Annotated in this window: 49 protein-coding genes, 1 tRNA gene and 1 pseudogene (1 of these 51 running past the window's edge); 23 read left to right on the top strand and 28 right to left on the bottom strand. The window is 66.3% G+C overall.

Annotation, left to right across the window (positions count from 1 at the left end):
* Window positions 1-699 carry the 3' portion of a metal ABC transporter permease gene (locus IEX25_RS07485; protein ID WP_103173685.1) on the top strand. Its footprint begins 153 nt before the window's first position, so the window shows 699 of its 852 coding nt (coding positions 154-852); its start codon lies off the left edge, out of view; its stop codon occupies window positions 697-699.
* Complete coding sequence (locus IEX25_RS07480) at window positions 696-1,523, top strand: metal ABC transporter permease (RefSeq protein WP_103173684.1); 828 nt, start codon at window positions 696-698, stop codon at window positions 1,521-1,523. The genes IEX25_RS07485 and IEX25_RS07480 overlap by 4 nt, the downstream gene beginning before the upstream one ends.
* Before the next feature lie 57 nt (window positions 1,524-1,580).
* Here the strand turns inward: IEX25_RS07480 and IEX25_RS07475 are convergent, their stop codons facing one another.
* The gene (locus IEX25_RS07475; RefSeq protein ID WP_188714659.1) at window positions 1,581-1,739 is read right to left on the bottom strand and encodes a hypothetical protein; all 159 of its coding nucleotides are present in this window, start codon (window positions 1,737-1,739) and stop codon (window positions 1,581-1,583) included.
* 123 nt (window positions 1,740-1,862) lie between these two features.
* Here IEX25_RS07475 and IEX25_RS07470 point away from each other — a divergent pair, with 123 nt between their 5' ends.
* The 8 genes from IEX25_RS07470 to nirD all read left to right on the top strand — a co-directional run bounded on the left by IEX25_RS07470 (window position 1,863) and on the right by nirD (window position 9,786).
* Window positions 1,863-2,027 (top strand): hypothetical protein, encoded by a 165-nt coding sequence (locus tag IEX25_RS07470; RefSeq protein WP_188714658.1) that lies wholly within the window; start codon window positions 1,863-1,865, stop codon window positions 2,025-2,027.
* On the top strand, window positions 2,027-3,208 hold the full coding sequence (locus IEX25_RS07465; RefSeq protein WP_103173683.1) for a vWA domain-containing protein: 1,182 nt from the start codon (window positions 2,027-2,029) through the stop codon (window positions 3,206-3,208). Before IEX25_RS07470 ends, IEX25_RS07465 begins: the two co-directional genes overlap by 1 nt.
* A 40-nt stretch (window positions 3,209-3,248) precedes the next feature.
* Window positions 3,249-3,935 (top strand): M48 family metallopeptidase, encoded by a 687-nt coding sequence (locus IEX25_RS07460; protein WP_103173682.1) that lies wholly within the window; start codon window positions 3,249-3,251, stop codon window positions 3,933-3,935.
* A gap of 58 nt (window positions 3,936-3,993) precedes the next feature.
* Entirely contained in the window at window positions 3,994-5,187 is a 1,194-nt protein-coding gene (locus IEX25_RS07455; protein ID WP_188714657.1) for a hypothetical protein, read from the top strand.
* Complete coding sequence (locus IEX25_RS07450) at window positions 5,184-6,530, top strand: cytochrome P450 (protein WP_103173680.1); 1,347 nt, start codon at window positions 5,184-5,186, stop codon at window positions 6,528-6,530. Before IEX25_RS07455 ends, IEX25_RS07450 begins: the two co-directional genes overlap by 4 nt.
* Window positions 6,531-6,564: 34 nt before the next feature.
* A tRNA-Ala gene (locus IEX25_RS07445) sits at window positions 6,565-6,640 on the top strand.
* 387 nt (window positions 6,641-7,027) lie between these two features.
* Entirely contained in the window at window positions 7,028-9,457 is a 2,430-nt protein-coding gene (nirB, locus tag IEX25_RS07440; RefSeq protein WP_188714656.1) for a nitrite reductase large subunit NirB, read from the top strand.
* On the top strand, window positions 9,454-9,786 hold the full coding sequence (gene nirD, locus IEX25_RS07435; RefSeq protein WP_188714655.1) for a nitrite reductase small subunit NirD: 333 nt from the start codon (window positions 9,454-9,456) through the stop codon (window positions 9,784-9,786). The genes nirB and nirD overlap by 4 nt, the downstream gene beginning before the upstream one ends.
* A 275-nt stretch (window positions 9,787-10,061) precedes the next feature.
* Here the strand turns inward: nirD and IEX25_RS07430 are convergent, their stop codons facing one another.
* Window positions 10,062-11,471, bottom strand: coding sequence for a class II 3-deoxy-7-phosphoheptulonate synthase (locus tag IEX25_RS07430; RefSeq protein ID WP_103173998.1), 1,410 nt, complete (start codon window positions 11,469-11,471; stop codon window positions 10,062-10,064).
* A 130-nt stretch (window positions 11,472-11,601) separates the two neighbouring features.
* Between IEX25_RS07430 and IEX25_RS07425 the strand changes: the two genes are divergently transcribed.
* Window positions 11,602-12,579 (top strand): GlxA family transcriptional regulator, encoded by a 978-nt coding sequence (locus IEX25_RS07425; protein ID WP_103173999.1) that lies wholly within the window; start codon window positions 11,602-11,604, stop codon window positions 12,577-12,579.
* Between the two features lie 53 nt (window positions 12,580-12,632).
* Here IEX25_RS07425 and IEX25_RS07420 read toward each other — a convergent pair whose 3' ends face one another.
* The 6 genes from IEX25_RS07420 to IEX25_RS07395 form a co-directional block, all read right to left on the bottom strand.
* Entirely contained in the window at window positions 12,633-13,082 is a 450-nt protein-coding gene (locus tag IEX25_RS07420) for a F0F1 ATP synthase subunit epsilon (RefSeq protein WP_103174000.1), read from the bottom strand.
* Between the two features lie 9 nt (window positions 13,083-13,091).
* Window positions 13,092-14,516, bottom strand: coding sequence for a F0F1 ATP synthase subunit beta (atpD, locus tag IEX25_RS07415; RefSeq protein ID WP_103174001.1), 1,425 nt, complete (start codon window positions 14,514-14,516; stop codon window positions 13,092-13,094).
* A gap of 17 nt (window positions 14,517-14,533) precedes the next feature.
* On the bottom strand, window positions 14,534-15,412 hold the full coding sequence (locus IEX25_RS07410; RefSeq protein WP_103174002.1) for a F0F1 ATP synthase subunit gamma: 879 nt from the start codon (window positions 15,410-15,412) through the stop codon (window positions 14,534-14,536).
* A 12-nt stretch (window positions 15,413-15,424) separates the two neighbouring features.
* Window positions 15,425-16,960 (bottom strand): F0F1 ATP synthase subunit alpha, encoded by a 1,536-nt coding sequence (gene atpA / locus IEX25_RS07405; protein ID WP_103174003.1) that lies wholly within the window; start codon window positions 16,958-16,960, stop codon window positions 15,425-15,427.
* Entirely contained in the window at window positions 16,960-17,520 is a 561-nt protein-coding gene (locus IEX25_RS07400; protein WP_188714654.1) for a F0F1 ATP synthase subunit delta, read from the bottom strand. The genes atpA and IEX25_RS07400 overlap by 1 nt, the downstream gene beginning before the upstream one ends.
* Window positions 17,521-17,999: 479 nt before the next feature.
* Window positions 18,000-18,827, bottom strand: a complete 828-nt coding sequence (locus tag IEX25_RS07395) for a methyltransferase domain-containing protein (protein WP_103174005.1) — start codon at window positions 18,825-18,827, stop codon at window positions 18,000-18,002.
* Window positions 18,828-18,885: 58 nt separating this feature from the next.
* Here IEX25_RS07395 and gloB point away from each other — a divergent pair, with 58 nt between their 5' ends.
* Window positions 18,886-19,632, top strand: a complete 747-nt coding sequence (gloB, locus tag IEX25_RS07390) for a hydroxyacylglutathione hydrolase (RefSeq protein WP_103174006.1) — start codon at window positions 18,886-18,888, stop codon at window positions 19,630-19,632.
* A 212-nt stretch (window positions 19,633-19,844) separates the two neighbouring features.
* Window positions 19,845-22,166, top strand: coding sequence for an ATP-dependent Clp protease ATP-binding subunit ClpA (gene clpA / locus IEX25_RS07385; protein WP_188714653.1), 2,322 nt, complete (start codon window positions 19,845-19,847; stop codon window positions 22,164-22,166).
* 122 nt (window positions 22,167-22,288) lie between these two features.
* On the opposite strand, the gene IEX25_RS07380 is transcribed toward clpA, so the two are convergent.
* The 4 genes from IEX25_RS07380 to IEX25_RS07365 are packed head-to-tail and all read right to left on the bottom strand — an operon-like array spanning window position 22,289 to window position 28,064.
* Window positions 22,289-22,939, bottom strand: a complete 651-nt coding sequence (locus tag IEX25_RS07380; protein WP_368856824.1) for an aminotransferase class IV family protein — start codon at window positions 22,937-22,939, stop codon at window positions 22,289-22,291.
* Window positions 22,885-24,012: an aminodeoxychorismate synthase component I gene (locus IEX25_RS07375; protein WP_103174008.1), complete on the bottom strand. Its 1,128-nt coding sequence runs from the start codon at window positions 24,010-24,012 to the stop codon at window positions 22,885-22,887. The genes IEX25_RS07380 and IEX25_RS07375 overlap by 55 nt, the downstream gene beginning before the upstream one ends.
* The gene (gene mfd / locus IEX25_RS07370) at window positions 24,009-27,455 is read right to left on the bottom strand and encodes a transcription-repair coupling factor (RefSeq protein WP_188714652.1); all 3,447 of its coding nucleotides are present in this window, start codon (window positions 27,453-27,455) and stop codon (window positions 24,009-24,011) included. The genes IEX25_RS07375 and mfd overlap by 4 nt, the downstream gene beginning before the upstream one ends.
* Before the next feature lie 36 nt (window positions 27,456-27,491).
* A complete protein-coding gene (locus tag IEX25_RS07365; protein WP_103174010.1) occupies window positions 27,492-28,064 on the bottom strand; it encodes a hypothetical protein in 573 nt (190 codons plus the stop codon).
* An 89-nt stretch (window positions 28,065-28,153) separates the two neighbouring features.
* Here IEX25_RS07365 and hemB point away from each other — a divergent pair, with 89 nt between their 5' ends.
* Window positions 28,154-29,158: a porphobilinogen synthase gene (gene hemB, locus IEX25_RS07360; RefSeq protein WP_103174011.1), complete on the top strand. Its 1,005-nt coding sequence runs from the start codon at window positions 28,154-28,156 to the stop codon at window positions 29,156-29,158.
* A gap of 110 nt (window positions 29,159-29,268) precedes the next feature.
* A complete protein-coding gene (locus tag IEX25_RS07355) occupies window positions 29,269-29,919 on the top strand; it encodes a lipid-binding SYLF domain-containing protein (protein WP_103174012.1) in 651 nt (216 codons plus the stop codon).
* A 9-nt stretch (window positions 29,920-29,928) separates the two neighbouring features.
* Here IEX25_RS07355 and IEX25_RS07350 read toward each other — a convergent pair whose 3' ends face one another.
* Window positions 29,929-30,576 (bottom strand): GntR family transcriptional regulator, encoded by a 648-nt coding sequence (locus tag IEX25_RS07350; protein WP_103174013.1) that lies wholly within the window; start codon window positions 30,574-30,576, stop codon window positions 29,929-29,931.
* Between the two features lie 31 nt (window positions 30,577-30,607).
* On the bottom strand, window positions 30,608-31,306 hold the full coding sequence (locus IEX25_RS07345; RefSeq protein ID WP_103174014.1) for a M48 family metallopeptidase: 699 nt from the start codon (window positions 31,304-31,306) through the stop codon (window positions 30,608-30,610).
* A gap of 112 nt (window positions 31,307-31,418) precedes the next feature.
* On the opposite strand from IEX25_RS07345, the gene IEX25_RS07340 reads away from it, so the two are divergent.
* The gene (locus tag IEX25_RS07340; RefSeq protein WP_103174015.1) at window positions 31,419-31,733 is read left to right on the top strand and encodes an FYDLN acid domain-containing protein; all 315 of its coding nucleotides are present in this window, start codon (window positions 31,419-31,421) and stop codon (window positions 31,731-31,733) included.
* Window positions 31,734-31,772: 39 nt separating this feature from the next.
* On the opposite strand, the gene guaB is transcribed toward IEX25_RS07340, so the two are convergent.
* The gene (gene guaB / locus IEX25_RS07335) at window positions 31,773-33,221 is read right to left on the bottom strand and encodes an IMP dehydrogenase (RefSeq protein ID WP_103174016.1); all 1,449 of its coding nucleotides are present in this window, start codon (window positions 33,219-33,221) and stop codon (window positions 31,773-31,775) included.
* 248 nt (window positions 33,222-33,469) lie between these two features.
* Here guaB and IEX25_RS07330 point away from each other — a divergent pair, with 248 nt between their 5' ends.
* The 6 genes from IEX25_RS07330 (at window position 33,470) to IEX25_RS07305 (ending at window position 39,295) form a co-directional block, all read left to right on the top strand.
* Window positions 33,470-34,657 (top strand): OmpP1/FadL family transporter, encoded by a 1,188-nt coding sequence (locus IEX25_RS07330; RefSeq protein ID WP_103174017.1) that lies wholly within the window; start codon window positions 33,470-33,472, stop codon window positions 34,655-34,657.
* Between the two features lie 98 nt (window positions 34,658-34,755).
* A complete protein-coding gene (locus IEX25_RS07325) occupies window positions 34,756-35,616 on the top strand; it encodes an ATPase (RefSeq protein WP_103174018.1) in 861 nt (286 codons plus the stop codon).
* Between the two features lie 3 nt (window positions 35,617-35,619).
* Window positions 35,620-36,546 carry a homoserine O-succinyltransferase gene (locus IEX25_RS07320; protein ID WP_103174019.1) on the top strand — a complete coding sequence of 309 codons (927 nt, stop codon included), beginning with the start codon at window positions 35,620-35,622 and terminating at the stop codon, window positions 36,544-36,546.
* 3 nt (window positions 36,547-36,549) lie between these two features.
* Window positions 36,550-37,428, top strand: a complete 879-nt coding sequence (gene ppk2 / locus IEX25_RS07315; RefSeq protein ID WP_103174020.1) for a polyphosphate kinase 2 — start codon at window positions 36,550-36,552, stop codon at window positions 37,426-37,428.
* Window positions 37,429-37,437: 9 nt separating this feature from the next.
* Window positions 37,438-38,160, top strand: a complete 723-nt coding sequence (locus IEX25_RS07310; RefSeq protein WP_103174021.1) for an SDR family NAD(P)-dependent oxidoreductase — start codon at window positions 37,438-37,440, stop codon at window positions 38,158-38,160.
* A 94-nt stretch (window positions 38,161-38,254) separates the two neighbouring features.
* The gene (locus tag IEX25_RS07305) at window positions 38,255-39,295 is read left to right on the top strand and encodes an ABC transporter substrate-binding protein (protein ID WP_103174022.1); all 1,041 of its coding nucleotides are present in this window, start codon (window positions 38,255-38,257) and stop codon (window positions 39,293-39,295) included.
* 67 nt (window positions 39,296-39,362) lie between these two features.
* Here the strand turns inward: IEX25_RS07305 and metH are convergent, their stop codons facing one another.
* The 8 genes from metH to xdhA all read right to left on the bottom strand — a co-directional run bounded on the left by metH (window position 39,363) and on the right by xdhA (window position 51,162).
* On the bottom strand, window positions 39,363-42,080 hold the full coding sequence (metH, locus tag IEX25_RS07300) for a methionine synthase (protein ID WP_103174023.1): 2,718 nt from the start codon (window positions 42,078-42,080) through the stop codon (window positions 39,363-39,365).
* Complete coding sequence (locus IEX25_RS07295) at window positions 42,073-43,116, bottom strand: homocysteine S-methyltransferase family protein (protein WP_103174024.1); 1,044 nt, start codon at window positions 43,114-43,116, stop codon at window positions 42,073-42,075. The genes metH and IEX25_RS07295 overlap by 8 nt, the downstream gene beginning before the upstream one ends.
* A gap of 158 nt (window positions 43,117-43,274) precedes the next feature.
* On the bottom strand, window positions 43,275-44,708 hold the full coding sequence (locus IEX25_RS07290; RefSeq protein WP_103174025.1) for a mannose-1-phosphate guanylyltransferase/mannose-6-phosphate isomerase: 1,434 nt from the start codon (window positions 44,706-44,708) through the stop codon (window positions 43,275-43,277).
* Window positions 44,709-44,836: 128 nt separating this feature from the next.
* Window positions 44,837-45,292 (bottom strand): DUF1236 domain-containing protein, encoded by a 456-nt coding sequence (locus IEX25_RS07285; protein WP_158248025.1) that lies wholly within the window; start codon window positions 45,290-45,292, stop codon window positions 44,837-44,839.
* A gap of 102 nt (window positions 45,293-45,394) precedes the next feature.
* Entirely contained in the window at window positions 45,395-46,678 is a 1,284-nt protein-coding gene (gene guaD, locus IEX25_RS07280; protein ID WP_103174027.1) for a guanine deaminase, read from the bottom strand.
* Entirely contained in the window at window positions 46,666-47,406 is a 741-nt protein-coding gene (gene xdhC, locus IEX25_RS07275) for a xanthine dehydrogenase accessory protein XdhC (RefSeq protein ID WP_103174028.1), read from the bottom strand. The genes guaD and xdhC overlap by 13 nt, the downstream gene beginning before the upstream one ends.
* Window positions 47,403-49,709: a xanthine dehydrogenase molybdopterin binding subunit gene (xdhB, locus tag IEX25_RS07270; RefSeq protein WP_103174029.1), complete on the bottom strand. Its 2,307-nt coding sequence runs from the start codon at window positions 49,707-49,709 to the stop codon at window positions 47,403-47,405. The genes xdhC and xdhB overlap by 4 nt, the downstream gene beginning before the upstream one ends.
* 1 nt (window position 49,710) lies before the next feature.
* The gene (gene xdhA / locus IEX25_RS07265; RefSeq protein ID WP_103174030.1) at window positions 49,711-51,162 is read right to left on the bottom strand and encodes a xanthine dehydrogenase small subunit; all 1,452 of its coding nucleotides are present in this window, start codon (window positions 51,160-51,162) and stop codon (window positions 49,711-49,713) included.
* A 113-nt stretch (window positions 51,163-51,275) separates the two neighbouring features.
* Between xdhA and IEX25_RS07260 the strand changes: the two genes are divergently transcribed.
* Window positions 51,276-52,175 (top strand): LysR family transcriptional regulator, encoded by a 900-nt coding sequence (locus IEX25_RS07260; RefSeq protein ID WP_103174031.1) that lies wholly within the window; start codon window positions 51,276-51,278, stop codon window positions 52,173-52,175.
* Window positions 52,176-52,238: 63 nt separating this feature from the next.
* Here IEX25_RS07260 and IEX25_RS07255 read toward each other — a convergent pair whose 3' ends face one another.
* The 5 genes and pseudogenes from IEX25_RS07255 to IEX25_RS07235 all read right to left on the bottom strand — a co-directional run.
* Complete coding sequence (locus IEX25_RS07255) at window positions 52,239-53,501, bottom strand: urate hydroxylase PuuD (RefSeq protein WP_370463842.1); 1,263 nt, start codon at window positions 53,499-53,501, stop codon at window positions 52,239-52,241.
* Between the two features lie 3 nt (window positions 53,502-53,504).
* Entirely contained in the window at window positions 53,505-53,858 is a 354-nt protein-coding gene (gene uraH, locus IEX25_RS07250; protein ID WP_103174032.1) for a hydroxyisourate hydrolase, read from the bottom strand.
* 173 nt (window positions 53,859-54,031) lie between these two features.
* Window positions 54,032-55,381: an 8-oxoguanine deaminase gene (locus IEX25_RS07245; RefSeq protein WP_103174033.1), complete on the bottom strand. Its 1,350-nt coding sequence runs from the start codon at window positions 55,379-55,381 to the stop codon at window positions 54,032-54,034.
* A complete protein-coding gene (locus tag IEX25_RS07240; RefSeq protein WP_103174034.1) occupies window positions 55,365-56,843 on the bottom strand; it encodes a nucleobase:cation symporter-2 family protein in 1,479 nt (492 codons plus the stop codon). Before IEX25_RS07240 ends, IEX25_RS07245 begins: the two co-directional genes overlap by 17 nt.
* Window positions 56,844-56,879: 36 nt before the next feature.
* Window positions 56,880-56,984, bottom strand: a pseudogene (locus IEX25_RS07235) (ornithine cyclodeaminase family protein); the annotation flags it as partial.

Raw genomic sequence — 56,984 nt, 5'->3', positions numbered from 1 at the left:
GTGCCTGGCGTCGCGGGCGCATACATGCTGGGCCTGCCCTTCGCCCTTGGCGCCTTCCTTTCGGGTGGCTTGGCCGCGCTGACCATGCTGTTCCTGAACAGCCGCACGGGATTGAAGGAGGACGCCATCATCGGCCTGATCTTCACCGGCTTCTTCGGGATCGGGCTGTTCATGATCTCTCTGAATCCGGTCTCGGTCGATCTTCAGGCGATCACCATGGGCAACATCCTGGCGATCACGCCCGCCGACACGCTGCAACTGGCGGTCATCGGCGGAGTATCCCTGGTGATCCTGCTGGCGAAGTGGCGCGACCTGATGGTGGTCTTCTTCGACGAAAGCCATGCGCGCACCATCGGGCTGCATCCGGGGCGGCTTCGGGTGCTGTTCTTCACGCTGCTGGCCGGATCGACGGTCGCCGCCATGCAGACCGTCGGCGCCTTCCTGGTCATCGCCATGGTCGTGACGCCGGGCGCCACGGCCTATCTGCTGACCGACCGCTTTCCGCGCCTGATCGCGCTGTCGGTGGCGATCGGCACGCTGACCTCGGCCATCGGCGCCTATGTCAGCTTCTTCCTGGACGGCGCGACGGGCGGCATCATCGTCGTGCTGCAAACCCTGATCTTCCTTGCGGCCTTCATTTTCGCCCCCCGCCACGGCCTGCTTGCCAGCCGCCGCCGCATCCGAAAGGTTACCCGATGACCTGGCTGACGGCGCCCTTCGCCTTCCCCTTCATGGTCGAGGCCATGCTGATCGCCGTCATGGTCAGCATCCCCGCGGCCCTTCTCAGTTGCTTTCTGGTCCTGCGCGGATGGGCGCTGATGGGCGACGGGATCAGCCATGCGGTGCTGCCGGGGATCGTGCTGGCCTATCTGGCGGGCATCCCCCTGCTGATCGGGGCCTTCGTGGCGGGGATGATCTGTGCGCTGTCGGCGGGCTGGCTGGATGCCAACAGCCGCATCAAGCCCGACACGACGCTTGGCGTGGTGATGGCCGGGATGTTCGGGCTTGGGCTGGTGATCTATACCCAATTCCCGACCGACGTTCATCTGGATCATATCCTGTTCGGCAACATCCTGGGGGTCGGGCCGGACGACTTCCTGTCGGCCGGCTCGATCTCGGCCGTGGTGGGGTTGGTCCTGGTGCTGAAATGGCGCGATTTCGCGCTGCTGGTCTTCGATCCGGTTCAGGCGCGGGTGGCCGGGCTGGCCGTTGGCTGGCTGCATTACGGGATGCTGGCGATGATCTCGGCCGTGGTGGTGGCGATGCTGTCGGCGGTGGGCATCATCCTGTCGGTGGCGCTGCTGATCGCGCCGGGGGCCATTGCCTTCCTGCTGACCCGTCGCCTGCAGGCGATGCTGGTCCTGTCGGTGGTCATCGGCGCAGGATGCAGCCTGGCAGGCATCTGGATCAGTTTCTGGCTGGACAGCGCGCCTGCCCCGACCATCGTGGTGGTCATGACCGCGCTGTTCACCCTGGTCTTCTTCTGGCGCCAGTTGACCGTCCGTCGCAGGCCCGCGGCCTAGGAAGACGGTCTGCGCTTCGCCCCAGGAAGCGCCTGATCGGCGGGCCGCCAACCCTGCTCAGCCCCCGCCGATGCCGGTCGTGACCTTGCCGGTGCCGCCGCATTCTGGGCATTCCTTGCCCTCGATCCGTCCGCTGCCTTCGCATTTGCGGCAGATGTTCTCGCCCGCGCCGGGGGTGCCGGGGGGAACGGCGTCGGGGTTTTCCTTCTCGGCCATAGCGTCCTCCTGCGTTTTCGCCTGTGGCTCAACCCCTTTCGGGGACACCCGTTCCCATGCCCTTGGTTGCACCACGCCGGACCAGCGGCTATCTGGAGGGACGGAACAGGACCAGAGGCCCCCATGATCGTCATCGTCGCCGCCATCATCGGTGCCATCCTGGGCTGGCGCCGCGCCGTCGGACTGGGCGGCACGGGACGCGACCGCGCGCAGTATGCGGCCGGCTTCGCCATCGCCTTCGCGGTCGTGGGCCTGTTTGCGACCGTCATCATCGACCGGATGATGTGATGTTCATTCCATTCCTCGACAGCCTGCGCCGGCAAGGGGTCCCGGTCTCGCTGCGGGAATGGCTGGACCTGATGGCCGGGATGCAGGCGGGTGTCGCAGGCTGGACGGTCGATGGCTTCTATCATCTGGCGCGTCTGGCCCTGGTCAAGGACGAGCGCCACATCGACCGCTTCGACCGGGCCTTCGCCGAGGCGTTCTCGGGCCTTGAAGCCATTCCGGTCGAGGCGCTTGTGACCGAACAGGCGATCCCCCGCGACTGGCTTGAGAAGCTGGCCGAAAAGCTGCTGACCGATGCCGAAAAGGCCCAAATCCAGGGCAGCGGCAGTTTCGAGGATCTGATGCGCAAACTGCGCGAAAGGCTGGCCGAACAGCAGGGGCGCCACCAAGGCGGCAGCAAGTGGATCGGCACGGGCGGCACCTCGCCCTTCGGCGCCTATGGCTACAACCCCGAAGGGGTGCGCATCGGCCAGGACGAATCCCGCCACCGCCGTGCGGTCAAGGTCTGGGACAAGCGTGAATTCCGCGACTTCGACGACAATGTCGAACTGGGCACCCGCAACATCAAGGTCGCGCTGAAGCGCCTGCGCCAATGGGCGCGGCATGGGGCGGCGGACGAACTGGACCTGCCCGCCACCATCCGCGCCACGGCAGATCACGGCTATATCGACGTGCAGACCCGGCCGGAACGGCGCAATGCCGTCAAGGTGCTGCTGTTTCTGGACGTGGGTGGGTCGATGGACGACCATATCCGCGTCGTGGACGAGTTGTTCTCGGCCGCGCGGGCCGAGTTCAAGCACATGGAGCATTTCTATTTCCACAACTGCCTTTACGAGGGCGTGTGGACCGACAACCGCCGCCGCTGGACCGAACAGACGCCGACCTGGGACGTGCTGCACCGCTTCGGGCGCGACTACAAATGCATCTTCGTGGGCGATGCGTCGATGTCGCCATATGAGATCGCGGTTCCCGGCGGGGCCAACGAACACTGGAACCCCGAGGCCGGAGAGGTCTGGCTGCGCCGCGCGGCCGAGACCTGGCCCGACCATGTCTGGCTGAACCCGGTCCCGCAGGCGCATTGGGGTTATACCCAGTCCATCGCCATGATCGGCCGAATCTTCGAAAACCGGATGATGCCCATGACGCTGGACGGGTTGACGCAGGCGATGCGGATCCTGGGCTGAACCTCTGGCGCGAGGGCCTGGACGGGACCATATTGGGCGCATGATGAAATACCTGCCGATCATCCTGCTGGTTCTGTATCTGGCCGCCATGTGGTTCTTTTCCCTGTACCGGCTGCGGCAGGAACTGAACCAGAAATCGACGCCGCTGAACCATCCCCGGCTGGTGCCGATGCTGGAACGGCTGGGCCGGGCCATGGACCTGCCGCCCGTGCGCGCCCATGTCTATGAGGTGGAACCCGTGAACGGGCTTGCCGCCCCCGACGGGCGCATCTTCCTGACCCGCGGCTTCATCCGCAAGCTGGACGCCGGAGAGGTCACGCCCGAGGAACTGGCCAGCGTCATCGCCCATGAACTGGGTCATGTGGCCCACGGCCATGCCCGGCGGCGGATGATCGACTTTGCGGGGCAGAACGCGATCCGCATGGCGCTTGCGGGCGTTCTGGGGCGCATCATCCCCGGCCTGGGCGCCTGGATCGCCGGACTGATCGCCACCGCCGTCGCCGCCCGCCTGTCGCGCGACGACGAATTCGAGGCGGACCGCTTCGCAAGCGCCCTGATGATCCGCGCGGGCCTGGGGACGGATCCGCAGATCTCGTTGTTCCGCAAGCTGGAACGCCTGACCGGCAATCGCGGGGGATCGGCCCCGGCCTGGCTGTTGTCGCATCCGCCAACGGCCAGGCGCATCGCCGCCATCCAGCAGAACCAGGCACGGTGGCAGCAAGGCTGAAGACCCTTGCAGCAACGGGCGGTTGTCTTATGCTGTCCTGACACAACCGAGACAGACGATGACGCGACCGTTCCGCCGCCGGGTGTTCTATGTGCCCGGCTTCGATCCCATGCCTCCGCGTCGCTACCGCGAACTCTATCGCCGCGAATCCCGAAGGCAGGCACAGGTCGGCGGCTTTGATCTGACGGTGGAAAAACCCGCCGGCGGGGCCGCTTTCGGCTGGCAGACCCGCGCCTGCTTCCCGGAGGGCATGGCCCAGGCGCAGGTCGAGGTTCTGGTCTGGTCCGACCTCGTGCAGGCGTCGATGCAGGGGGGCATCCTTGCGACCTATGCGCGGATGCTGCGGACGGCGTGGATCTATATCGCCTCGGGCGCGCTGCGGCGGCTGATGCGATTGCGGCGCGGGCCGGTTCTGGCGGCGCTCTATCCGGTCGCGGTGCTGGTGCTGCAACTTCTGGCCGCAGTCCTGCTGGCCATGCTGGCGGGATGGGGCGCGACGGCCCTGACGGGGCTGGAATGGCTTGGGATGGGCGCCGCGCTTGCAACTGGTTGGTGGGTGCTGGTCCTAGCGCGGTCCCAGGACCATCGCCTGTTTGCCCACTACCTGATGCAGGACTATGCCTTCACCGCCGGCCTGCACGGCGCCTATCCGCCCCAACTGGAACAACGGCTGGCGCAGTTCGCCGACCGCATTGCCCAGGCCCTGGCCGAAGATCTGGACGAGGTCCTGGTCGTCGGCCATTCCTCGGGCGCTTATCTGGCGGTCTCGGTCCTGGCGGACATGATCCGGCGGGGCGGACCGGCGTCGGATCGTCCGGCCTTGGCGCTTCTGACCCTGGGTCAGGTGGTGCCGATGGCCTCGTTCCTGCCCCGCGCGCATCGGCTGCGGGCCGACCTGGCCTTTCTGTCGGAACGCCCGGATCTGTTCTGGCTGGACGTCACCGCCCCCGGGGATCCCTGCAGCTTCGCCTTGTGCGATCCGGTCGCGGTGTCGGGGGTCGCGAGGCCTGGGCAGCGATGGCCGCTGGTCTTGTCGGCGGCCTTCACGCAGACCCTGTCGCCGCGTCAGCAGCGCGATCTGCGGTGGCGGTGGTTCCGGCTGCATCTGCAATATCTCTGCGCCTTCGACCGGCCGGGCGATTACGACTATTTCGCCATCACCGCCGGGCCGCGTCGGCTTGCCGACCGCTTCGCCGGGCGCCATCCCTCGCCGGGACGCATCGCCATTCCGGCCGGGCCGGGCCTGCCATGATCCCGCCCCGCCCCCAGACGACCGAGGGCCGGGGCAGCGTGCTTCGCTTTGCCCGCGCCTTTCGCCGCGACCTGCTGTCCGCCCTGCCTGAACGGCTGTATCGCGCCTGGATGGCCGAATTCCGCAGCCCGCTGGTCCACAGCTTCTTCTGCAACGATCCGGCCCTGGTACGCCTGATCCTGAAGGACCGGCCCCAGGATTTTCCCAAGTCGAACCGCCTTCGTACGGGCCTTGCGCCCTTGCTGGGGGCCTCGGTCTTCGTGACCAATGGACCGGAATGGGCTGCGCAGCGCCGCATCATCGACCCGGCCTTCGACGGCGGCAGGCTGCACGATACCTTGCCCGCCATCTTCGGTGCGGCCGATGCCATGGTCGCGCGGCTGAAGCCGGGCCCCCAGGACATCGAGCCAGAGGCCAGCCATGCCGCAGCCGACGTGATCTTCCGCGCGATGTTCTCGATGCCGATCGAGCACGAGACGGCGGAACGGGTCTTTGCCGCCTTTCGCGCGCACCAGGACGCGCAGCCGGTGGTCAACTGGGCCGCGCTGCTGCCTTGGCCCCGCTGGCTGCCGCATCTCCATTCCCGGCGCACGCGACGCACGGCGGGGGAAATCCGCAGCCTGATCGCCGGGCTGGTCAAGGGCCGGATGGACGCGATCCGCGTCGGCGGGGCGCCCGACGACCTGGCGACACGGATCATGACCACGCCTGATCCGCAGACCGGCCGCCGCTTTTCGGAAGCCGAGATGGTGGACCAGGTGGCGATCTTCTTCCTGGCCGGTCACGAAACAAGCGCCTCGGCGCTTGCCTGGGCGCTGTGGCTGCTGGCGGCCCATCCCGAATGGCAGAAGGCCGTCGCCGCCGAGGCAGCGTCCCTGACCCCCGATATGGCCGGGGTCAAGGCCCTGCGCACCACCCGCGCGGTGTTCCGAGAGGCGCTGCGGCTTTATCCCCCGGTCCCGATGATGGTCCGGCAGGCGGCGCGATCGGAAACGCTGCGCGGGCGCAGGGCGCCGCCCGGCGCGCAACTGGTCCTGTCGCCCTGGCATCTGCATCGCCATGTGCGCCTCTGGGACCGGCCGGATGAGTTCGATCCTGCCAGATGGCATCGCCCGGAAACCCAGAACAGCGCCCGCGACGCCTTTATCCCCTTTTCGGCAGGCCAGCGGGTCTGCCCCGGCGCGGGCCTTGCCATGGTCGAGGGCGTGGTCATGCTGGCCCGCATCGCCCAGGCCTTCCATCTTCGCCCCGGCCCCCGGCCCCCCACCCCGGTCGCACGCCTGACCGTCCGGGGACGCGACGGCATCACAATCCACCTGGCACCGCGCAATTCACCCGCTTGACATTCCCGGCGGCCGGGACAAAAAGAACGCCAGTGGGGCCGTAGCTCAGTTGGTAGAGCGCGTCGTTCGCAATGACGAGGCCAGGGGTTCGATTCCCCTCGGCTCCACCAATCTCCAAAACGATCTTCCAATCCTCCAGACCTTGCCAGCCGCAGGGTTCATTCGTGGCCGGGTTTCCAAACTGACCGATCCGCAGGCAGCGCGCACAGACCTTTTGCGCTTGCAGCAATCTTCGGCCCGAAAACGCGCGGTCACGATCCCTGCAGCTTGGCCCCGGCGCAAGACTCGGCCAGTCTGCACCCAAGGCCCGGCGCAATGGCGCGTCACTGGTCCGTTCGCAATGATGCGGCATTTCCTGAAAGCGTGACGGTTCGATCCGGTCCTGCGGGGCTGCGGGCCCCTGTCCTGTTCCTGCGGGTGGCGGGCTGCACCCCGTGGATGCACCCGTCCATCCGACCGTCCCGCGCCACCTTCCAACCCGCCTGAAGGGAAAAGCCATGAAAAAGAAACTTGTCGTCATCGGCGCCGGAATGGCCTCGGGGCGGATGCTGGAACACCTGCTCGGCGCCGCGCCCGACATCTTCGATGTGACCCTGTTCAACGCCGAGTCGCGCGGCAACTATGACCGGCTGATGCTGTCGCCGGTCCTGTCGGGCGAGAAGACCTATGAACAGATCGTCACCCATGACGATGCCTGGTATGCCGCCCACAACGTCGATTGCCGGTTCGGAGAGGCGGTGGTCAGGATCGACCGCAAGAACCGCGTGGTCTATTCGAACAGCGGCGGCGCGCCTTACGACGCCCTGGTCATCGCCACGGGGTCGGCGCCCTTCATCATCCCCGTTCCCGGCAGGGATCTGCACGGCGTCGTCACCTATCGCGACCTGGAGGACACGCGGGCCATGATGGACACCAGGGGCAAGGACGCGGTGGTCATCGGCGGCGGCCTGCTGGGGCTGGAGGCGGCGGCGGGCATGGCCGCGCGCGGCGCCCGCGTCACGGTGGTCCACCTGATGGGGCACCTGATGGAACGCCAGCTTGATCCGGCGGCGGGATACCTGCTGCAGAAGGATTTGGAACGGCGCGGCATCACGGTCCACTGCAAGGGCGCGACCAAGGCGATCCTGGGAACGGACCGGGCCGAGGCCGTGCTGCTGGAAGACGGCGCCGTCCATCCGGCCGACCTGGTCTGCATGGCCGTGGGCATCCGGCCCGAAACCCGCCTGGCCGTCGATGCGCATCTGGAGGTCGAGCGCGGGATCGTCGTGGATGACGCGATGCGGACCAGCGATCCCCACATCTTCGCGCTTGGCGAATGCGTGGAACATCGCGGCCAGGTCTTCGGGCTTGTTGCGCCGCTTTACGACCAGGCCAGGGTGCTGGCCCGGACCCTGCTGGACCAGGATGCCGCATTTGTCCCCGTCCAGACCGCCACCAAGCTGAAGGTGACGGGCTGCGACCTGTTCAGCGCGGGCGACTTCGCGGATGCGCCGGGGCGCGAGGATATCGTCTTCCGCGACCCAGGCCGAGGCATCTACAAGCGGCTGGTGCTGGAAGGCGACCGCATCGTCGGCGTGGTCATGTATGGCGACACCGCGGACGGCGCCTGGTTCCATGGGCTGATGAAGGACGGCACCGACATCGGCCCGATGCGCGACAGGCTGATCTTCGGCCCGGCCTTCCAGGGGGGCGGCGCCCCGGATCCGGTGGCGGCCGTCGCAGCCTTGCCGCCCGAGGCGGAAATCTGCGGCTGCAACGGCGTTTCCAAGGGCACGATCATGAACGCCGCCATGGGTGGGGCCTGCACGCTGGACCAGATGCGGGCCTGCACCAAGGCCAGCGCCTCCTGCGGGACCTGCACCGGGCTGGTCCAGCAGGTCATGGCCTTGGCCCTGGGCGACGCGGTGCAGGACGCCCCCATGGGCATGTGCAGATGCACCGACCACAGCCACGAGGACCTGCGCCGTCTGATCCGGGCAATGGGGTTGAAGTCGATCCCCGCCGTGATGCAGGAGCTTGGCTGGAAGACCGTGGGCGGCTGCCATTCCTGCCGACCCGCGCTGAACTACTATCTGCTGGCGGAATATCCGCTGGAATACCGCGACGACCGGCAGTCGCGCTTCGTCAACGAACGCAACCACGCCAATATCCAGAAGGACGGCACCTATTCGGTGGTCCCGCGCATGTGGGGCGGCGTCACCACGCCTGCCGAGTTGCGCGCGATTGCCGACGCGGCCGAAAAATACGGCGTGCCCATGGTCAAGGTCACGGGCGGCCAGCGGATCGACCTGCTGGGCGTCAGGAAGGAAGACCTGCCGCATATGTGGGCCGACCTGAACGCCGCCGGCATGGTGTCGGGCGCCGCCTATTCCAAGGGCCTGCGCACGGTGAAGACCTGCGTCGGCCAGGAATTCTGCCGCGTCGGCACGCAGGATTCGACGGGCCTTGGCATCAAGCTGGAAAAGCTGATGTGGGGGTCCTGGACGCCGCACAAGCTGAAGCTGGGCGTGTCCGGCTGCCCCCGCAATTGTGCCGAGGCCACCTGCAAGGACATCGGCGTGGTCTGCGTGGACAGCGGCTACAACATCGTGATCGGCGGCGCGGCGGGGATGGAGGTGCGCGAGACGGTGCCCCTCGCCTCGACCCCGTCGGAAGACGAGGCGATCCAGATCATCCTCGCCGTGACCCAGCTTTACCGCGAGAATGCCCGATACCTGGATCGCATCTGGAAATGGATGGACAAGGTCGGCCTTGGCTGGATCAAGGCGCAGGTCGTGGACGACATGGAAAACCGCCGCGCCTTGGTGGAACGGTTCGAGATCAGCCAGTCCGTCTATCGCCGCGACCCTTGGGCCGATCTCTCCACCCCATCCGAGACGCCCAAATGGGCGCCCCTTGCCGACCTGACGCTGGAGGCTGCGGAATGACCATCTTTGTCGATATCGGATCGCTTGACGACGTCCCGGCCCAAGGCGCGCGCGTGGTCAGGACCGCGCAGGGCTGCGTGGCCGTGTTCCGCACCGCCGACGACCGCGTCTTCGCGCTGGAGGATCGCTGCTCCCACAAGGGCGGGCCTTTGTCCGAAGGCATCGTCCACGGCACCTTTGTCACCTGTCCGCTGCACAACTGGGTCTTCGACATGAACACCGGCCAGGCCCAGGGCGCGGACGAAGGCCGGGTGCGGACCTTCGCCGCCAAGGTGCAGGAGGGCCGCATCCTGATCGAGGCCACCCTGCTTCGCCGCAGCGCCGCCTGAGGAGCGCCCAGGGCCATCCACCACTTTAGTCCTGCAACCCGCACGATCTGTCCTTGTTGCGGCCTGGGTTGCGGAGTTCTGTCACCGGATATCACACCCCAAGGCTGTCCCATGCTGCGAGTGCTGTTCACCGACCGCAGGCGGCCGGGCCATTCATTTGCGCCGATCCGTTGGACGGACGAGACACAGCGGCACCGGCGGCTGGAACGACCACCTTGCCACCAAAGCCATGGTGCAGACAAAATCGGCCGCCCGGCAAGGGCGGCCGTGAGGCATCAGCCCACCATGGCGTCCGGGGTTCGGACGGCGGCTTCGCGGCGGTTGCGCAACTCCTCGGCCACCAGGAAGGCCAGCTCCAGAGACTGGCTGGCGTTCAGGCGCGGATCGCAGGCGGTGTGGTAACGGTCCGACAGATCCTCGTCGGTGACCGCGCGGACGCCGCCGGTGCATTCGGTCACGTCCTGGCCCGTCATCTCGAAATGCACGCCGCCGGGGATCGTGCCTTCCGCCTTGTGGACGGCGAAGAACTCTCGCACCTCGCGCAGGATCGAATCAAAGGCCCGCGTCTTGTAGCCGGTCGAGGACTTGATGACGTTGCCGTGCATCGGGTCGCAGGACCAGACGACATTCGCGCCCTCGGACCGGACGGTCTGGATCAGGCGCGGCAGATGGTCGCCCACCTTGCCCGCCCCGAAGCGCGCGATCAGGGTCAGCCGGCCCGGCTCGTTCTGCGGGTTCAGCTTCTCCATCAGGACCTTGAGGTCTTCCGCCGTCGTGGTCGGGCCGCATTTCAACCCGATGGGGTTCTGCACGCCCCGGCAGAACTCGACATGGGCGCCATCCACCTGGCGGGTGCGGTCTCCGATCCAGATCATGTGGCCCGACCCGGCCACTGGCAGGCCGGTCGTCGAATCGACACGGGCCAGGGCTTCCTCATATTCCAGCAGCAAGGCTTCGTGGCTGGTGTAGAAATCGACCTTGGACAGTTGGTGCGCCGTGTCGGAATTCACGCCCGCCGCCTGCATGAAGGCCATGGCGTCGCTGATCCGGCCAGCGATGTCGCGGTACTTCGCCGCCTCGGGGCCGCCCACGAAATCGGCGATCCAGCTTTGGACGCGGTGCATGTCCGCAAAACCGCCGGTCGAGAATGCCCGCAGCAGGTTCAGGGACGCCGCCGCCTGCGTGTAAGCCGCCAGCATTCGCTGCGGATCGGGGATCCGCGCTTCGGGCGTGAAGTCGAAGCCGTTGATGATATCGCCGCGATAGCTGGGAAGCTCGACCCCGTTCATCACCTCGGTCGGGGCGCTGCGGGGCTTGGCGAACTGCCCCGCCATCCGGCCGACCTTGATCACCGGCATCTGCGCGCCCCAGGTCAGGACCACGGCCATCTGCAGCAGCACCTTGAAGGTGTCGCGGATGTTGTCGGCGCTGAATTCGGCAAAGCTTTCGGCGCAATCCCCGCCCTGCAGCAGGAAGGCGCGGCCTTCGGCCGCCTGGGCAAGCTGGGCCTTCAGGCGGCGCGCCTCTCCGGCAAAGACCAGGGGCGGATAGCGGCGCAACTGCGCTTCGACCGCGTTCAGGGCGGCCGGGTCGGTATATTCCGGCATCTGCACGCGTGGATAGGCGCGCCAACCGGCCTTGTCCCAGGACTGGGTGGCAACGGTCTTGCGGTTCTCCTGCGTCATGGCACGGACTCCTTGGAAAAATGATCGTGCAGGTATAGACGGGAATGATGCCGGGGGGAAGAAGGCGGATCCCCTTGCAGCGGTCGCAAATCCCTGATGATGTGTCGTGATCACGCGCGAAGACTGCCCCATGCCCTCCGAAAAACCCCGACGCTTCACGTTCCTGTTGCTGGACAGGTTCACCATGCTGCCGTTCACGGCCGCGATCGAACCGCTGCGGCTGGCCAACCGCGCCGCCGGGGGCGAACTTTATTCCTGGCGTCTGGTGGGCGCCGGCCGCGACTGGGCCACCTGCTCAAACGGCGCAAGGGTGGCCCTGGACGGCGGCCTGGATGCCGAGATTGTCCCCGAACGCGATGAAGTGGTCATCGTCTGCGGCGGCACCGACATCGCCCGCGAGGCGACCAGGCCCGTTCTGACCTGGCTGCGCAAACAGGCGCGCGGGGGCGCCAGCATGGGCGCGGTCTGCACCGGCGCCTGGATCCTGGCCGAGGCCGGGCTGCTGGACGGGCGCAAGGCCACGATCCATTGGGAAAACCACGATGGCTTCGCCGAGGCCTTTCCGCAGGTCGATCTGTATCGGTCGGTCTTCGTCAATGACGGGAACAGGCTGACGGCGGCGGGGGGCACGTCGTCCATCGACATGATGCTGCACCTGATCGCCGAGGCGCAGGGCGACGCCATCGCGACCGAAGTCGCGGACCAGATGCTGCACACCACGATCCGCACCAACCAGGACCGGCAGCGGCTGTCCATCCCGACCCGGATCGGCGTCCGCCACCCCCGCCTGGCCGCCGTGATCGCCCGCATGGAGGGCAACCTGGAAGACCCGATCAGCCCTGCCCGGCTGGCGGCGGATGCGGGCATGTCCACGCGGCAGTTGGAACGCCTGTTCCGCCGCTATCTGAACCGCAGCCCGAAACGCTATTACATGGAAACTCGGCTGGCCCGCGCGCGCAATCTTCTGATGCAGACCGAAATGTCGATCATCGAGGTTGCGCTGGCGTCCGGCTTTTCCAGCCCCTCGCATTTCTCGAAATGCTATCGCGCGCTTTACGGCAGCACGCCTTACCGGGAACGGGGCACCGGGGCTGCGCCGCAGGCATGAAAAACCCCGGCGCGGGCTGCCGCGCCGGGGTTTTCTTTCTTCAAGCCGGCCGCTTAGGCGGGCACGGTCGATTGATTCGGATCCAGCCCCACATGGGTGCCCAGGGCCTCCATGTCCGCCAGCAGCTTGACCGCGGCGGTGACGACATCCTCGCCCACCGAATCGCGCTTGCCTTCGACGGCCTGGCGACGACGACGAGCCTCGGCCATCATGTCGTTATAGACGGCCTGGGTCATTTCCTCGCGCGGGTGGCCGCGTTCGGCCAGCAGGCTGACCGAATCGGCGCTGATCTCGACAAATCCGCCGGTGACGGCGAATTCGGTCTGCGATCCGTCGGCCCCCACGACCGTGACAAGGCCGGGCCGCAGCGTGACGATGGTGGGCGCATGGCCGGGCATGGCGGTCAGATCGCCATCCGTGCCCGGCAGGCGCACCTCGCGCACGGGAACGGAGACAAGTCTCCGTTCCGGCGACACGAGGTCGAACTGCATGGTATCGGCCATTTCGCCCCCTTACGCGGCTTCTGCCGCCAGACGCTGGGCTTTCGCCTTCACGTCCTCGATATCGCCGACCATGTAGAAGGCGGCTTCGGGCAGGTGGTCGTATTCACCCGCGACCACGGCCTTGAAGGACGCGATGGTCTTTTCCAGCGGCACCTGGACGCCGTCGGAACCGGTGAACACCTTCGCCACGTCGAAGGGCTGCGACAGGAAGCGCTGGATCTTCCGGGCGCGGGCCACGGTCAGCTTGTCCTCCTCGGACAGTTCGTCCATGCCCAGGATGGCGATGATGTCCTGCAGCGACTTGTACTTCTGCAGGATGCCCTGGACGTCGCGGGCGACCTGGTAATGCTCCTCTCCGACGACGGCCGGATCGAGGATACGGCTGTTCGAATCCAGCGGGTCCACGGCCGGATAGATGCCCAGTTCCGAGATCGCGCGCGACAGCACGGTCGTGGCGTCCAGGTGGGCGAAGGTCGTGGCGGGCGCCGGGTCGGTCAGGTCGTCGGCCGGAACATAGACGGCCTGGATCGAGGTGATCGAGCCGTTCTTGGTCGAGGTGATGCGTTCCTGCATCGCGCCCATGTCGGTGGCCAGCGTCGGCTGGTAACCCACGGCGGATGGGATGCGGCCCAGCAGCGCCGACACTTCGGAACCGGCCTGCGTGAAGCGGAAGATGTTGTCCACGAAGAACAGAACGTCGGTGCCGGTGGCGTCGCGGAACTGCTCGGCCACGGTCAGGCCGGTCAGCGCGACGCGCATCCGCGCCCCGGGAGGCTCGTTCATCTGGCCGTAAACCAGGGCCACTTGGCTTTCCGCCAGGTTGTCCGGCTTGATGACGCCCGACTCCACCATCTCGTGGTAAAGGTCGTTGCCTTCGCGGGTGCGCTCACCCACGCCCGCGAACACGGAATAGCCCGAGTGCACCTTGGCGATGTTGTTGATCAGTTCCATGATCAGAACGGTCTTGCCCACGCCGGCGCCGCCGAACAGGCCGATCTTGCCGCCCTTGGAATAGGGGGCCAGCAGGTCGATGACCTTGATGCCCGTCACCAGGATTTCCGACGAGGTCGCCTGCTGGGCGAATTCCGGCGCCGGCTGGTGGATCGCGCGGCGTTCGCTGACGTTCAGCGGCTCGCCCTCGTCAACGGGCTCGCCCACGACGTTCAGGATGCGGCCCAGCGTCACGTCTCCGACCGGCACGGTGATCGGGCCGCCGGTGTCGCTCACGCGCTCGCCGCGGACCAGACCTTCGGTCGAGTCCATGGCGATGGTGCGGACGGTGTTCTCGCCAAGATGCTGGGCCACTTCCAGGACCAGCTTCTTGCCGTTGTTGGTGGTTTCAAGCGCGTTCAGAATCGCCGGCAGGTGATTGTCGAACTGCACGTCAACGACGGCGCCGATCACCTGCGTGATTTTACCAGTGGCCTCTGCCATGTGATTACCCCTACGTGTCAGAGCGCCTCGGCGCCCGAGATGATTTCGATGAGTTCCTTGGTGATCGCGGCCTGACGCGAGCGGTTGTACTCGGTCGTCAGACGGTCGATCATCTCGCCCGCGTTGCGCGTGGCGTTGTCCATGGCCGTCATCCGCGCGCCCTGTTCGGACGCGGCGTTTTCCAGAAGCGCCGCAAAGATCTGCGTCGCGACCGAACGCGGCAGCAGGTCGGCCAGAATGGCTTCCTCGCCGGGTTCGTAATCGTAAAGCGCCGAGGCTCCGCCAGCCGCCTCGCCTTCCGGCATCTCGGCGGGGATGATCTGGCGCGCGGTCGGAACCTGGCTGATCACCGATTCGAAGCGGTTGTAGAAGATCGTGGCGACATCGAAGTCGCCGGCCTCGAAGCGGTCCAGCACGTCGTCCGCGATGGCGCGGGCGTTGTCATAGCCGACGCGCTTGACCTCGGACATGTCGACATGGTTCACGAACAGGCTGCCGTATTCACGCTTCAGCTGTTCGCGGCCCTTCTTGCCGACGGTCATGATCGCGACTTCCTTGCCCTCGCCGCGCAGGCGGTCGGCGTGCTGCCGCGCCAGCTTGACGATGGTGCTGTTGAAGCCGCCGGCCAGACCGCGTTCCGAGGTCATCACGACCAGCAGATGCTTGCGGTCCGCACCCGTCCCCGCCAGCAGGCGCGGCGCGGATGCCGAACCGGCCGCATTCGCGGTCAGTCCGGCCATCACCGCCGCCATGCGGTCGGCATAGGGGCGCGCGGCTTCCGCCGCGTCCTGCGCGCGGCGCAGCTTCGCGGCGGCGACCATCTGCATCGCCTTCGTGATCTTCCGCGTGTTCTTGACGCTTCCGATCCGGTTCTTGAGATCCTTGAGACTGGGCATCTATTCCCCCTCTCAGGCGCGGGTCTTGTTGTATGCGTCCAGAGCAGCCTTGATCGCGTCTTCCAGATCGCCCGAAACCTTGCGGTCGTTGCGGGTCATGTCGTCCAGCAGGTCGGCCTTCTGGTTGCGCAGGAACTGGATCAGCCCGTCTTCCCAGGCAACGACGTCGCGCACCGGCACGTTGTCGATATAACCCTTGGTGCCGGCATAGATCACGATCACGATCTCGGCGTTGGTCAGCGGACGATACTGCGGCTGCTTCATCAGTTCCGTCAGGCGCGAACCGCGGTTCAGCAGGCGCTGGGTCGCGGCGTCGAGGTCGGACCCGAACTGGGCGAAGGCCGCCATCTCGCGGTACTGGGCCAGCTCCAGCTTGACCGGACCGGCGACCGACTTCATCGCCTTGGTCTGGGCGGCAGAACCCACGCGGGACACGGACAGACCGGTGTTCACGGCAGGGCGGATGCCCTGGAAGAACAGTTCCGTTTCCAGGAAGATCTGGCCGTCGGTGATCGAGATCACGTTGGTCGGGATATAGGCCGACACGTCGCCCGCCTGCGTCTCGATGATCGGCAGCGCGGTCAGCGAGCCTGCGCCATTGGCCTCGTTCAGCTTGGCCGAACGCTCCAGCAGGCGCGAGTGCAGATAGAACACGTCGCCCGGATAGGCTTCGCGGCCGGGCGGACGGCGCAGCAGCAGCGACATCTGGCGGTAAGCCACGGCCTGCTTGGACAGGTCGTCATAGATGATCAGCGCGTCCATGCCGTTGTCGCGGAAGTATTCGCCGATCGCGGTGCCCGAATAGGGCGCCAGGAACTGCATCGGCGCGGGGTCGGACGCGGTCGCGGCCACCACGGTCGTATAGGCCATGGCGCCGGTTTCTTCCAGCTTCTTGACCAGCTGGGCGACGGTCGAACGCTTCTGACCCACGGCGACATAGATACAGTGCAGGGTCTTCATGCCCTCGGCCTCGCGGCCGTTGTAGTTCTGCTGGTTCAGGATCGTGTCCAGAACGATGGCGGTCTTGCCGGTCTGGCGGTCGCCGATGATCAGTTCGCGCTGGCCCCGGCCAACGGGGATCATGGCGTCAACCGACTTCAGGCCGGTCGCCATCGGCTCGTGCACCGACTTGCGCGGCATGATGCCCGGCGCCTTGACGTCGGCGATGCGACGCTCGGTGAACTCGATCGGGCCCTTGCCGTCGATCGGGTTGCCAAGCGCGTCCACGACGCGGCCCAGAAGGCCCTTGCCGACCGGCACGTCCACGATGGAGCGGGTGCGCTTGACGGTGTCGCCTTCCTTGATGTCGCGGTCGTCGCCGAAGATCACGATGCCGACGTTGTCGGTTTCGAGGTTCAGCACCATGCCCCGGACGCCGCCCGGGAATTCCACCATCTCGCCGGCCTGCACCTTGTCGAGGCCATAGACGCGGGCGATGCCGTCACCGACGGACAGCACCTGGCCCACTTCGGCCACTTCGGCTTCCTGACCGAAATTCCTGATCTGATCCTTGAGGATGGCCGAGATCTCGGCTGCCTGGATTCCCATTATCCGACCTCTTTCATAGCATTCTGGAGGGAAGCGAGCTTCGAGCGGATCGAACTGTCGATCATCTGCGAGCCCAGCTTGACAATCATGCCGCCGATAAGAGCCTCATCGACGCGGGTGTTCAGTTTCACTTTCTTGCCCGACTTCTGCGCCAAGGTATCGCGCAGGCGGGCCTGCTGGTCGTCGGTCAGCGCAACGGCGCTCGTCACCTCGGCCGTCACCTCGCCGCGTTCTGCGGCGATCAGCGCCTGCAACTGGCGCACCAACTGCGGCAGCACGAACAGGCGGCGGTTCTTCGACATCAGCTGCAGCGTGTTGGCCAGGACCGGCGAAAATCCCATCTTCTGCGCCAGGGCACCGATGGCGCGGGCCTGGTCGTCACGGGTATAGATGGGAGAGCTGATCAGGGCGCGCAAGTCGGCGCTGTCATGCAGCGCGGCGCCCAGATCCTCGGTCTGCTGGGCCAGGGCGTCCAGGCCCCCGTCTTCCTTGACGATGTCGAAGACGGCCTGCGCATAGCGCCCGGCGATGCTCTGGGACATGGAAACAGAGTTGGCCACGGTCATCCTTTACGGTTTGCGCAAGCCCCACTGGCGGGCCGGTTTGCTGCCGGTCTGTCGCGGGGTGCGGGTCGCAGTCGCACGGCTTATGGAGGGCCGTTCGGAAATCTGCGGCGTCTCTAGCAGGTGATTGCGGGCCGGGCAACCGGATAGCGCATGGAAATAAGAGGCTTGCGGGCTAACGATCCTCAGCCCGCGGAACGGTGCGCAAAACACCCCGTCCCGCATCGTGGCAAGACCGGAACAGGCCCCGCTTCCCTGGACGCAGGGGGAACCGTTTCCGCAAATGGGCCGGAAAAAACCCGGCATGCGTGACCCGCGGACGCAGTGCACGCATGCCGGGCGCAACCGAGCACTGTACAGAGGACGGCTTGACCGTCCTGCCGATACCAGGACCGACCGGACGGACGGACACAAAAGTAGGCTACCAGTTACGACTTTAGGCTATATGCGAAACCGGTGACGGCCGTCAGTTCACCTTATGGACAGGTTTCTTCGCGATTCGACCCGGGGGCACGCCCTCTCTTCTGCAGATGGTGCAAGTTTCGGCCCAGCGGCGCACGGGCCGGGCGGGGGCCGACGACCCCGTCCAGAATCTCCAGCGGGCTTGGCACATGGACACGCAGTTCCGGGCCGATGGGCGCGCGGACCTGCTTTGACAGTTCGGTCAGCACGACGCCGGCGATCAGCACGCGGCTGATCCGCATGCCGGTGCGTTCCCACATCTGCGCGCTGCCCAGCCAGAACCGCCGGTCCGAGGGCGGGATATACACCGCCGATCCGTGCCATTCCGGGACAAAGCCCGCGCGCCGGGCCTGGGTCTCGATCTGTCCGGTCGTATAGCTGCGCCCCAGGCCGAAGGGCGTGCGGTCTGATGCCGCCCACAAGCCCGCGCGGTTCGGCACCATCGCCATGACCCGCCCGCCGGGTCCAAGGACGCGCCAGGCCTCGGCCAGCAGGGCGGCGGGATCGTCGCTGGTCTCCAGCCCGTGCAGGATCACCAGCCGGTCCACGCTTCCGGTTTCCAGCGGCCAGGCCGTCTCGTCGCACAGGACGCTGTGGTTGGGCATCCCGGCAGGCCAGGCCATCACCCCCTGCGGCCCCGGCATCAAGGCCGTGACCCGCCGCGCCGTGGGCAGATAGGGACGCAGCATCGGCGCGGCAAAGCCGAAGCCCGCCACGTTCATGCCGGTGCAGCCTGCCGGCTGCCAGCGGGACACCAGCCGGTCGCGCAGGATGCGCTGCACCACGCGCCCCAGTGACCGCTGGTAATAGAACTGGCGAAGGTCGGCGATATCGTGGTGCATTGCGCCCCGGCCCGGCTTTTGACAGGCTTGACCACATCACAGGAAAAGGACTTTGCCAATGCCGCTGGAACTGGTCACGCTGCGCTGCCTGAAGGACAACTATGCCTATTTGCTGCATGGCGACGAGGGCACCGTCCTGATCGACGCCCCCGAGGCCGCGCCGATCCTGCAGGAACTGGCGGCGCGCGACTGGGGCCTGTCGGCGATCCTGCTGACCCATCACCATTCGGACCATGTGGATGGCGTGGCCGAGATCGTGAAGCAAACCGGCGCCATGGTGATCGGCGCCGCCGCCGACGCCCATCGCCTGCCCCCGCTGGATCTGCGGATCACGCCCGGCGAGCCGCTGGAAGCCCTGGGCGAGCCGGTGAAGATCCTCGACGTGTCCGGCCATACGGTCGGTCATGTCGCCTTTCATTTTCCGCAATCGGGCTTTGCCTTCACCGCCGACAGCCTGATGGCCCTGGGATGCGGCCGCCTGTTCGAAGGGACGCCGCAGATGATGTGGGACAGCCTGGCGCGGCTGAACGCCCTGCCGGCAGACACCTTGATCTGTTCGGGCCACGATTACTGCGCGGGCAACGGCGCCTTCGCCCTGTCGGTCGATCCCGACAACCAAGCCCTGCGCGACCGCCTGGACACCGTCCAGCGCGCCCGGATGCCCTGCGCCCCTGCCCCCCTGTCGCTTGAGCGCGAGACGAATCCGTTCCTGCGTGTGGCGGCCCTGCGCACGGGGCTGGGGATGGAAGATGCCTCGGATGCCAAGGTCTTCGCGAAGCTCCGCGCGATGAAGGACGCATTCTGACCGGCAAGTGAAAATCGACATGCAGGGGCTGGCGCTTGAAATCCGCACCATGGCGCATCACATTTGCCTCAACCGTGGGAAAACCGTGGCATCGGCTAAAAATACCACTTGATGCCGCCCGAATTCCACCAAATCTTAACTGTATCGTGACAGTCTGGGCAGGTGGGCCTCAAGATATGCCCATACCGCCAGTCGACTGACAGGAGACGACCGTGCCAAGCTTCTCGACCTCATTGGAACAGGCCATCCACCAGGCGCTTGCCCTGGCGAACGAACATCGACACGAGCTTGCCACGCTCGAACACCTGCTGCTGGCCCTGACCGAGGAACCGGACGCGGTCAAGGTGATGCGGGCCTGCAATGTCGACCTGGACGAACTTCGCAAGCTGCTGATCGACTTCATCGAGGACGATCTTTCGACGCTGATCACCGATGTGGAAGGGTCCGAGGCCGTGCCGACAGCCGCCTTCCAGCGGGTGATCCAGCGTGCCGCAATCCATGTCCAAAGCTCGGGCCGGCAAGAGGTCACGGGCGCCAACGTGCTGGTCGCGATCTTTGCCGAACGCGAATCCAACGCGGCCTTCTTCCTGCAGGAAATGGACATGACCCGTTACGACGCGGTCAACTTCATCGCGCATGGCGTGGCGAAGAACCCCTCCTTCAACGAGAACCGCAAGGTCGTCGGGTCGGACGAACCCGAACAGAAGCAGGCCGAGGCCGCGACGGAATCCAAGGATGAAACCGCGCTTGGCAAGTATTGCGTGGACCTGAATGCCAAGTCCAAGAAGGGCGACATCGACCCGCTGATCGGCCGCGAGGCCGAGGTGGAACGCGCGATCCAGGTCCTGTGCCGCCGCCGCAAGAACAACCCGCTTCTGGTGGGCGATCCCGGCGTGGGCAAGACTGCCATCGCCGAGGGCCTTGCGCTGAAGATCACGCGTGGGGAAACCCCGGACGTGCTGGCGGGCGCCACGATCTTCTCGCTCGACATGGGCGCGCTGCTGGCGGGCACCCGCTATCGCGGCGATTTCGAGGAACGGCTGAAGGCGGTCGTGAAGGAACTGGAAAACCATCCGGACGCGATCCTGTTCATCGACGAGATCCATACCGTGATCGGCGCGGGCGCGACCTCGGGCGGGGCGATGGATGCCTCGAACCTGCTGAAACCCGCGCTGTCGGGCGGCAAGCTGCGCTGCATGGGCTCCACGACCTACAAGGAATTCCGCCAGCACTTCGAGAAGGATCGGGCCTTGTCGCGCCGGTTCCAGAAGATCGACGTGAACGAGCCTTCGGTGCCCGACACGATCAAGATCCTCATGGGCCTGAAGCTATCCTTCGAGAAGCACCACGACCTGCGCTATACCAACGATGCGATCAAGTCGGCGGTGGAACTGGCCAGCCGTTACATCAACGACCGCAAGCTGCCCGACAGCGCCATCGACGTGATCGACGAGGCCGGGGCGGCCCAGCACCTGGTCAGCGAAAGCAAGCGGCGCAAGACCATCGGCCCGAAGGAGATCGAGGCCGTGGTGGCCAAGATCGCCCGTATCCCGCCCAAGAACGTCAGCAAGGACGATGCCGAGGTTCTGCGCGATCTGGAAAGCTCGCTCAAGCGCGTGGTCTTCGGGCAGGATGCGGCGATCACCGCCCTGTCATCGGCCATCAAGCTGGCCCGCGCCGGCCTGCGCGAACCCGAAAAGCCCATCGGCAACTATCTGTTCGCCGGGCCGACCGGGGTGGGCAAGACCGAGGTCGCCAAGCAGCTGGCCGCGACCCTGGGTGTCGAACTGCTGCGCTTCGACATGTCGGAATACATGGAGAAGCACGCGGTGTCCCGCCTGATCGGCGCGCCTCCGGGCTATGTCGGCTTTGACCAGGGCGGGATGCTGACCGACGGCGTGGACCAGCATCCGCATTGCGTGCTGCTGCTGGACGAGATCGAGAAGGCGCATCCGGATGTCTACAACATCCTGTTGCAGGTGATGGACCACGGCAAGCTGACCGACCACAACGGCCGGCAGGTGGATTTCCGCAACGTGATCCTGATCATGACCTCGAACGCCGGGGCCTCGGACATGCAGAAGGCGGCGATCGGCTTCGGCCGCGACAAGCGCGAGGGCGAGGATACCGCCGCCATCGAGCGGACCTTCACGCCCGAGTTCCGCAACCGCCTCGACGCGGTCATCAGCTTTGCCGCGCTGTCGCGCGACGTGGTGGTCCATGTGGTCGAGAAGTTCGTGCTGCAACTGGAAGCGCAGTTGATGGATCGCAATGTCCATATCGAACTGACCCCGGAAGCAGCCGACTGGCTGGCCGAAAAGGGCTACGACGACAAGATGGGCGCCCGTCCCCTGGGCCGCGTGATCCAGGAGAACATCAAGAAGCCGCTGGCCGAGGAACTGCTGTTCGGCCGACTGACCAAGGGCGGCGTGGTCCGCGTCAAGATCGAGGACGACAAGCCCGTCTTCGATATCACCGGCCCCGACGCCCCGCGCATTGGAAAGTCCAAGACGCCGCTGCTGACCGCCGACTGATCGGCACGACAGAAACGAGGCCCCGCCCGACCTGTTCGCGGCGGGGCTTTCCTTTTGCGGGGGCGGCAAGCCGAAGGCTTGGCGTTTCCGGCCCCCTCGACGGGGGTCGGAAACGCTGCGCCCTAGATCAGCCGCGCCGGGATCAGCCCGCGCAGGGCATTGCCCATCAGGAACTCTCCGTCGCGCAGGTCGTCGGGCATCAGCCGCGCTTCCTCGGCGCGGCCCGCCTCGACCAGCGACCGGCGCAGCACGCCGGGCAACAGGCCGCAGGACAATGGCGGCGTCAGCAGGCGCGCGCCTTTGCGCAGGAACAGGCTGGTGATCGTGCCCTCGCAAACCTCGCCGCGCTCGTTCAGCAGGATCGCTTCGTCCACCCCTGCGGGAAGGGTCGCGCGGGCGCGGTCATAGATCGGCCGGTGCGATGTCTTGACCCGCAGCCAGGGATCCCCGCTGTCCAGCCGCAGATCCGAGACGACGACCCGCCACAGATCCGGGTTCGGCGGCAGCGGCTGGTGGGTCAGCGCGACCTGGCCCGCCGCATCGACGGCCAGCCGCGCTCGCAGCACCCGGCCGCGCGGCAGCCCGGCCAAGACCGCCATCACCCGCGCTTCGTCAAGGGCAAAGCCCACCGTGGCGCAGCCCGCCCGCAGCCGGTCCAGATGCAGCGGCCACAGCGCGATGCGCCCATCGGGTTCGGCGCGCATGGTCTCGAAGACGGTCAGGCCTTCGGGGACAGGTCCAGGAATGCGGCCTTGCACAATGCTTCCTCCCATTCGGAACCGGCGCGGCTGTCATGGATGATGCCGCCGCCGACATTCAGCCGCAACCGCCCCGGCGCCTCCAGCACCGGCGAGCGGATTGCCACGGAAAAGCGCATCGGCCCCGCCGGGTCGATCCAGCCGATTGCCCCGCAATAGACCCCGCGCGGCGCCTGCTCCAGTTCGGCGATGATCTCCATCGCGCGGATCTTGGGCGCCCCGGTGATCGAGCCGCAGGGAAAGATCGCCCGGAGGATATCCGGAAAGCCGACGCCGGGCGCAAGCTGGCCTGTCACGGTCGAGATCATCTGGTGGACGGTCGCATAGGTTTCGACATGAAACAGTTGCGGCACGCGGATGCTGCCGGGCAGGCAGATGCGCGACAGGTCGTTGCGCAGCAGATCCACGATCATCAGGTTCTCGGCCCGGTTCTTTTCGGACAGCGCGAGGTCGCGCGCCAGATCGGCGTCGGCACCGGCGTCCAATCCGCGAGGCGCGGTGCCCTTCATCGGCTTGGTTTCGATGATGCCTTGGTCATCGACCGCGAAGAACAGTTCGGGGCTGCGCGACAGAACGACCGGCCCGCCCAGATCGACAAAGGCCCCCTCGCCCACCGGCTGGCGGGCGGCAAGGGCGGCATAGATCGCCAGCGGATCGCCTTGAACCTCGGCCAGCATCGGGAAGGTCAGGTTGATCTGATAACAGTCGCCCGCCGCGATATAGGCGCGCACCGCGTCGATGGCCGCGTCATAGCGCGCCCGCGACCACAGCGGCCGGGCCGGTCCTATCCGCACACCGGTCGGTTCGGGCAAGGCGGGCGCGGGGCGCGGGCGGTCGAAGACGCCCATCAGGATCAGCGGGCAGTCCCGCTGGACAGGCATCAGGGCGGCAAGCTTCGGCGTCAGCGCGTGGCCCAGTTCATAGGACAGGTATCCCGCGACCCACAGCCCCTGGGCCCGCGCGGCCTCGATCGCCAGCAGGGCAGGCCCAACCCCCGAGGGACTGTCCGCGCGGATCACCATGCGCGGGGCGGCAAACAGCGTGCCGCCCGGCAGCGGTCCCCGGTCGAACCGGACCTGTCCGGTCACTTGGCGGCCTTGGCCTTGGCGGCCAGATCGCGCGCGACGGCAAAGGCGCCCTTGATGCGGTCGGCGTCGGATTTCCAGTCGCGGGCCAGGAAGATCTTGTTGTCGGTGACCTTCGCCTGCCCCTGCTGGTCGGTCAGGAATTCCACCAGGCCCGCGGGGTTCGGGAAGCGGTCCATGTGGAACTGCACCGTCGCCCCCTTCGGCCCGGCATCCAGGCGCGCGATATTGGCCCGCTTGGCCATCGCCTTGATGCGGATCACCAGCAGCAGGGTGTTCACCTCGCGCGGCAGGGGGCCGAAGCGGTCGATCAGCTCGGCGGCAAAGCCTTCCAGTTCGACCTTGGTGGTCAGGCCGGACAGGCGGCGGTAAAGGCCAAGCCGCACGTCCAGGTCGGGGATATAGCTTTCCGGGATCGTGACCGGCACGCCGAGGTTCAATTGTGGCGCCCATTCATCCTCGGGCGTGCCCTCGATCTCGCCGGATTTCAGCTTGGCGATCGTCTCCTCCAGCATCTGCTGGTAAAGCTCGAAACCCACCTCCTTGATATGGCCCGACTGTTCCTCGCCCAGCAGGTTGCCCGCGCCGCGCAGGTCCAGATCCTGGCTGGCGAGGTTGAAGCCCGCGCCAAGCCCGTCGATGGACCCCAGGAACTTCAGCCGGCGCATGGCCTGGGGTGTCAGCGGCTGGCGGGGCTTGGTCGTCAGATAGCAATAAGCGCGGGTCTTGGACCGGCCCACGCGGCCCCGGATCTGGTAAAGCTGCGCCAGGCCGAACATGTCCGCCCGCCAGACGATCATGGTGTTGGCGGTCGGGATGTCGAGGCCGCTTTCCACGATGGTGGTCGCCAGCAGCACATCGTGGCTGCCGTCGTAGAAGGCGTTCATGCGTTGGTCCAGATCGCCCGCAGCAAGCTGGCCATGGGCGACGATATAGCTGACCTCGGGCATGTTTTCGCGCAGCCAGTGTTCCACATCCGGCAGGTCGGCCAGTCGCGGGACGACGAAGAAGCTTTGGCCGCCACGGTATTTCTCGCGCAGCAGGGCCTCGCGCACGGTGACGCTGTCGAATTCGCTGACATAGGTGCGGATCGAGAGGCGGTCCACGGGCGGCGTGCCGATGACCGACAGATCGCGCACCCCGGTCAGCGACAGTTGCAGCGTGCGCGGGATGGGCGTGGCGGTCAGGGTCAGGACGTGGATGTCCGACCGCAGTTCCTTGAGCCGTTCCTTGTGGGCCACGCCGAAATGCTGTTCCTCGTCGATGATGAGCAGGCCCAGGTTCTTGAAGCGCACCCCCTTGGCCAGAACCGCATGGGTGCCGACCACGATGTCAACGCTGCCATCCGACAGCCCTTCGCGGGTCTTGGCGGCGTCCTTGGCGGAAACGAAGCGCGACAAGGGGCGCACGCAGATCGCAGTGCCGCGGAAGCGTTCGGCGAAGGTCTTGAAATGCTGCCGGGCCAGCAGCGTCGTCGGCGCGACAACCGCGACCTGCATCCCCTGGCTGGCGGCGATGAAGGCCGCGCGCATCGCGACCTCGGTCTTGCCGAAGCCTACGTCGCCCACGATCAGCCGGTCCATGGGGCGGCCCGCCGCCAGATCCTCGGCCACGTCCTCGATGGCGGACAGCTGGTCCTCGGTCTCGCTATAGGGGAAGCGGGCGGCGAAGGCCTGCCAGTCGTGATCCTCTGGCTCCAGCACGGGGGCGGCGCGCAAAAGGCGTTCGGCGGCGACGCGCATCAGCTTGTCGGCGATCAGCTTGATGCGTTCCTTCAGCCGCGCCTTGCGGGCCTGCCAGGCGCCGCCGCCCAGCCGGTCCAGCAGGCCTTCCTCGTGGCCGTAACGCGACAGCAGTTCGATATTCTCGACCGGCAGGTACAGCCGGTCGCCGCCCGCATATTCCAGCGCAACGCAGTCATGCGGCACGCCTGCGGCCTTGATCGTCTCAAGCCCCGTATAGCGCCCGATGCCGTGTTCGACATGGACCACCAGATCGCCAGGCGTCAGGCTGGTGGTGTCCTTCAGGAAATTGTCGGCCTTGCGGCGCTTCTTCGCGCCCCGGATCAGCCGGTCGCCCAGCACGTCCTGTTCGGAAATCACCGCCAGCCTGCCAAGCGCCTGTCCGTCGGCCACGAAGCCTTCGTCCAGCGGCCAGACGGCAAGGCCCACAGTGCCCGGCGTGTCAGAAAGGTCGCGAATGTCGGCAATGGGCTTTGCCGCAGTCATGCCTTCATCGGCCAGCAGCCCCGACAGGCGTTCCCGCGCCCCGTCCGAGAAGCTGGCGACGATGACCCGATGATCCTTGGAAAGAACCTTCACATGATCGGCCAGAGCCTTGAACAGGTTGATGCTTTCGGCCTGGCGTTCAGGCGCGAAATTGCGGCCCACGCGCCCGCCCGCATCCAGCACGCCCGGCCCCGGCGGCTGCGGCAGGACCGACAAGCGCAGCACCCGATGACGCGACAGCCAGTCGTTCCATTCGCCTTCGGTGGGGAACATCGCGTCGGGCGGCACGGGTTTATAGACCGTGTCGCTGCGCCCCTTGGCGGCCATGGCGGCCTTTCGCGCGTCGAACTGTTCGCGGATCATGGCGCGGCGGGCGTCGATCACCTGCCCCACATGGTCGTCCAGCACGACCGAGGCGCCGCGAAGATAGTCGAACAGGCTTTCCATTCGGTCGTGGAACCAGGGCAGCCAATGCTCCATGCCAGCCGTCTTGCGGCCCGCGCTGACGCTTTCATACAGCGGATCGTTGGTGCCGCCGCCATATTCGCTGCGGTAATTCTGGCGGAACCGGGTGATGGCGTCCTGATCCAGGATCACCTCGGACATGGGTGCCAGCTCGATCCGGAACAGCTTCTCGGTCGTGCGCTGGGTTTCCGCGTCGAAGCGCCGGGCGCCGTCCAGAACGTCGCCGAACAGGTCCAGCCGCACCGGCCCGGATTCACCGGGAGGGAAGATGTCGATGATGCCGCCGCGCACGGCATAGTCGCCGGGTTCGGTCACGGTGGGCGACTGCGTGAAGCCCATGCGCACCAGGAAGTCGCGCAGCGCGCCTTCGTCGATGCGGTCGCCCACCCGGGCGACGAAGCTTGCGCCCTCCACCAGATCGCGCGCGGGCACCCGCTGCAGCACCGCGTTCAGCGTGGTCAGCAGCACGAAGGGCCCCTTGACCGCCCCCTGCGCCAGCCCGGCCAGCGTCGCCATCCGCGACGCCTGAATATCGGGCGAGGGCGAGACGCGGTCATAGGGCGTCGTGTCCCAGGCCGGGAAGTTCAGGACTGCAAGATCGGGCGCCAGGAACGCCAGGGACGCGCGCATCGCGGCCATGCGGCGGTCGTCGCGGGCGATGTGGATGACGGGAGTGCCGCGCGCGGCTTCGCGCGCGATCAGCGCGGCGTCATAGCCTTCGGGCGCGCCGGAAAGGATCAGGTGTTCGGCCATGGAGGTCAGGTAAAGCCCCGCGCGGCGGAGTCAAGTTCAGAAGCCATAAGGATGGATCACCGACCACAACGCCCCCCACAGCGCCGTGACGGCGACGGCCGCCATCGACAGGACCGTGACCAGTCGCCGGTGGATGACCATGCGCCGGATTGCCTCGGCCGCGGCTTCGGGGATCGGGCGGCTGCCCTCTTCGGCCGCTTCCAGCAGCGGCATCAGGCGGCGGGCCAGGGCCACGCGCAACCAGAACAGGATCGCAAAGGGCAGAAGCAGCAGAAAGGCCGCCAGCGCCAGTTCCAGCGCATAGCCGATGCCAAGGATCGCCAAGGATGTCAGCAGGAATCCCGTCACCGCCAGGAAGACCAGTCCTTCCCGCGGACCCAGCCGCCAACGGGGCAGCACCAGCGACAGCCAGTCCAGCAGATGCAGGACCACGGGGCAGTCGCCCTGGCCTGCCTGCACCGCGCTGCGTGCGCGGCTGACGATCTCGGCCGGGACGCCGATCACGTTGCGACCGGTCAGGGACCAGGTGCCGATCACCACCAGCCAATACCAGACCGTGCCAAAGGACCGGCTGTCCAGAAAGCCGATCAGGCTGTCGAATTGCGGCACGCGGGCTTCCTTGTCCTTGGTCGCGCGCGACCTTAGAACGGCTGTTGCAGAAGGAAAAGCCGTCTTGCGCCCCCGAAAGGAAGCCTGCCATGCCGACGCCGATCATCGCCCCCTTCCCCGCCTCGCGCCTGCGCCGCCTGCGCCGGACCCCTGCGATCCGCGCCATGGTGTCGGAATGCGACGTCACGCCCGCCAACCTGATCTGGCCGATCTTCGTGACCGAGGTTTCGGGGGCCGAGGGCGAGATCGCCTCCATGCCCGGCGTGGAACGGCTGACGCTGGACGGGGCCAAGCGCGCGGCGGAACGGGCGGCAAGGCTGAACATCCCGGCCATCTGCATCTTTCCCCATTCCGACCAGGATCTTAAGACCGAAACCTGCGAACGCGCCTGGGATCCCGACAACATCGGCAACCGGGCCATCCGCGCGGTCAAGGAAGCCGCGCCGGACCTGGCGGTGATGACGGACATCGCGCTGGATCCTTATAACGCAAACGGCCATGACGGCATCGTGGTGAACGGCGAGATCCTGAACGACGAAACGGTCGAGGCCCTGGTCCGCATGGCCCTGGCTCAGGCTGAAAGCGGCGCGGACATCCTGGGACCGTCGGACATGATGGACGGGCGCATCGGCGCGCTGCGGTCGGCGCTGGAACAGGCGGGCCACAAGCATACGGCGATCCTGTCCTATGCGGCCAAGTTCGCCTCCAGCTTCTATGGACCGTTCCGGGACGCGGTCGGCGCATCCGGTCGGCTGGTGGGCGACAAGAAGACCTATCAGGTCAATCCCGCCAACCGGGGCGAGGCGATCCGCTGCGTGGCCCGCGACCTGGCCGAGGGCGCGGACATGGTGATGGTCAAGCCCGGCCTGCCCTATCTGGACATCTGCCGCGCCGTGAAGGACCAGTTCGGCGCGCCGACCTTCGCCTATCAGGTCAGCGGCGAATACGCGATGCTGGAAGGCGCGATCCGCAACGGCTGGCTATCGCGGGATGCGATGTTCGAAAGCCTTCTGTGCTTCCGTCGGGCAGGCTGCGACGGCATCCTGACCTATTTCGCGCCGCTTGTGGCCGAGGCGATCGCGGCCCGCGCCTGAGCGCAGGCGATCCGTCGCCCGCCCCCACAGTGGCGGGTGACAGCCCCGGCCGAATCTCCTACATTCGCCGAAAAATGCCGGGCACCCGGCGCGACATGTGGGGACAAGTGATGAGCAGCCTTTTCCGGACCCGGATCAATCGACGCTTGCTGCTGAAGGGCGCGGCCGGAACCGCTGCCCTGGCGCTTGCCGGGTGCAGCAATGCGGTCGGCACCAATGCCAACGCGCAACTGGATGCGCGGGTGGACGAGACGCATAACTACCTGATCCAGAACTATCCCTCGGCGCAGGCCCTGGTGCAGAACGCGCGCGGCGTCCTGTATATGCCGCTGATGACCGAGGCCGCGCTTGGCGTGGGCGGGGCCTATGGCCAGGGCGCGCTGCGGATCGGCGGGGCGACGGTGGATTACTATTCCGCCACCCGCGCCACCGTGGGCCTGCAGGCTGGCGCGCAGCAATATGCCCATGTGCTGATCTTCCAGACCGATGCGGCGCTTGCATCCTTCCGCGCCTCGCCCGGCTGGCTTGCCGGGGCCAATGCCTTCTACGCGATCCCGCAGGGCGGCATGGCGCTTGGCGCGGACACGATCACCGCGCAGCTTCCGGTCGTGGCGATGATCTTCGGCCAGGCGGGGCTGATGGCCGGCGCCTCCATCGAGGGCACGAAATACACCCGCGTCATCCCGTCCGAGATCCCGACGCTGGGCTTTGGCGGGCTTGGCCTGCCGCAGATGCAGATGCCGCAGATGGGCCGCTACTAGCCCCCCGCCCTAGCCCGAGGTCAGGTGACGCAGCCCGTGCGTGACATCCGCGCGCACGGCCAGCCGCAGGGCGGGCTCGTCCCCCGCCCGCAGCGCGGCCAGGATCATGCGGTGATGGCGCGGGGGCTCGTTCCGCTTCACCCGGCCGTACAGCGCCCGCATGGTCGGGCCAAGCTGCAGCCAGATCGTCTCCAGCATGGCCAGCATCGCCGGGGCCTGCGCGCGTAGATACAGCATCCGGTGGAATTCCAGGTTGCAGCGGATGTAACCCACGGCATCGTGGTTTTCGACCGCGTCGGCGATGCGCGCGTTCATCTGTGCCAGCCGGTCGATCAGCGCGAAATGGGCGCGCGGCAGGGCGCGGGCGGCCAGTTCGGGCTCGATCAGGGCGCGAAGCGCCGCCAGTTCCTCGATCCGGTCGTCCGACAGCGCGGGCGTGGTGACGCGGCCCGATGCCGACAGGGTCAGCGCGCCTTCGGCCACTAGGCGGCGCACGGCCTCTCGCGCGGGGGTCATGGACAGGTGATATTCGCGGGCGATGCCGCGCAGGGTCAGCGGCTTGCCGGGCGGCAGTTCGCCCAGCATGATCCGGCTGCGCAGGTTGCGATACAGCTTTTCATGGGCCGAAGGGTCGGTGGGGCGTGCAGGGGCGTTCATGGCCCGGTTGTGATCACAAAGCCCCTCCCCGTCAATCCCCGGCGGGGTCGCGGAACTGCCAGGCCATCAGGTCCGACCCATGCCGCTTCAGCCAGTCGCGGTGGCGGGCATAGTCGGGTATGAGCCCCGCCACCGCCCCCCAGAAGCGCGGCGAATGGTCCATGTGGCGCAGATGCGCGACCTCGTGGGCTGCGACATAGTCCAGCACCGCAGGCGGCGCCATCGCCAGCCGCCAGGAAAACATCAGCCGCCCGTCGGATGTGCAACTGCCCCAGCGGGACCGCGTGTCGCGCAGCACGATGGCGCGATAAGGGCGGCCAAGCGCCCCGGCATGGCGGTCGCAGGCGGCACGCAGGTCGGCCATGGCGCGATGCTTCAGGAAGGCCTGCACCACCGGCCCGGCAGGGCGGCTGGCGGGCAGCAGCAGGGCCGCGCCCGCAACAGCCGCCGCGCGGACGGCGGCGGGCGTCAGGGCCAGCATCTCGCCCGCGACCGGCAGGGCGGCGCCGTGGCGAACGATGCTGGGGGCGGGCCGCCGCTGGGTGGCCTGCATCAGCCAGGCCGATTTCGATTCCGCAAAGGCCGCGCCGTCGGACAGCGCCACATGGGCGGGCAGCGTCAGCACCACCGGCCCGCCGTCGCGCGGCACCCGCAGCACCATGCGCCGCGCGCGGGCCGACCGGCGCAGGGTGATCCGCAATCCATTGGCGATGGTGAACGCCTCGGCCATCCGCCTGCCCTTGCCCTGCCCCGCCGTCCCTGTCAGAAAAGCCTTTGACACCCCCCCGCGCCTGTGGCAGGGGGACCACCGATTTCCCTAAACGCGGCGGAAGGAGAATGCCATGCCCAAAGAGGAATGGGGCACGAAACGCCTGTGCCCGCACTGTGCCACCCGCTTCTATGACCTGCGGGCCAATCCGATGACCTGCCCCGCCTGCGGGAACACGTTCACGCTGGAAAGCCTGACCGATAGCCGCGGCAAGACGCTGGTCACCGAAAAGACCGCCGTTCGCGACGACGACGACCTGGTCGATGACGACGACGATCTGGGCGAGGACAGCGGCGAGCTGGACGACGATCTGCTGGAAGAAGACGATGACGACGGCGACGTGTCGCTGGACGACATCGCGGATGTCGCCGACAACGACGAGGAATAAGAAGAAAGGCCGGTCCCAAGACCGGCCTTTTCGCTTGCCTCACCCCAGGCGATAATTCGGGCTTTCCCGGGTGATCTGCACGTCGTGGACGTGGCTTTCCTTCAGTCCCGCGCCGGTGATGCGCACGAACTGGCAGTTCTTGCGCATCTCCTCGACCGTGGCGCAGCCGGTATAGCCCATGGCGGCGCGAAGCCCGCCCACAAGCTGGTGGATCACCGCGCTTGCGGAACCCTTGTAGGGCACCTGCCCCTCGATCCCTTCGGGCACCAGCTTGTCGGTCGCGGCGTCCTTCTGGAAGTAACGGTCGGCCGAGCCGCGCGCCATGGCGCCAAGGCTGCCCATGCCGCGATAGGACTTGAAGGACCGGCCCTGGTACAGGATCACCTCGCCCGGCGATTCATCGGTGCCGGCGATGGCGCTGCCCACCATGGCGCAGCTTGCGCCTGCCGCGATGGCCTTGGCGAAATCGCCCGAGAACTTGATGCCGCCGTCCGCGATGATCGGCACGTCGCCCGCGGCCGAGGCCGCGTCCATGATCGCCGTCAGTTGCGGCACGCCCACGCCAGCCACGATCCGCGTCGTGCAGATCGACCCCGGCCCGATGCCCACCTTGACCGCATCCGCGCCCGCGTCGATCAGGGCGCGCGTGGCCTCGGCCGTGGCGACGTTGCCCGCCACCACCTGCACCTCGTTCGAGAACATCTTGACGCGCTCGACCGCCTTGGCGACGCCTGCCGAATGGCCGTGGGCGGTGTCGATCACCACCATGTCCACGCCCGCCTCGATCAGGGCCTGGCTGCGCTCGAACCCCTCGTCGCCGACGGTGGATGCGGCGGCGACGCGCAGACGCCCCAGGTCGTCCTTGCAGGCCAGCGGGTTCAGGACCGATTTCTCGGTATCCTTCAGCGTCAGAAGGCCGGTCAGCTTGCCATGGCCGTCGGTGATCAGAAGCTTTTCGATCCGGCGTTCCTTCATCAGGCCGATGGCCTGCTGCCGGTCAGCCGGCTCTCGCAGGATCGCCAGGTTGTCCGTCGTCATGACCGCGCGCACCGGCGTGCGGTTGTCGCTGGCAAAGCGCATGTCGCGGTTGGTGACGATCCCCACCACGCGGCCCTCGTCGTCCACCACCGGAAAGCCGGTGACGTTGAAGCGTTCCTGGAAGGCCCTGGCGTCGCCCACCGTCTGGTCGGCGCGCAGCGTGATCGGGTTATAGACGATGCCGCTTTCGAACCGCTTGACGCGACGAACCTCGTCGGCCTGCTGTTCGGTGGACAGGTTGCGGTGGATCACGCCCATGCCGCCCGCCTGCGCCATGGCGATCGCCATGCGGCTTTCGGTGACCGTGTCCATGGCCGAGGACAGAAGCGGAATGTTCATGGCGATGGCGCGGGTCACGCGCGTCGTCACATCGGCGGTCGATGGCATGACCGTGGACGCGGCGGGAACCAGAAGCACATCGTCGAAAGTAAGCGCCTCACGAATCTGCATGGGAGGTATCCTTGCGTCAATTTCGTCTGGCAGTTTCCCCTTTCACGGGTCGGGGGGTTTGTCCAGTGCGGCGGCGCGGATTTCTTGCGGTCGCGCTGTAAGCCGGAACAACCGAAAGTTGCCGCAATGTCACTGGGCCCTGTCATATGGGGTCCCGACGCGGCGTCATATTGCACCGTTAATTGATTTGAAGAACATCGGCGGTAAGCTCGAATCCAGCGGTCGAATGGCTGCCAAGGGAGGAATCTATGAAAAAAATCTTGTCCGGCAGCGCGGTTCTGCTGATCACTGCATCCCCGCTGGTCGCCGGTGGCATCGAACGCGCGCCGCAATCGCTGGCGGTCCTGTTCGAGCAGGGGAATTATGCGGAATTGAGCTTTGGCGGTGTGGACCCGACAGTTGAGGGAACGGATGTCGGTGTTCCGCCCAATCCCCTTTTTCCGTCCGGCATTGCTCCTAGCCCGACCGGCGACGTCGCGCAGGGGTATGGCTTTGTCGGCTTGTCCTACAAGCACCAGTTCAACGATAACTTGTCGGCGGCCATCATCATGGAGCAGCCGTTCGGGGCGGACATCCGCTATCCGCTTGCGCCCGCCGGTTCGCCCGTTCTGGGCGGCACGCGGGTCGAGGTTAACTCGACCACCTTCACGGCATTGGCGCGATACAAGTTCGAGAACAACTTTTCGATCCATGGCGGGATTCGTGCGTCGAAAGCCGATGGTGGCGTGACCTTGAACGGGTTAGGGTACAACCGGATTGCGCCGCCCTATGCCTTGGAGATCGACGACGAATGGGGTATGGGCTACGTCCTAGGCGCGGCCTACGAAATACCCGAAATCGCCGGTCGTGTGTCGCTAACCTACAACTCTTCGATCGACCACGACTTCGACATGACCGAAACAGGCGACATCATCGGCGGGATTGACGGCATCACGGACATGATTTCGGGACAGTACACGGTCAAGACACCGCGTAGCTGGACCCTGGAAGGACAGACCGGCATTGCGCAGGACACCCTGGTCTTCGGTTCGATCCGTTGGGTGAAGTGGTCAGAGTTCATCGTGGACAACGCTGTCTTTCCCATTGCTACCCCGACAGGGGGAACCGTGCCGCTGGTCGAGGTCGAGGATACGACGACCTATACGATCGGCATCGGGCGCAAGCTTACCGACAACTGGTCCGCGTCTCTGTCGTTCCTCTACGAACCCAGCGAAGGGGATACGGTTTCGCCACTTGCCCCGACCAACGGGCGCAAGGGTGTCACCCTGGCTGGCATCTACACGATGGACAACATCAAGATCACGACCGGCATCAACTACACCCGGCTGGGTGGTTCCGACGTGGGCATCGGCGAAAGCGGCAACAAGACCACCGTCGCCACGATGGAAGACAACCACGCTTGGGGTGTCGGCGTCCGCATCGGCTACAGCTTCTGACGCCGCATCCATCATGACGACAGGGCCCCGCTTCGGCGGGGCCTTTGCTTTTCGCGGCCCCCGCATTACCTATGCGCCCGAAACGAGGGAAACATCCGATGATCTATCGCAGCGGCAGCGACTGGCTGGGGGCAAGCGCCAAGCGCGTGGTCCTGTTCGGGATGTCGGGCCTGGGCAAGACCTATCTGGCCAACATGCTGCGCGAGGCGGGCGACTGGTTCCACTACAGCGTCGATTACCGCATCGGCACCCGCTACATGGGCGAATTCATCGCCGACAACTTCAAGCGCGAGGCGATGAAGGTCCCCTTCCTGCGTGAGCTGCTGCTGTCCGACAGCGTCTATATTGCCTCGAACATCACCTTCGACAACCTGGCGCCCTTGTCCACCTATCTGGGCAAGCCCGGCAGCCCAAGCCGCGGGGGGCTGCCCTTCGACGAATACTGCCTGCGCCAGAACCAGCACCGCCGCGCGGAAATCGCGGCCCTGTTGGACACGCGCCATTTCATGGACCGCGCCCGCGACATCTATGCCATCCCGCATTTCGTCTGCGACAGCGGCGGGTCCATCTGCGAGGTCGTGGACCCCGACGATCCCGCCGATCCGGTGCTGTCCGCGCTGGAGCGCGACCTTCTGATGGTCTGGATCAAGGGGTCGGACGCGCATACCGCCGAACTGGTGCGCCGCTTCGACCGGGCGCCCAAGCCCATGTATTACCAGCCGGAATTCCTGGAAAAGGCCTGGATCGCCTATCGGGTCGAAAAGGGCCTGGACGGGGACGAGGTCAATCCCGACGACTTCATCCGCTGGACCTATGCGCGCGCCCTGGCCCATCGCCAGCCGCGCTATCAGGCGATGGCGCGGCGCGGCGTCACCGTCCTGGCCGAGGAGGTGGCCGAAGTCCGCAGTCCGGCGGATTTCGACGCCCTGATCGCCCGCGCCATCGACCGCAAGGAATAAGCCATGCCCATCACCCTGAACGAGAACCTGCCCGCCTATCGCATCCTGTCGGACGAAGGCGTGATGGTCATGTCTCCGGGCCGGGCCGCGACGCAGGACATCCGGCCGCTGCGGATCGGGCTTCTGAACCTGATGCCCAAGAAGATCCAGACGGAAAACCAGTTCGCCCGGCTGATCGGCGCCACGCCCCTGCAGATCGACTTCCAGTTGATCCGCATGTCGGACCACGAAAGCCGCAACACGGCGGCCGACCACATGGAAAGCTTTTATCGCCCCTTCCGCGAGGTCGAGGCCACGGGCGAGAAGTTCGACGGCCTTGTCATCACCGGCGCCCCGGTGGAACTGCTGCCCTTCGAGGATGTGACCTATTGGGACGAACTGACCCGCGTCTTCGACTGGACGCAAAGCCATGTCCATTCGACCTTCGGCGTCTGCTGGGGCGGCATGGCGATGGCCTGGCATTTCCACAGGCTGGAAAAGCATGCCTTGGACCACAAGGCCTTCGGCTGCTTCCGCCACCGCAACTTGGCCCCGGCCTCGCCCTATCTGCGGGGCTTTTCCGACGACGTGCTGGTGCCCGTCAGCCGCTGGACGGAGATCCGGCAGGCGGACGTTGACGCCCGCCCCGCCCTGCGCACGCTACTGGCCAGCGACCAGTGCGGCCCTTGCCTGCTGGAGGATCCGGGCCATAGGGCGCTGTATATCTTCAATCATTTCGAGTATGACAGCACGACCCTCAAGGAGGAATACGACCGCGACGTCGAGGCCGGAAAGCCGATCAACGTGCCCTTGAACTATTACCCCGACGACGATCCGGCGCGGGCGCCCTCGAACCGCTGGCGCAGCCATGCCCATCTGCTTTACGGTAACTGGATCAACGAGATCTATCAGACGACCGAATACGACCTGTCCCGCATCGGCGAAGGATAAGACATGGCGGAGATCCCGGACCTGCCCCTGGTCGGCAAGATCACCGAGGCGCTGAAGGCCGCGCCCAGGGACATCAGGAAAGCCCTGGAGAATGCCGCCAAGGATCAGGTCCTGGATCTGGCCTATCCCTATCGCGCCGAGATGGACAAGAAGTCCTACGAGGCGCAGATGGACCGGCTGCAACTGCAACTGGTGCGGCTGATGCATGATGTGGCGGCGACCGGCAAGCGGCTGGTCGTCCTGTTCGAAGGCCGCGACGCCGCCGGCAAGGGCGGCACGATCGAACGCACGCGGGAAAACCTGAACCCCCGTTCCGCCGCCATCGTCGCCCTGCCCACGCCGACCGAGCGCGAGGCGGGACAGTGGTATTTCCAGCGCTATGTCGATTGGCTGCCCGCCAAGGGCGAAATCGCGCTGTTCGACCGCAGCTGGTACAACCGCGGCATCGTCGAGCGCGTCTTTGGCTTCTCGACCGAGCATCAGCGCAACGCCTTCTTTCGCCAGCTTCCCGATTTTGAACAGATGCTGGTCGATGACGGCATCATCCTGGTCAAGCTGTGGCTGGACGTGGGCCGCGCCGAACAGCTGCGCCGCTTCCTGGACCGAGAGGCCGACCCGCTGAAACAGTGGAAGCTGTCCCGGATCGACGTGGAGGGCCTGGCGAAATGGGACGACTATACCCATGCCATCCGCGACACGCTGAACCGGTCGCATTCCCCCATTGCGCCCTGGACGGTCATCCTGTCCGACGACAAGCGCCGGGCGCGGCTTGCCGCGATCCAGACGATCCTGAACGCGGTCGATTTCGCGGGCAAGGACGCGGACGCCATCGGGGTCCCCGACCCGGCGATCACCGGTGGGCCGGAATTGCTGGACAGGTAGGGAGGGACCATGGACCTGGGAAATTGCCGCGCCATCGTCACCGGCGGCGCTTCGGGCCTGGGCGCCGCGACAGCCGCGCATTTCCGCGAACAAGGCGCGCAGGTCGTCGTCCTGGACCGCGCGGCAAGCGATGATGCGCACCATCTGCAGGCCGATGTGACATCCGCCGACAGCGCGGCTGCGGCCATCGCGCAGGCCGTGCGGATCATGGGCGGGATCGACATCTGCGTGAACTGCGCGGGCGTCGTGATCGGCGAAAAGACCGTGGGACGGAACGGGCCGCATGACCTGGACGCCTTTCGCCGCGTGATCGAGGTGAACCTGATCGGCAGCTTCAACGTGCTGCGACTGGCGGCGGCCGAGATGGCCCGGAACGGGCGCGCGGAAAACGGCGTGATCGTGAACACGGCATCGGTCGCGGCCTTCGACGGGCAGAAGGGCCAGGCCGCCTATGCCGCGTCCAAGGCGGGGATCGCCGGCATGACCCTGCCGCTGGCGCGCGATCTGGCCGGGCTGAACATCCGCGTCTGCGCCATTGCGCCGGGCATCTTCGCCACGCCGATGCTGCGCGGGTTGCCGCAGGACGTGCAGGACGGCCTGGCGGCCGAGGTGACCTTTCCCGCCCGCTTGGGCGATCCGCAGGAATTCGCCCGCATGGCCGCGCATATCGTTCAGAACGGCTATCTGAACGGCGAGGTGATCCGCCTGGACGGCGCGTTGCGGATGCGCTGATCAACGGTCCTTGACCGGCGCGCGATGCCCTTGCGCGACGGTTATGCCGCCGCTAGCGTTCGGATCAAACCGCCCAACAGGAAGGCCCGAAATCATGCGCTTGCTGATCACCACCGCCCTTGTCTCTGCCACAGCCCTGCCGGCCCTGGCGGCGGACCCGGAACTGACCGTCTTCGACTGGGCGGGCTTCGAGGAACCGTCGATCTTCCAGGCCTATATCGACAAGCACGGCGACAGCCCGACCTATGCCTTCTATGGCGACGATGACGAGGCCTTCCAGAAGATCGCATCGGGCTTCAAGGCCGACGTGGCCCATCCCTGCAGCCAGATGGTCAGCAAGTATCGCGACGCGGGCCTGATCGAGCCCTGGGACACCTCGAAGATCCCGAACTTCGACAAGATCGACCCGCAATTCCTGGATTCCGAGGTCTTCAAGGACGACGAGGGCATCTGGTACATCCCGACCGACTGGGGCGCAACGGCCATCGCCTATAACCCCGAGACGGTCCCGGCCGAGGACGTGTCCACGCTGCAGGTTTTTGTCGATCCGAAATACCAGGGCCGCACCTCGCTGCCGGATTCCTCGGACGATGTCTGGGCGCTCGGCTATCTGGCGACGGGCACGACCGATTGGACCAACGTGACCGACGAACAGTTCCAGGCCGCCGCCGACTGGCTGCGCCAGGCGCATCAGAACGTCGCGGCCTATTGGGCTGATCCGTCGGAACAGGCGCAGTTGATGGCGTCCGGCGCGGTGGACATCGCCTGGTCGTGGAACGACGGCGTGGTCTATCTGCAGAACGACAACTATCCCGTCGCCTTCCAGCGGGCGCCGAAGGAAGGGTCGTCCACCTTCTTCTGCGGATACATCAACCTGAAGGACGGGCCGGGCAACGAGGAAAAGGCCTATGACTTCATCAACGCCTGGCTGGAGCCTTCGGCGGGCAAGGCGCTGCTGGACACGATCGGATACGGCCATACCTCGACCGAGGCGATGGCGACCATCGCGGAGGAACCCGCGGTGAAGGAAGGCCTGTCCGAGGTCGATGCCCCGATCCTGGCGCAGACCCCGAACGACCCGGCGCAGCGGGAAAAGCAACTGGCCGAGTTCGAGAAGATCAAGGCCGGGTTCTAGGCGAAGAAGCGGGGGACCAGTCCCCCGCGCCCCCTGGGGTATTTCGGCAACGAAGAAGGGACGAGGCTTACGCGGCCTCGTCTTTCTTGCGCGGAGTATAGTTCAGGATCGGGGCCAGCCAGCGTTCGACCTCGGCCAGATCCATGCCCTTGCGCGCGGCATAGTCGCGGGCCTGGTCTTCCTCGATCTTCGCCACGCCGAAGTAATAGCTGTCGGGATGGCCGATATAGAGGCCGGATACCGACGATCCCGGCCACATCGCCATGCTTTCGGTCAGCCGCACGCCGGTGGCGTTTTCTGCGTCCAGCAGGCGGAACAGCGTCAGCTTTTCCGTATGGTCCGGCTGCGCCGGATAGCCGGGCGCGGGACGGATGCCCTTGTAGGGTTCGCCGATCAGATCCTGCGGCGTGAAGGTTTCATCGGCGCCGTATCCCCACAATTCCTTGCGGACGCGTTCGTGCAGCATCTCGGCCATGGCCTCGGCAATGCGGTCGGCAAGGGCCTTGACCATGATCGCGGCATAATCGTCGTTCGCGCGTTCATAGCGGGCGGCGATCTCGGATTCCTCGGGACCGGCGGTGACGACGAAGCCGCCGACGTAATCGGGCCGGCCTTCGGGCGCCACGAAATCCGACAGCGCCACGTTCGGGCGGTCGCCGCGCTTTGTCACCTGCTGGCGCAGGGTATGCAGCGTGGCAAGCGGCTGTTGCCGGTCCTCGCCGGTGAACAGGCGGATGTCGTCGCCCACCGCGTTGGCGGGCCAGAAGCCCACCACGGCGCGCGGGTTGAACCACCTGCCCTCGATGATCCGGGCCAGCATCTCCTTCGCCTCGGCGAACAGGGCGCGGGCGGCCTCGCCCTGTTTTTCATCCTCGAGGATGCGGGGATAGACGCCCTTCAACTCCCAGGTCTGGAAGAACGGCGTCCAGTCGATGTATCGCGCGATGTCCGCCAGATCCCAGTCGTCGATGATCCGGGTGCCGGTGAACTGCGGGGCGGTGGCCCGATAGGCGGACCAATCCACCTTCAGCGCATTGGCCCGCGCGGCAGCCAGCGGCAGGCGCTGCTTGGCGGCCTCGGCCCGTTCGTGGCGTTCGGCCACGTCCAGGTATTCGGCGCGGATCGCATCGACGTAATCCGCCTGCTGCGAAGGCGACAGCAGCGACGACACGACCCCCACCGCGCGGCTGGCATCGGTCACATAGACCGCCGGGCCTTGGTGATAGCGCGGCGCGATCTTGACCGCCGTGTGGATCTTCGAGGTCGTGGCCCCGCCGATCAGCAGCGGCACCTGAAAGCCCTCGCGCTCCATCTCGGATGCTACATGGACCATCTCATCCAAGCTGGGCGTGATCAGGCCCGACAGCCCGATCACATCGACGTTCTGTTCGCGCGCGACCTCCAGGATCTTCTGCGCGGGGACCATCACGCCCAGGTCGATGACCTCGTAATTGTTGCAGGCCAGCACGACGCCGACGATGTTCTTGCCGATGTCGTGGACATCGCCCTTGACCGTCGCCATCAGGATCTTGCCCGCGGCCTGCCGTTCGCCGCCGCCCCCGTTGGCGGCCTTTTCGGCCTCCATATGGGGCAGCAGGACGGCCACGGCCTGCTTCATCACGCGGGCCGATTTCACGACCTGGGGCAGGAACATCTTGCCCGCGCCGAACAGGTCGCCCACCACGTTCATCCCGGCCATCAGCGGGCCTTCGATGACATGCAGCGGGCGTTCGGCCTGCTGCCGCGCTTCCTCGGTATCGGCCTCGATATATTCGGTGATGCCGTTCACCAGCGCATGTTCCAGCCGCTTTTCGACCGACCATTCGCGCCAGGACAGATCCTTCTCCCGCGCCTTTGCCCCGCCTTCGCCCTTGAAGCGTTCGGCGATGTCCAGCAGGCGTTCGGTCGCGTCGGATCGGCGGTTCAGGACCACGTCCTCGCAGGCCTCGCGCAGGTCGGCGTCGATCTGGTCATAGACGGCCAGCTGGCCTGCATTGACGATGCCCATGTCCATGCCCGCCTGGATGGCGTGATACAGGAACACGGCGTGCATCGCCTCACGCACCGGCTCGTTGCCGCGGAAGCTGAAGGACAGGTTCGACACCCCGCCCGAGACATGGGCGTGCGGCAGGTTCCGGCGGATCCAGCGCGTGGCCTCGATGAAATCGACGCCATAGTTGTTATGCTCCTCGATCCCCGTCGCCACGGCGAAGATGTTGGGGTCGAAGATGATGTCCTCGGGCGGGAAGCCGACTTCCTCGGTCAGGATCTTGTAGGCGCGGGCGCAGATCTCGATCTTGCGGGCGCAGGTATCGGCCTGGCCCTGTTCGTCGAAGGCCATGACCACGACCGCCGCGCCATAGGCCAGGCACAGGCGGGCCTGCTGGCGGAACTGCTCCTCGCCCTCCTTCATGGAGATCGAGTTCACGACCGGCTTGCCCTGCACGCATTGCAGGCCCGCCTCGATCACCTCCCATTTGGAACTGTCGATCATCACGGGAACACGGGCGATGTCGGGTTCGGCGGCCAGCAGGTTCAGGAACTCGACCATGGCGGCCTTCGAATCGATCAGGCCTTCGTCCATGTTGATGTCGATGATCTGCGCGCCGTTTTCCACCTGATCGCGCGCGACTTCCAAGGCTGCCGCGTAATCGCGGTTGGTGATCAGCTTGCGGAAACGGGCGGATCCGGTGACGTTGGTGCGTTCGCCGATGTTCACGAAGGGAATGTCGGGTGTCAGGACAAAGGGTTCCAGCCCCGACAGGCGCAAGTGACGGTCAAGCATATTCGGGCACCTTTCGGGGGGTGAATTGGGCGACCGCCTCGGCGATGGCGCGGATATGGTCGGGCGTGGTGCCGCAGCAGCCGCCGACGACGTTGACCAGCCCCTCGCGGGCGAATTCGGCGACCTGCACGGCGGTGTCCTGCGGGCCTTCGTCATACTGGCCAAAGGCATTGGGCAGCCCGGCGTTGGGATAGGCGCAGATGTTGGTTTCCGCGACGCCAGCCAGTTCCGCCAGATGCGGCCGCATGGCGGATGCGCCAAGCGCGCAGTTCAGCCCCACCGACCAGGGCCGGGCATGCCGGACCGAGTGCCAGAAGGCGGTCGGCGTCTGGCCCGACAGCGTGCGCCCCGAAGCATCGGTGATCGTGCCCGAGATCATCAGCGGCAAGGCCTGCCCATGCGCCTCCATCGCCTGAATGCAGGCGAAGATCGCGGCCTTGGCGTTCAGCGTGTCGAAGATCGTCTCGATCAGCAGGATGTCGGCCCCGCCCTCGATCAGGCCGCGCGCCTGCTGCAGATAGGCAACGCGCAGGTCGTCGAAGGTGACGGCGCGATAGCCGGGGTTGTTCACGTCGGGGCTGATGGAAGCCGTGCGGTTGGTCGGCCCGATGGCGCCCGCGACGAAACGGGGTCGCCCGTCCTGCGCGGTGGCGCGGTCCAGCGCCCGGCGCACGATCCGCGCGCCTTCGACATTCAGGTCGTGGACGGCATCCTGCATCCCGTAATCGGCCTGGGCGATGGTCGTGGCGGAAAAGGTGTTCGTTTCCACGATATCCGCGCCCGCCATGGCATAGCGGTAATGGATCTCCTCCACCGCCTGGGGCTGGGTCAGCACCAGAAGGTCGTTGTTGCCCTGCTGCGGGTGGTCCGAATGGTGACGGCAGACATGGCCCGACCCGCGGCCGGTATAGTCATCCTCACCCAGCCGAAGTTGCTGGATCTGCGTGCCCATCGCCCCGTCAAGGATCAGGATCCGTTCGGCCGCGGCACGATCAAGCGCCGCAAAGGCGGGGGATTGGGGAAGTCTGCCGGTCATCGTTTCACCCTTGCCAGGAAGGGGCAGGTATAACGACGCAGGCTGGCGACGGCAAATTCATAATCCTACAGAAGATTATGAACGCGCGGCATATCCCCTTCATTCTGGATCAAATATCCTCGGGGGGTCCGGGGGGCGAAGCGCCCCCGGCTTTTCAGTCACTCCGCGCTGTCGCGGGCATAGACATCCTCGTACCGGACGATGTCGTCCTCGCCCAGATAGCTGCCGGTCTGGACCTCGATCAGGACCATGGGCACCTTGCCCGGGTTTTCCATTCGGTGGACGGCGCCCAGCGGCACATAGATCGACTGGTTTTCCGTCACAAGCGTCACCTTGTCGTCCACGGTGACGCGCGCGGTGCCGCTGACCACGATCCAGTGTTCCGACCGATGGACATGGCTTTGCAGCGACAGCGATGCGCCGGGCTTCACCACGATGCGCTTGACCTGGAAACGGTCGGCCAGGGCCAGCGTCTCGAACCAGCCCCAGGGACGGTGGTCGCGCGGAAAGGCCGTGGCCTGCTTGCAGCCCTTGGCCTTCAGGGCGCTGACGGCATGGCGGACGTCCTGCGCACGGCTCTTGTCGGCCACCAGGACCGCATCTGATGTCGCGACCACCATCACATCCTTCAGGCCGATCGCCACCACCTGCACATCGCTGCCATCCGACCGCAGCAGCACGTCATGGCAGTCGATGGCAGTCGAATGATCGTCCGTCACCACCCCATTCTCGGCGGGCGTTTCCAGCAGCGCCTCGCGCCAGACGGCGTCCCAACCGCCAAGATCCGACCAGCGGTCGGAAAAGCGCACCACGGTCAGGTTCGGGGCCTTTTCCATCACCGCATAGTCGATGGACTGGTCGGGCAGGCTGTCCCAGGGGTCCCTTGCCAGGCGCAGGAAGCCGATGTCGTCCCTGGCCTCGTCCAGGGCGGTCAGCACGGGGGACATGTATTCCGGCGCATGGGCGCGGAAGGCGTCGATCATGGTATCGGCGCGGAACAGGAAGATCCCGGCGTTCCACAGGAAATTGCCCTGCGCCAGCATCTGCGCCGCCGTGGTCATGTCGGGCTTTTCCACAAAGCGCGCAAGGGGCTGCGGGCCGTCGCCCTGCCCCGCCAGTTCCAGATAGCCATAGCCGGTTTCGGGACGGTCGGGGGTGATGCCGAAGGTGACGATCCGGTCCTCGGACGCGGGACCGACGCCCTGTCGAACCGCACGCGCGAAGGCCGCGCTGTCGGGGATCACATGATCCGAAGGCGCCACCAGCAACAGCCCTTCGGGGTCTTTCGCGGCCACCATCAGCGCGGCCACCAGGATCGCCGGGGCGGTGTTGCGGCCCGACGGCTCGATCACGATGGCGCCGGGATGGATGCCGATCTGGTCCAGCTGCTCGGCCACGATGAAGCGGAAGTCCGCGTTTGTCATGACAATGGGATCGGCGAAATCCGGCCCCGACAGCCTGCGGGCCGAGGCCTGGAACAGCGTCTCGTCCCCCATCAAGGGCGCGAACTGCTTGGGAAAGCTTTGCCGGGACACGGGCCACAGCCGGGTTCCCGATCCGCCGGCCATCAGGACGGGGGTGATCTTGGTCATGACGCTGTCCCTTGCGGCCGGTCTTTGTTCTGCAAGGGATAACCTGCCCGGCAGGATCAGAAAAGCCCACACAGATGAAAAGGCCGGCCCCGAAGGACCGGCCTGCAATCAGGGCCAGGCCCCGACGCTTATTCGTAGATATAGATGACCTTGCGGGTCTCGGGCTCGACGACCACCGGGCGGTCGTTGACATAGACGTATTGCACGTTCGAGTTCGGCACTGTCTGGATCGCCGCCGTTTCCGGCACAACGGTGCCGACGGCAAGGTCGCCGTCCAGAACCACGGATTCGGTGCGGTTTTCCATGATATAGGTGCGGGTTTCGGGGGTCAGCGCGTCCTCGCTGACGTCGCCCATGACCGCCCCGGCGACCCCTCCGATGGCCGCACCAACCGGGCCGCCCACCGCAGCGCCAGCGACTGCGCCGGTCGCCGCACCGCCCAGCGCGCCGCCGCCGGTGGTGTTCGGATCGCTTTCGACCTGGGTCACCGTGGTCGAAGGCTGGGTCTGGACAATGGTCGTTTCGGCAAAGGTGGCACCAGCTGCAAGGGTCGCTACGGCGGTCATGGTCAGAAGGGTTTTCATCGTGATCTCCATTTCCGTATTTGCTGCGTATCTGCGCATAAAATTCGGAAATCGGTGCAGAAGTTCCCGACGATCACGGATTATTGGCGCGACGCCACGGCATTAACTATGTTTCTTCATCGGCTTACCCGCGACATAGGTTTGGCAGATGCTGCGGTCGTCGCCCATGATCTGCAGGATGAAAAGTTCCTGTTCCAGCGTTTCGGCCCGGTCCATGCGCAGCGCCATCGCAGGCGTGGCGCGGGCGTCCAGCACCACCAGATCCGCCATGCTGCCCGGCTCCAGCGTGCCGATCTGGTCCGCCATGCCCAGGGCCAGGGCATTGCCGCGCGTGATCCAGTGAAAGGCCGACAAGGGCGTCAGCTTCTGCCCGCGCAGCTGCAGGATCTTGTAGCCCTCGTTCAGGGTCTGCAGCATCGAATAGCTGGTCCCGCCGCCCACATCGGTGGCGATGCCGCTGACCACGCCCGCCGCGCGCAGCCCGGCCTCGTCGAACAGGCCCGAGCCGAGGAAGAGGTTCGAGGTCGGGCAGAACACCGCCCGGCTGCCGGTTTCGGCCATGCGCGCGATCTCTCGCGGGCGCAGGTGGATCGAATGGCCCAGAAGCAGCTTGTCCGAAAGCAGGCCGTAGCTTTCGTAGATGTCCAGATAGTCGCGCGCCTGGGGATAAAGGCTCAGCGTGAAGTCGATCTCGTCCCTGTTTTCCGACAGGTGGGTCTGGACGTGGCAATCGGGATGTTCGCGCGCCAGCGTCCCCGCCATCTCCATCTGCTCGGGGGTCGAGGTGATGGCGAAGCGCGGCGTGATCGCGTAACGCTGCCGCCCCTTGCCGTGCCAGCTTTCGATCAGGGCCTTGCTGTCGTCGTATCCCTGCCGGGGCGTGTCCAGAACCTCGGGCGGGGCGTTGCGGTCCATCATCACCTTGCCCGCGACCATCGCCATGTTGCGGGCATGGGCTGCGGAAAACAGCGCCTCGGCGGATTGCTTGTGGACGGAACAGAAGGCCACGGCGGTGGTGGTGCCGTGGTCGGTCAGCAGGTCCAGGAAGGCCTCGGCCATCGCGGGGGCGTGGCCCTGCTGGCGAAAGCGCGCTTCCTCGGGGAAGGTATAGGTGTTCAGCCAGTCCAGAAGCTGCGCGCCCCAGCTGGCGATCACCTGCAGCTGCGGGAAATGGATATGCGTGTCGATGAAGCCCGGCATGACCAGATGCGGGCGGTGGTCGATCTCGGCCAGGCCTTCGCGGGCAAGGTCGGCGTAATCGCCCACGGCCAGGATGCGGCCATCCTCGACCAGGATGGCGCCGTCCTCGAGGTAGCGGTGGTTGTCCTGGGTGTCGTTGGGGTCGGCATGGAAGCCAAGGACGCGGCCCCGGATCAGCTGTTGCATGGGTATTTTTTCAACGAAGAAGCTGCGGTCAGCCGCGCGATCAGTTCGGCGGCGGTGAAGGCGGCGATGACCGCCGGGCGCTTGTCATGGGTGAAGCCCGCGCCGATGGGGCAGACCAGGGGCGCGGGGTCGAGGCCCCGTTCGCGGGCAAAGCGGCTGAACTGCGCGCGCTTGGTGGCGCTGCCAATCATGCCGACATAGGACAGGTCGTCGCGCGACAGCGCCTCGGCCGCCAGCAGGAAATCCAGCGCGTGGTCATGGGTCAGGATCACCACGGCGCTGCCGGGGCGGGCCGCGCGGATCTCGGCCTCGGGCAGCGGGGTCAGGCGGGTCTCGATCCCAGGGGCGGCCTGGGCCAGTTCCTCGGGACGGCTGTCGATCAGAAGCGCCTTGACCGGCAGCGGTTGCAGCGCCAGGGCCAGGGCACGGCCGACATGGCCCGCGCCGAAGACCAGCACATCCGGGTGATCCTCGGGCGTGGGACCCTGGCGGTCCAGTTGCAGGACCACCCTGCCCCCGCAGCATTGCCCGATCTCGGGGCCCAGGGGGATGTCCATGCGCGCCTCGGACTCGCCCGATGCCAGCATGGCGCGGGCGCGGTCGATGGCCATGTATTCAAGCTGGCCGCCGCCGATGGTGCCGTCCACGCGATCGGGGCCGACGAACATCTCGGCCCCCGCGTCGCGCGGGGTGGACCCCAGGGCCTGGATGACCCGGACGCGGATCATCCCCGCAGCTTCTCGATCGCCATCAGCACGCGCTCGGGCGTGGCGGGGGCGTCCAGGCGCGGGTGTTCGCGATAGTCGCTGAAGGAGGCAACGGCCATGTTGATCGCCTCGAAGACGCTGATGCCCAGCATGAAAGGCGGCTCGCCCACAGCCTTGGACCGCTTGATGCTGCGTTCGGCGTTTTCCGACCAGTCGGCCAGACGCACGTTGAAGACGCGCGGCCGGTCGGATGCCAGCGGTACCTTGTAGGTGGAGGGCGCGTGGGTCCGCAGCCGGCCCTTGTCGTCCCACCACAGTTCCTCCGTGGTCAGCCAGCCCGCGCCCTGCACGAAGGCGCCCTCGACCTGGCCCTTGTCCAGCGCCGGGTTCAGGGAACGGCCCACATCGTGGATCACATCGGTCCGGTCGATGACATATTCGCCGGTCAGTGTATCGACCGACACCTCGGACACCGAGGCGCCATAGGCGTAATAATAGAACGGCCGCCCCCGCCCGGTCGAACGGTCCCAATGGATCTTGGGCGTCTTGTAGAAGCCCGCCGCCGACAGGTGGATCCGCGCCATATAGGCCGCGGCGATCACTTCGTTCCAGGGGATCAGGTGGTCGCCCGCACGGATATGGCCGGGGACGAACTGGACGTCTTCGCGCGGCTGCTGCCAGCGTTCGGCGACGAATTCGACCAGCCGGGCCTTGATCTGTTCCGCTGCGTCAAGCGCCGCCATGCCGTTCAGGTCCGTCCCCGAGGACGCCGCCGTGGCCGAGGTGTTGGGCACCTTTTCCGTCGTCGTGCGGGTGATCTTGATGCAGGTGATGTCGCACTGGAAGGCCTCGGCCACGACCTGGGCGACCTTGGTGTTCAGGCCCTGCCCCATCTCGCAACCGCCATGGTTCAGCGCGATGGACCCGTCGTTATAGACATGGATCAGCGCGCCCGCCTGGTTGAACCAGGTCGCGGTGAAGCTGATGCCGAACTTGACCGGGGTCAGCGCGATCCCCTTGCGGATCACGCCACCCTTGGCGTTCCAGTCCAGCACGGCCTGGCGGCGGGCGTGATAGTCGCTGGAAGCCTCCAGCTCCTCGAAGATGCGGGGCAGGATCTGGTCGGTGACCTCCTGGTGATAGGGGGTCAGCTGGCCGTTCCGGTACAGGTTCGCCTTGCGGATCTCCAGCGGGTCGCGGCCCAGGGCATAGGCGATCTCCTCGATCATGCGCTCGGCCACGATCACGCCCTGCGGCCCGCCAAAGCCGCGAAAGGCGGTGTTGCTGACGGTGTTGGTCTTCATCGGATGGCTGCTGACGCGCACATCGGGATAGTAATAGGCGTTGTCGCAATGGAACAGCGCGCGATCGGTGACCGGCCCCGACAGATCCGCCGAAAAGCCGCAGCGGGCATACCAGTCGCCCTGCACGGCGCGGATGCGGCCGTCGTCGTCGAAGCCCACCTCGTAATCCACCACGAAATCGTGGCGCTTGCCGGTGGCGGTCATGTCGTCGTCGCGGTCGGGGCGGATCTTGACGGCGCGGTTCCAGCGTTTCGCGGCGATGGCCGCGACGCAGGAAAACAGGTTCATCTGTGTTTCCTTGCCGCCGAAGCCCCCGCCCATCCGGCGCACGTTCACCACGACCGCGTTGTTCTGGCAGCCCAGGACATGGGCCACCATGTGCTGAACCTCGGACGGGTGCTGGGTCGAGACGTTGATCGTGACGTCCTCGTCCTCGCCCGGCACGGCCATGGCGATCTGGCCTTCCAGATAGAAATGGTCCTGTCCGCCGATGTTGAAGCGGCCCTTGATGCGGCGGGGTGCGGCGGCCATGCCCGCGTCGGCATCGCCCCGGCGCAGCGTCAGGGGATCGGTGACATAGCCCATGCCCGCGTCCTTCGCGGCCATCGGGTCAAGCGCATGGGGCAGCACGTCATAGGTGATGCGCGCCTTGTGCGCCGCGCGCCGGGCCTGGTCGCGGGTTTCCGCGATCACGGCAAAGATCGGCTGGCCCCAGAACAGGACCTCCTCCTCGGCGAAGATCGGGTCGTCGTTCTTGCCGTTGGGGGAGACGTCGTTGACGCCGGGAATGTCCTTGGCGGTCAGCACGCCCACCACGCCGGGATGCGCCAGCGTTTCGGAAAAATCCATGCCGGTGATCTTGCCATGGGCGCATTGCGACAGGCCCAGATAGGCGTGCAGAAGCCCATAGGGTTCGGCCAGATCGTCGGTGTAATCCGCGCGGCCGGTGACATGCTTGATGGCGCTGTCGTGGATCGTGTCCTGGTGCGCCTGGCCGCGAATGATGAGATCGTCTTTCATGTCATGCTCCAACGGCTTCATGCAGGCGCACCGGCAGGCCCGGTTCCGACTGTTCCAGCCAGAAGCGGCGGAACAGGTTGGCGGCCACGGTGCGGCGATAATCGGCGCTGGCGCGCCAGTCGGACAAGGGCTGGAAATCGTCCGCCACGGCGCGGGCGGCGGCCTCGAAGGCTTCGCGGGCGAAGGGTTGGCCGGTCAGCGCGGCCTCGGCCCCGGCGGCGCGCTTGGGCGTGCCCGCCATGCCGCCAAAGCAGATGCGCGCGTCGGTGATGGTGCCACTCTCAACGGTCAGGCAGAAACCCGCAGCCACGGCGGTGATGTCGCTGTCGCGGCGCTTGCTGATCTTGTAGGCGGCGATCTTCGCCTGCGGGCGGGTCGGGATGATGACTTCTTCCACGAACTCGCCCGGCGCGCGGTCCTGACGCCCGTATTCGATGAAGAAATCCTCCAACGGCAGTTCGCGCCGCGCCGCGCCCTTGCGCAGCACGATCCGCGCGCCCAGCGCGATCAGCAGGGGCGGCGTGTCGCCGATGGGCGAGCCGTTGGCGATATTGGCGCCGATGGTGCCCATGTTGCGCACCTGCCAGCCGCCGATGCGCAGCCAGTAATCATGGGCGGCGGGGATGTGCTGACGGATCAGCGGCGCGGCTTCGGAATAGGTGACGCCCGCGCCCAGGCGGATCTCCTCGCTCTCGACGCGCTTCGATTTCATCAGATGGCCGATGAACACCGCCGGGGAAATGTCGCGCATGAATTTCGTGACCCACAGGCCCACATCGGTCGCGCCCGCGATGATCGTGGCCTTCGGCTCGGCCTCCAGCACGGCGGCAAGGTCATCCACATCAGCGGGAATGATGGCGCGTTCGCCACCCTTGGACAGCTCGACCCTCTCGCCTCGCATGTCGCGCAGCTTCGCGGTCACCAGTTCCCGTTCCACCGCCAGGGCGTCGGATGCCTGTCCGCCCGCGCGGCCGGCGGCAAGCGCGGCCTTGATGATCGGCTCGTATCCCGTGCAGCGGCAGATATTGCCCTGCAGCGCGACCTCGATATCGGTGGCCGTGGCGCCCGGATTGGTCATCCACAAGCCATACAGCGCAATCACGATGCCCGGCGTGCAGAAGCCGCACTGGCTGCCGTGATGTTCCACCATCGCGGCCTGGATCGGGTGCAGCCCGCCGTCCGGCCCGCGCAGATGTTCGATCGTGACGACATGGCAGCCGTGGCAGGACGCCAGGAAGCGGATGCAGGCATTCACGGGTTCATAGATCAGCCCGTCGTCGGTCAGGCGGCCCACCAGCACCGTGCAGGCGCCGCAATCGCCTTCGGCGCAGCCCTCCTTGGTGCCGGTCAGGCGGCGGTTGATGCGCAGGAAGTCCAGCAGCGTGTCCGAGGCGCCGACGGCTGTCAGTTCAACTGCCTGATCGTTCAGCATAAAGCGCAAGGCGGGGGTCATGGCGTTCCTTCGTGGCTGTGGACCATGGGAAAACCTAGGCGGAAAATAAGGGTTGCGAAATCTGTCCCGACCCGGAAGACTTTACACGATTCCTTGAAAACGGCCTATCACCCATGTCCTATCTTGAAAGCCTGCGCGTCTTCGTTCGTGTGGTCGAACTCGGCTCGATCACGTCGGGCGGGCGGGATCTGCGGCTTTCGCCGGCAGTCGCCTCGAATCGCATCAAGGATCTGGAGAACCGGTTCGGCGTGCGGCTGCTGAACCGCACCACCCGCAAGCTGACCCCGACCGAGATCGGGCGCGCCTTCTATGACAACGCCCGCCGCGTGATCGACACCCTGGACGAGGCCGAGGCGCTTGTGTCCAGCTTCTCGGGCCGCCCGCAGGGGGTGATCCGCCTGACCGCGCCCCTGGGCCTGGGGCGGCGGCTGATCGCGCCGCTGATCCCGCCCTTCTGCAAGGAAAACCCTGGCGTCGAGTTCCGGCTGAGGCTGTCGGACCGCAACGTCAACATCGTCGAGGACGCCATCGACCTGGCCTTCTTCCTGGGCGAACCTGCCGATTCGGCGCTGAAATGGCGCAAGATCGCGGATTGCCCGCGCGTGCTGGTCGCCTCGCCCGAATACCTGGCCCAGAACGGCACTCCGAAGGCCCCCGAGGATCTGGTCGATCACAACTGCCTGCTGCTGCGCTATCCGCGCAGCCCCGAATTCTACTGGGTCCTGCAGACCGAGGACGGCCCGCAGAAGATGATGGTTTCGGGCCGTTTCGACACGGATGACGGGGACGTGCTGACAACCTGGGCGCGTGGGGGCGAAGGCATCGCGAACCGGCCGCTGTACGAAGTGGCCGCCGACATCAAGGCGGGCCGCCTGGTCGAGGTCTTGCCCCAGAACCGCCCGCTGCCGTCGCAATTCGGCTGCCTGACCCCGCATCGGCGGTTGCAGGACCCGAAGGTGCGGATGTTCGCGGATTTCGCGGTGCGGGAATTGAAGAAGATCTTCGACCGCTGAGAAAAGAAAACAGCCGCGGCTGGATCGCCGCGGCCGCTTTTGCGCACGAAAGGCGCGGTTGCCCTACATCCCGGCCAGGCTTGCGCCGCCTGCCGCGCGGAACCAGCGGATGATCTGCTCGCGCTCCTGCGGCTCCATATAGGTGACATTGGCGGGCGGCATCGCGTCGGTCAGCCCGGCCTGGACATAGATCTCTCGCGCGTGCTTGGCGATGTCGCCGGGGGTTTCCAGGAAGACCCCCTTGGGCGCGTGGCGGATGCCCTCGTATCCGGGTTCGCGCGCATGGCACATGGAACAGCGGCCCAGCACGGCGTCGCTGACCTGCCCGAAGCCTTCGGCCTCGGCAAAGCGGGCCTCGACCGGGGTCAGGGGCCGGGCCTCGGCCTGTTCCAGGCTGTCCTGGTTCAGGCCGGCCGATGACAGCCACATCACCATGATGAACAGCACCGCCGTCACGGCCCAGGTCCACCACTGGTATCCCCGGCGGGCATGCATGGTGTTGAAGAAATGCCGGATGGTCACGCCCATCAGGAAGATCAGCGCCGCGATCAGCCAGTTGTACTGGCTGGCGAAGGCCAGCGGATAATGGTTCGACAGCATCAGGAAGATGACCGGCAGCGTCAGATAGTTGTTATGCGTCGAACGCAGCTTGGCGATCTTGCCGTATTTCGGATCGGGCGCCCGCCCGGCCTTGAGGTCCGCCACCACGATCCGCTGGTTCGGCATGATGATGAAGAACACGTTTGCCGTCATGATCGTCGCGGTGAAGGCGCCCAGGTGCAGCAGCGCCGCGCGGCCGGTGAAGATCTCGTTATAGCCCCAGCCCATCACGACAAGCGCGACGAACAGCAGCAGCATCAGGATCGTGGGCGTCTCGCCCAGGCGCGACTTGCACAGCGTGTCATAGATCAGCCATCCCAGCGCCAGCGACCCGGCCGAGATCAGGATCGCCTGCCAGGTCGCCAGGTCGGCCTTGGCCGTGTCGATCAGATACAGGTTGGCGCCCGCCCAATAGGTGACCATCAACAGCGCCGCGCCCGACAGCCAGGTGGCGTAGCTTTCCCATTTGAACCAGGTCAGATGCTCGGGCATCCGCTCTGGCGCAACCAGGTACTTGTTGATGTGATAGAAGCCGCCGCCATGGACCTGCCATTCCTCGCCATGCGCGCCCTTGGGCAGGCCGGGAACCTTTTGCAGCCCCAGGTCGAGGGCGATGAAATAGAAGGACGATCCGATCCAGGCGATGGCGGTGATGACATGCGTCCAGCGGATCGCGAAGGCCAGCCATTCCCAGATGATCGTCTGGTCGGGGATCAGGTGCAGCATGGATCAGCTTCCCCGATAGGTGGAATAACCGAAGGGCGAAACCAGCAGCGGCACATGGTAATGGTCGTCCTGCGACATGCCGAAGCGGATCGGGATCACGTCCAGGAAACGCGGGCTTTCGGGTTCGATCCCGGTCGCGTCCATCCAGGCGCCCGCGTGGAATTCCAGCTCATAGGTGCCGGTGGCGAAATCCGCCGCAGGCAGGATCTGGCTGTCGGTGCGGCCGTCGTGGTTGGTCTTCAATCGTGCAAGTTCGGTCCGCTGGCCGTTCTCAAGACGGAACAGCACCACCTCCATCCCCTCGGCCGGGCGGCCGCGCGCCGTGTCCAGCACATGGGTGGTCAGGTATCCAGGCATCGTCGCCCTCCCTCATTATCGCTGTTTTCTTGAATAACCGATCCCTTCGCATCCGCACGAGAGGGACCATAAGCAAGGTAGTCTTAAGATTTCGTAGAAAATCCGCCGTTCACTTTGGCGCAAATATCCTCGGGGGGAGCGCGAAGCGCGTGGGGGGCAGACAGCCCCCCGGCCTAGTCCGCCAGGCGTGCCACGGCCCTTTCGGCACGCGCCCGCAGATCGCGCGGATCAACGGTCAGCAAACGGTGATCATCGACGACCGCCCTGCCCCCGACATAGACCGCACGCGGCCTGATCGGCGCGCAGAAGACCAGCGCTGCCACCGGATCCCACTGCCCCGCCAGCGGCAGGTCCGACACGTCCCACAGGACCAGATCGGCCTGCATCCCCGGCGTCAGAGCGCCAATGTCGCTGCGGCCAAGAACACGCGCGCCGCCAAGCGTGGCGATCTCCAATGCCTCGCGCGCGCCCATCGCGGCGGGGCCATCGTTCAGCCGCGCGACCAGCATGGCCTGCCGCGCTTCCAGCCCCAAATGGCTGCAATCGTTGCTGGCCGATCCATCGACGCCAAGACCCACCGGAACGCCCGCGTCGCGCATGGCCCGGACGGGCGCAATGCCGCTGGCCAGCCGCGCGTTGGAACAGGGGCAATGCGCGACCCCCGTGCCGGTGCGGGCAAACAGGTCGATCTCGGGCGCGGACAGCTTGACGCAATGGGCGTGCCAGACATCGTCGCCGGTCCAGCCCAGGCTTTCGGCATAATCGCCCGGCAGCATCCCGAAATTGTCCAGCGAATAGTGGACATCCTCGTCATTCTCGGCCAGGTGGGTGTGCAGGCGTACGCCCTTCTCGCGCGCCAGGATCGCCGCGTCCCGCATCAGTTCCCGGCTGACCGAGAAGGGCGAACAGGGCGCAAGCGCCACCTGCACCATCGAACCCTCGGACCCGTCGTGGAAGGCGCCTACCACGCGTTCGCTGTCGCGCAGGATCGCGGCCTCGTCCTCGACCAGGGCATCGGGCGGCAGGCCGCCCTTGCTTTCGCCGATGGACATGGCCCCGCGTGTGGCGGTGAAGCGGATGCCGACCTTCCCGGCGGCCTCGATGCTGTCGTCCAGGCGCGATCCGTTCGGAAACAGGTAAAGGTGGTCGGACGAACAGGTGCATCCCGACAGCGCCAGTTCCGCAAGCCCGACCTCGGCCGACAGGCTGATGTCGTCCGGCGTCATGCGCGACCAGATGGGATAAAGCGTCCGCAACCAGCCGAACAGCGCCGCGTCCTGGGCTGCGGGCACCGCGCGGGTCAGGGTCTGGAACAGGTGGTGATGGGTGTTGACCAGGCCCGGCGTGATCACGCAGCCGGCAGCATTGACGATTTCGGCACCATCGCGCGGCAGGTTTTCACCCGCCGCGACGATCTTTCCATTCTCGACCAGGACATCGCCGCCCCGGATCTCGCGCCGGGTGTCGTCCATGGTGACGACGACCTCGGCGCCCTTGAACAGCGTCCTAGTGGTCCGCGACATGACCCGCCGCCCGCAACTCTTCCTCGTCCACATGGGCCGCGCCGTTGTAGAACCAGTTCAGCAGCACCGCCGTGATCGCCGCCAGCAGGATGCCGGAATGGATCAGCGGATGGATCGCGTGCGGCATCCACTGGTTGAAGTTCGGCGCGACCAGCGGGATCATCCCCATGCCCACGGAAATCGCGACGATGAACAGGTTGTGCCGGTTGTTCGCGAAATCGACCCGCGACAGGATCCGCACGCCGGTCGCGGCGACCATGCCGAACATCACCAGGCCCGCGCCGCCCAGGACGGTGGTGGGCAGGCTTTCGACCAGGGCGCCCATCTTCGGGATCAGGCCCAGCACGATCATGATCACGCCGCCCGCCACGCAGACGAAGCGCGACCGGATGCCGGTGACGCCCACCAGGCCGACGTTCTGCGAGAACGAGGTATAGGGGAAGGTGTTGAAGATGCCCCCGATCACGGTGCCCAGTCCGTCGGCGCGCAGCCCTGCGGCCAGGGATTTCTGCTCCATCGGCTTCTTGCAGATGTCGGACAGCGCCAGGAACATGCCGGTGGATTCGATCAGCGTGACCAGCATGACCAGCACCATGGTGGCGATCATGATCGGGTCGAACGTCGGCATCCCGAAATGGAAGGGCTTGATCACTGCGAACCATTCCGCCGCGCCGACCTTGTCGAAGTTCATCATGCCCAGCATCGCGGCCACGACGCCGCCCACGACGATGCCGACCAGCACCGCGATGTTGGACAGGAAGCCGCGCGCGAATTTCGACACCAGCAGGATCGTGCCCAGCACAAGGATCGCGATCATGATGTTCTGCCCCGCCGCATAAAGCGGGTTCTGCACCGTCGGCGCCAACGTGACGCTCGCCGGCACCTCGCCGGCCGCGCGGGCCGCTTCCAGCCAGGCCGCGGCCTCGGGGTCCACGATCTTGGGGGCGGTCGGACCGACCTGAAGGCCGAAGATCCAGTTGATCCCGATGGGCATCAGGCTGATGCCGATGGTCAGGATCAGCGTGCCGGTGACGACCGGCGGAAAGAACCGCAACATCCTGGAAATGAAGGGCGCGATGAAGATGCCGATGATGCCCGCCGCGATGATCGCGCCGAACAGGGCGCGGGCGCCTTCATGGCCGGGCAAGGATGTCGCGACCGCGACCATCGGGCCGACCGAAGCGAAGGTCACGCCCATCATCACGGGCAGCTTGATCCCGAAATACTGAGTCGCGCCCAGGCTCTGGATGATGGACACGATGCCGCAGACGAACAGGTCGGCGGAAATCAGGAACGCCACTTCCTCGGGGGGCAGGTTCAGCGCCCGCCCGACGATCAGGGGAACCGCAATGGCCCCCGCATACATGACCAGCACATGCTGGAACCCAAGCGTGAACAGCTTGGGGGCGGGAAGGATCTCATCCACCGGATGGATCCCCCCCTGATAGGTTGCGTCAGACATTGCGGACCTCCCTTTCCACGGCTGTCTTGTTTTCCCTCAGAGATCGACCTTTGCGGCCTTTCCTTGTTGTTTGGCGAGTTCCACGACGGCGGATGCGACGGCGAGGTCCTGAAGGCCCACGCCGGTGCCGTCGAAGATGGT

This window comes from Paracoccus acridae (assembly GCF_014642735.1).
GTDB classification, from domain to species: domain Bacteria; phylum Pseudomonadota; class Alphaproteobacteria; order Rhodobacterales; family Rhodobacteraceae; genus Paracoccus; species Paracoccus acridae.
Note: the sequence above shows the minus strand (reverse complement) of the source record. Positions and strands in the feature narration are given on the sequence as shown.

What these genes read in the sequence shown, in the direction of transcription:
- uraH (WP_103174032.1), bottom strand. Translation starts at nt 53,858, where the DNA reads ATGCCTGGATACCTGACCACCCATGTGCTGGACACGGCGCGCGGCCGC.
- IEX25_RS07310 (WP_103174021.1), top strand. Translation starts at nt 37,438, where the DNA reads ATGGACCTGGGAAATTGCCGCGCCATCGTCACCGGCGGCGCTTCGGGC.
- IEX25_RS07475 (WP_188714659.1), bottom strand. Translation starts at nt 1,739, where the DNA reads ATGGCCGAGAAGGAAAACCCCGACGCCGTTCCCCCCGGCACCCCCGGC.
- nirB (WP_188714656.1), top strand. Translation starts at nt 7,028, where the DNA reads ATGAAAAAGAAACTTGTCGTCATCGGCGCCGGAATGGCCTCGGGGCGG.
- gloB (WP_103174006.1), top strand. Translation starts at nt 18,886, where the DNA reads ATGCCGCTGGAACTGGTCACGCTGCGCTGCCTGAAGGACAACTATGCC.
- IEX25_RS07455 (WP_188714657.1), top strand. Translation starts at nt 3,994, where the DNA reads ATGACGCGACCGTTCCGCCGCCGGGTGTTCTATGTGCCCGGCTTCGAT.
- IEX25_RS07325 (WP_103174018.1), top strand. Translation starts at nt 34,756, where the DNA reads ATGATCTATCGCAGCGGCAGCGACTGGCTGGGGGCAAGCGCCAAGCGC.
- IEX25_RS07380 (WP_368856824.1), bottom strand. Translation starts at nt 22,939, where the DNA reads ATGGGAGGAAGCATTGTGCAAGGCCGCATTCCTGGACCTGTCCCCGAA.
- IEX25_RS07450 (WP_103173680.1), top strand. Translation starts at nt 5,184, where the DNA reads ATGATCCCGCCCCGCCCCCAGACGACCGAGGGCCGGGGCAGCGTGCTT.
- nirD (WP_188714655.1), top strand. Translation starts at nt 9,454, where the DNA reads ATGACCATCTTTGTCGATATCGGATCGCTTGACGACGTCCCGGCCCAA.
- xdhB (WP_103174029.1), bottom strand. Translation starts at nt 49,709, where the DNA reads ATGAAAGACGATCTCATCATTCGCGGCCAGGCGCACCAGGACACGATC.
- IEX25_RS07285 (WP_158248025.1), bottom strand. Translation starts at nt 45,292, where the DNA reads ATGAAAACCCTTCTGACCATGACCGCCGTAGCGACCCTTGCAGCTGGT.
- IEX25_RS07430 (WP_103173998.1), bottom strand. Translation starts at nt 11,471, where the DNA reads ATGACGCAGGAGAACCGCAAGACCGTTGCCACCCAGTCCTGGGACAAG.
- IEX25_RS07240 (WP_103174034.1), bottom strand. Translation starts at nt 56,843, where the DNA reads ATGTCTGACGCAACCTATCAGGGGGGGATCCATCCGGTGGATGAGATC.
- metH (WP_103174023.1), bottom strand. Translation starts at nt 42,080, where the DNA reads ATGCTTGACCGTCACTTGCGCCTGTCGGGGCTGGAACCCTTTGTCCTG.
- IEX25_RS07305 (WP_103174022.1), top strand. Translation starts at nt 38,255, where the DNA reads ATGCGCTTGCTGATCACCACCGCCCTTGTCTCTGCCACAGCCCTGCCG.
- IEX25_RS07245 (WP_103174033.1), bottom strand. Translation starts at nt 55,381, where the DNA reads ATGTCGCGGACCACTAGGACGCTGTTCAAGGGCGCCGAGGTCGTCGTC.
- IEX25_RS07295 (WP_103174024.1), bottom strand. Translation starts at nt 43,116, where the DNA reads ATGACCGGCAGACTTCCCCAATCCCCCGCCTTTGCGGCGCTTGATCGT.
- IEX25_RS07320 (WP_103174019.1), top strand. Translation starts at nt 35,620, where the DNA reads ATGCCCATCACCCTGAACGAGAACCTGCCCGCCTATCGCATCCTGTCG.
- IEX25_RS07425 (WP_103173999.1), top strand. Translation starts at nt 11,602, where the DNA reads ATGCCCTCCGAAAAACCCCGACGCTTCACGTTCCTGTTGCTGGACAGG.
- IEX25_RS07290 (WP_103174025.1), bottom strand. Translation starts at nt 44,708, where the DNA reads ATGACCAAGATCACCCCCGTCCTGATGGCCGGCGGATCGGGAACCCGG.
- IEX25_RS07460 (WP_103173682.1), top strand. Translation starts at nt 3,249, where the DNA reads ATGATGAAATACCTGCCGATCATCCTGCTGGTTCTGTATCTGGCCGCC.
- IEX25_RS07395 (WP_103174005.1), bottom strand. Translation starts at nt 18,827, where the DNA reads ATGCACCACGATATCGCCGACCTTCGCCAGTTCTATTACCAGCGGTCA.
- IEX25_RS07330 (WP_103174017.1), top strand. Translation starts at nt 33,470, where the DNA reads ATGAAAAAAATCTTGTCCGGCAGCGCGGTTCTGCTGATCACTGCATCC.
- atpA (WP_103174003.1), bottom strand. Translation starts at nt 16,960, where the DNA reads ATGGGAATCCAGGCAGCCGAGATCTCGGCCATCCTCAAGGATCAGATC.
- IEX25_RS07480 (WP_103173684.1), top strand. Translation starts at nt 696, where the DNA reads ATGACCTGGCTGACGGCGCCCTTCGCCTTCCCCTTCATGGTCGAGGCC.
- guaB (WP_103174016.1), bottom strand. Translation starts at nt 33,221, where the DNA reads ATGCAGATTCGTGAGGCGCTTACTTTCGACGATGTGCTTCTGGTTCCC.
- IEX25_RS07340 (WP_103174015.1), top strand. Translation starts at nt 31,419, where the DNA reads ATGCCCAAAGAGGAATGGGGCACGAAACGCCTGTGCCCGCACTGTGCC.
- guaD (WP_103174027.1), bottom strand. Translation starts at nt 46,678, where the DNA reads ATGCAACAGCTGATCCGGGGCCGCGTCCTTGGCTTCCATGCCGACCCC.
- xdhA (WP_103174030.1), bottom strand. Translation starts at nt 51,162, where the DNA reads ATGACCCCCGCCTTGCGCTTTATGCTGAACGATCAGGCAGTTGAACTG.
- IEX25_RS07470 (WP_188714658.1), top strand. Translation starts at nt 1,863, where the DNA reads ATGATCGTCATCGTCGCCGCCATCATCGGTGCCATCCTGGGCTGGCGC.
- IEX25_RS07350 (WP_103174013.1), bottom strand. Translation starts at nt 30,576, where the DNA reads ATGAACGCCCCTGCACGCCCCACCGACCCTTCGGCCCATGAAAAGCTG.
- IEX25_RS07420 (WP_103174000.1), bottom strand. Translation starts at nt 13,082, where the DNA reads ATGGCCGATACCATGCAGTTCGACCTCGTGTCGCCGGAACGGAGACTT.
- hemB (WP_103174011.1), top strand. Translation starts at nt 28,154, where the DNA reads ATGCCGACGCCGATCATCGCCCCCTTCCCCGCCTCGCGCCTGCGCCGC.
- ppk2 (WP_103174020.1), top strand. Translation starts at nt 36,550, where the DNA reads ATGGCGGAGATCCCGGACCTGCCCCTGGTCGGCAAGATCACCGAGGCG.
- IEX25_RS07345 (WP_103174014.1), bottom strand. Translation starts at nt 31,306, where the DNA reads ATGGCCGAGGCGTTCACCATCGCCAATGGATTGCGGATCACCCTGCGC.
- IEX25_RS07255 (WP_370463842.1), bottom strand. Translation starts at nt 53,501, where the DNA reads ATGCTGCACCTGATCCCCGACCAGACGATCATCTGGGAATGGCTGGCC.
- IEX25_RS07355 (WP_103174012.1), top strand. Translation starts at nt 29,269, where the DNA reads ATGAGCAGCCTTTTCCGGACCCGGATCAATCGACGCTTGCTGCTGAAG.
- IEX25_RS07260 (WP_103174031.1), top strand. Translation starts at nt 51,276, where the DNA reads ATGTCCTATCTTGAAAGCCTGCGCGTCTTCGTTCGTGTGGTCGAACTC.
- xdhC (WP_103174028.1), bottom strand. Translation starts at nt 47,406, where the DNA reads ATGATCCGCGTCCGGGTCATCCAGGCCCTGGGGTCCACCCCGCGCGAC.
- atpD (WP_103174001.1), bottom strand. Translation starts at nt 14,516, where the DNA reads ATGGCAGAGGCCACTGGTAAAATCACGCAGGTGATCGGCGCCGTCGTT.
- mfd (WP_188714652.1), bottom strand. Translation starts at nt 27,455, where the DNA reads ATGGCCGAACACCTGATCCTTTCCGGCGCGCCCGAAGGCTATGACGCC.
- IEX25_RS07465 (WP_103173683.1), top strand. Translation starts at nt 2,027, where the DNA reads ATGTTCATTCCATTCCTCGACAGCCTGCGCCGGCAAGGGGTCCCGGTC.
- IEX25_RS07410 (WP_103174002.1), bottom strand. Translation starts at nt 15,412, where the DNA reads ATGCCCAGTCTCAAGGATCTCAAGAACCGGATCGGAAGCGTCAAGAAC.